Source organism: Microbacterium bovistercoris, from assembly GCF_003387575.1.
GTDB lineage: Bacteria > Actinomycetota > Actinomycetes > Actinomycetales > Microbacteriaceae > Microbacterium > Microbacterium bovistercoris.
Window position 1 is genome coordinate 1 of the sequence record NZ_QUAB01000040.1, and the last position, 57,176, is coordinate 57,176.

Consider the following 57,176-nt stretch of genomic DNA (forward strand, 5'->3'; position numbering starts at 1 on the left):
GCCGCAGGTGCGGCATCCGCCCCCTTATGCCGGAGCCGGGGATGCGCGAGACCCCGAGTTCTGCGCGAGACCCGCGCCTGGAGCATGGGTCTCGTGCGGGGATGCGGGTTTCGCGTGGAACTCGCGTGGGAGTGAGGGTCTCGTGCAGGATCGCGGGTTTCGCCGGCGGCTAGGCGGGCAGCGCGGCGGCGGCCAGTGAGACCTCGAGTTCTGGGCGAGACCCGCGGTCAGAACATGGGTCTCGTGCGGGGATGCGGGTTTCGCGTGGATCTCGCGTGGATCTCGCGTGGATCTCGCGCGAGGAGGAGGATCCCGCGGCGGCGCGGGCTACGCGCGCGGCGCCGCCGTGGACGAGCGGATGACGAGCTCCGGATGCAGGTCGAGGGCACTCGTGTCGTCGCGGCCCTCGATGTGCGCGATCAGGCGCTGCGCGGCGGCGCGGCCCATGCCCTCGAACGGCTGACGCACGGTCGTCAGCGCCGGCGAGGCGAACGCGGCCAGCGCGATGTCGTCGACGCTGACCACCGAGACGTCCTCGGGCACCCGGCGCCCGGCCTCGTGCAGGGCGCGGATCAGCCCGAACGCCATCTCGTCGCTCGAGACGAACACCGCCGTGGCATCCGGGATCGCGGCGATCGTGCGGCCGGCGCGGTACCCGGACTCGGGAGTCCAATCGCCGGGGATGACCGGCGGCGGCGTGATGCCGCGCTCGGTGAGCACCTGCTCCCAGGTCTCGCGGCGCTGGCGGGACTCGATCCAGTAGTCGTCGGCAGGGACGTGCCAGACGGTGCGGTGCCCGAGATCGAGCAGGTGCTCGACGGCCAGCCGGGCGATCGCGTGCTGGTCGACGATGAGCGGCGCGTCCATGTCGAGCGACGCACGCTCGGTGCGCGTCGACGGCGTGCGCTCGGTGCGCATCCGCATCGCCGGGGAGTCCAGCTCGACCGGCAGGCCGAGCACGATGCCCTCGGCCCCCTGCCGCTCCAGACGGTCGAACGCCTGCACGAACGCTTCGGTCGAGGCATGGTCGGGGACCGCAGCCATCGTGACGGTGTAGCCGTTCGCCGCCGCGGCCTGCTCGACGCCGGCGGCCAGCGCGGCGGAGGAGTAGCGGTCGGTCGAGACCAGGATCATCCCGAGGATGCGGGTGCGTCCCGATGCCAGAGACGCGGCGGCGGCATGGATGCGGTACCCCAGCGACTCGACGGCGGCGTGCACGCGCCGGGCGGTCTCGGGGCGCACGTTCTGATTGCCGGAGAGCACGCGCGAGACGGTCTGCGCACTGACGCCCGCGGCACGCGCGACATCGAGCTGGTTCGGGGCGCGGTCTGCGCTCGGGCGACGGGGCGACATGGAGCAATGGTAGCGTTCCGCCCGCGTCAGACCGCGGATCACCGGGACATCGTGTGCGAGAATGTGAACGCAAACATCATCGGGATTCAGGAGACGTCTTGACCAGTTCCGCACCCTCGCTCACCTGGCGCGACGGCCAGATCCTCCGCGACGCACAGCCGCACCGCATCCTGTCCGGGGCTGTGCACTACTTCCGCATCCACCCCGACCAGTGGGAGGACCGGCTGCGCCGCCTCGCGGCGATGGGCGCGAACACCGTCGACACCTACATCGCCTGGAACTTCCACGAGCGCGTCGAGGGCGAGTACGACTTCGAGGGCTGGCGCGACGTCGCCCGGTTCATCCGCATCGCCGGCGAGGTGGGGCTGGACGTCTTCGTGCGCCCCAGCCCGTACATCTGCGCCGAGTGGTCGAACGGCGGCATCCCGTTCTGGCTGTCCGGCCGGGTGCGCGCACTGCGGACCTCTGATCCCTCCTTCCTCGCTGCCGTGGACGCCTGGTACGACGCGCTGATCCCGCAGCTCGAGCCGCTGCAGGCCGTGCACGGCGGCCCGATCCGGCTGATCCAGGTCGAGAACGAGTACGGCTCCTTCGGATCGGATGCCGCATACCTGACGCACCTGCGCGACGGCCTGCGCTCGCGGGGCATGGTCGAGATGCTCACCACCGCAGACGGCACCCTGCCCGACATGGTGCGGAACGGCAGCGTCGACGGTGCGATGGGCACCTTCACCTTCGGCACCGGCGTGCAGGACGCGGTGGCGCTGCTTCGCTGTGACCATCACCTGATGTGCAGCGAACTCTGGGGCGGTTGGTTCGACCACTGGGGCGAGCAGCACCACGTGCGCTCGGCCGACAGCATGATCTCCACCGTGCAGGAACTGCTCGACGAGGCCGGGTCGGTCAGCATCTACATGGCGCACGGCGGCACGAACTTCGGGCTGTGGGCCGGCGCGAACCATGACGGGGTGATCCAGCCCACGATCACGTCCTACGACTCGGATGCGCCGATCGGCGAGGACGGCACGGTGAACGACAAGTTCCACGCGCTGCGTGCGGCGTTCGCCCCGTTCCACTCCTCGCCGCTGCCGCCGGTTCCGGATGCCCCGAAGCGGCAGTCCGCGGCATCCGCTGGGCTGACGCCGATGACCTCGCTGCTCGACGTGGTGCGCGCTCAGCCGGTGGTGGCGACGGCGGCGCAGCCGCTGAGCTTCGAGGAGCTCGGCGCCGAGGACGGGATCGTCGCCTACTCGTCCGAGGTGAGCTTCCCGGCTTCGTCGACCCTGCGCATCCTGGAGCTGCGCGACCGGGCGACCGTGTTCCTCGACGGCGAGCGGCTCGGCACGATCGAGCACGACGGCGCACAGGAGCTGGCGCTTCCGGCCGAGGGCGGCTCCGGGACTCTGACCATCGTGGTCGAGAGCCTCGGACGCATCAATTACGGCGCGTACACCGGGCAGCACAAGGGCATCCTCGGCGGCGTGCTCATCGGCCGTCGGTACGCGCATGGGTGGGAGCACCGGATCGTGCCGCAGACGGCGCCCTCTACCGCCCCGGCTCCTGAGCGAGGAGCGCAGCGAGGAGACGAAGGACGCACCGACGGTCTCGCCCTCGCGACCTTCGATGTCACAGAGCCGGCCGATGCCTGGCTCGCCTTCCCCGGCGGCGCCAAGGGCATGGTCTGGCTGAACGGCTTCCTGCTCGGCAAGTACTGGGAGCGCGGCCCGCAGGTCACGCTCTACGCGCCCGGACCGCTGTGGCGCGAGGGCCGCAACGAGATCGTCGTGCTCGACACCGACCGGCTCGGCGCGACGGTCGAGATCCGCGAGCAGCCCGACTTCGGCGCATCCGAGGAGTTCATCGGCGCGTAGCGCCGCGGCATCCGGTGTGTTTTCGACCGCGCGGGTGTTCGGTTGTCAGCGGATGCCAGATGCGTTTTCGACCGCGCGGTCGAAAACGCAGGCGCCCGGGTGCTGTCGGCTGCGCTTTCGACCACGCGGGTGTTCGGTTGCCCGCGGATGCCAGATGCGTTTTCGACCGCGCGGTCGATTTCGCAGGCGCCCGGGTGCTGCCGGCTGCATTTCCGACCACGCGAGTGTGCTGCGGATGCCGCCGGCCGGGCGCAGGATCGGCCGCATCCATACTGCCGAGAACTCCCGCGGATCAGGCCGTCGCGGCGCGCAGCGCGATCTCGACCATGTCGCCGAAGGTCTGCTCGCGCTCCTGCGCAGTGGTCTGCTCGTGTGTGACCAGGTGATCCGAGACCGTGCAGATGCTCAGTGCGCGACGCTCGCGGTAGGCGGCCAGCGTGTACAGCGCGCTGGTCTCCATCTCGGCGCCGTCGAGGAAGGTCTCGGCGATCCACTTCGCTCGCAGCGGGTCCCCGGGGAACAGGACGACGGAGGCGATCTCGCCCGGGGCGGCGGCGATGTGCGGAGTACTCATCCCGCCAGGCATCCGCGCTGTAGCCTGGACCAGCGACTGGCGAGGCCGGGTGACCGGCGGGGAGCGTGGAGTACGGCATCGACCGCCTGGGTGCCCATCGGAACGATGGGAGCACACATGCGCTACGGGATGAATCCGCACCAGGCCGCCGAGGTCACCGGGGGACCGAGGGTCCTGAACGGCGAGCCGTCGATGATCAACTACCTGGATGCGCTGAACGCGTCCGCGCTGGTGCGTGAGGCCGATGCCGCGACGGGGCTGCCCGCGGCGGCATCCTTCAAGCACGTCTCGCCGGCCGGCGCCGCGGTCGCCGGAACGATCGACGACGTGGCATCCGAGACCTGGCGGATCTCAGACGAGGGCGGCCTGATCTCGGCCTACGTGCGCGCCCGCGACGCCGACCCGAAATCGTCGTTCGGCGACGTGGTCGCACTGTCGCGCCCGGTCGATGTGGCGACAGCCGAGTTCCTGCGCAGCGTGATCTGCGACGCCGTGATCGCGCCCGGGTACGAGGACGGCGCCGTCGAGGTGCTCAGCGAGAAGCGCGCCGGCCGGTTCCTCGTCTTCGAGGCGGATGCCGCGGAGCCGCCGCGCCGAGAGCGCCGCGACCTGCTCGGCGCCGTGCTCGAGCAGGACCGGGATGCCGCCGACGTCGCGGCCGCGCTGCCGGACGGTCTGCTCGACGAGGCCGGCCGTCGCGACGCGCTGCTCGGCATGGTCGCCGCGCGATACACGCAGTCGAACTCGGTCGTGCTCGTGCGCGATGGAGCTGCGGTCGGCATCGGCGCGGGGCAGCAGAACCGTGTCGACTGCGTGCGGCTCGCGGGGGCGAAGGCGCGGGTGTGGTGGCTGCGTCGGCACGCGTTCGTGCGTGAACTGCCCGAGGTCGCCGGCATGCGCAGGCAGGACCGGCTGAACTGGCAGATCCGCTTCGCCGGCGAAGAGATGACCCGGGCGCAGCGCGCGGAGTTCGCGGAGCTGTTCGGCGCCGAGGCATCCGATCGGTACGCGGATGCCGGATGGCGCGACGCCTGGTGCGCGGACATCACGGGCGTGACCCTGGTGTCGGACGGGTTCCTGCCGTTCCGTGACAACGTCGATCACGCTGCGGAGTTCGGCGTCTCGACGATCGTCGAGCCCGGCGGATCGACGCGGACGGATGAGGTCGCCGCGGCCGCCGCCGAGCACGGCATCTCGCATGTGCAGACCGGCCTGCGGCTGTTCCGGCACTGACACGGCGAGTGCGCACGGGAGCGGAGCGGCGCGGCCGCGAACGTCGGCGGCGGATGGTTCGATGGGGGCATGAACGGGCGGGTGCGGGACTGGGCCGAGAAGGAGCGGGCGCTGCGCGAGCAGGACCGCGGGCTGTGGGTCACGGCCGCATCCTTCGTCCTCGGTGCCGCGCTCGGCACGTTGCTGCTCCTCGGCCCGCCGCGACCGCTCGCCGGCCCCGGCTCGATCATGATGCCGGCCGCGCTCGTCGCCGGCGCGATCGCCGCTGCAGCCTTCGCCGTCAGCACCCTGATGCACCGCCGTGGTGAGACCTCTGGGATGCCGCGCTGGCAGACCGTCGTGTCGGACGTGTCCTCCGTCGCCGTGACGATCGCGTTCGGCGGGGTGACCGCGCTCGGCACGCTGCTCGCCGCCGAGGTCTTCGCGAACGGACTGCAGGGGATCTCGCTCGCGCCGCTCGCCGGTGGCATCTTCACCGGCGTCGCCTCCGCGGTGGGCGGACGACTGGCGTTCGCCGCCGGAGTCGATCTGCGCACCGTCGATCTCGCGGCGCTGCTGTTCGGGTTCCTCATCATCGGCACGATGTTCGCGATGATCACGGCCGTCGACCCGCGCTGGTGGGAGCACAACTTCTCGCAGCTCGGCGGAGGGGAGGGCGCCTGGGCCTTCAACGGCACGCTCGTGGTCGCAGGGCTCCTGATCGCCACGGTCGGCTCGTACGTCGGCCGCGACCTGCACCGCCTGCTCGGCGACGGAGCGCTGCGGCGCATCGCCCTCGTCGTGATCGCCTGGGTGCTGTCGGGCGCGGCGCTCGCCGCGGTGGGCCTGCTCCCGATCACACAGGTGCCGGCCGCGCACTTCGTCGCCGCGACCGCCGCGCTGGTGCTGTTCGTGGTCGCTGCCGTGGTGACGGCCGTGGTGCTGCCGCCGGAATGCTCGCGCACGCTGCGCGCCACCACCGTCGCCGTCGTCGCCGTGGTGATCCTGGTCGTCGTGCTGTCGTTCGCGGTGCGGCTGTTCACCATCACCGCGCTCGAGGCGATCGTCGTCGGCCTCGCACTGCTGTGGATGTCGACGCTCGTGCGCCTGCTCGCGATCCTCGCACCCGATGTGTCGCGCCCGTCCGAGGTGCGCTCCCCGCTGCGCGTGCTCTGACGGAGAGGCTCAGCCCTCGCGGCGGCGGACGATCTCGGCGATCCAGCTCGGGGCGAACGGGCTCGTGCAGCCGGGCGCAGTGGGGTAGTCGGCGAGCACCTGCAGGCGGTCCCCGATCTCGACGGCGCGTTCGCGCCGCGAGCGGTCGTAGATGCCGATGTTGGCGAGGGTCTCGTTCATCGCCCACTGCAGGCGCTCGGGAGCATCCTTCATCTCCCGCTCGATCTGGTCGAGCAGGGCGTCGAGGTCCAGGCCGTCAGGATTCTTCATCACGCGCGCAGAGGTCAGCGACCAGGCGGATGCCGCCACATCCGGATCGGCGTCGTCGAACCAGCGCAGCCGCATCTCCTCGGCCAGAGGGGACTTCTTCACGATGTAGTTGACGAGCCAATCCGACACCTTCGGACCGTTCGCCTCGCGCATCATGCGGTCGAGGTCGTCGGCCGAGAACTCCTTCGGCTTCACGATCAGCAGCGCGACCAGGCGGGCCGCCGTGTCGCCAGTCGCCCAGAGCTCGCGCGACAGCTGCGGCGAGGTGCCCGCGGCCTTCGCGACCGCGCGCAGCTTCGTGAGGTTCACACCGTGATCGTCGCCGTGCCGCTCGTTGACCGCGCGCATCTTCGGGTCTTCGAGGGCGGCGAGCTCCGCTCGCACGCTGTCGACCGTCGCATCCGTCATGCCGCCAGCCTACGTCGGCGCCTCGCCAAAGGGCTCCGGTCTCACTCGTTGCGGGTGTTTCGCCGGGCGGACCCGCATCCGTTGGGACCGGAGCGAGGAGGAGGGAGCATCAGAGGCGCACCGTCAGGCGGGCAGGCGCACTGTCACGACGAGGCCGCCGTCGGCGAGCGGGGCCAGTGACAGCTCGCCGGCGTGCGCGCGGACGATGGATGCCACGATCGCCAGCCCGAGGCCCACGCCGTCGCCGTGCTCGGTCGTGCGGGCGCCGCGGTGGAACGGCTCGGTCAGATGCTCGACATCCTGATCCGAGAGCCGTGCGCCGTCGTTGCCGACCACCAGCTCGGCCACCCCCGCAGACGTGGATGTGCGCACCGCGACCCCGCCACCGGACGGCCGGTTGTGCACGATCGCGTTGTGCACCAGGTTCGTCGCGAGCTGCTGCAGCAGCGCCGGCGACCCTGCCGTCTCCGCCGACGACAGCTCGGTGTCGAAATGCACGCCACGGGTCGCCGCCAAGGGCGCGAGGGTCTCCACGGCATCCTCGGCCAGCAGGGCGAGGTCCACCGGCTCGCTCTCGCGCACGCCGCGCTCGGCACGGGAGAGCACCAGCAGCGACTCGGTCAGTCCGATCGCTCGGGTGTTCACCGCAGCCAGCCGATCGATCAGCTCCGCACGATCGATCGAGGGGTCGGCGTCCGCGACCTCCAGCATCGTCCGCGTGATCGCCAGCGGCGTTCGGAGCTCATGCGAGGCGTTCGCCGCGAAACGCTGCTGCTCGCCGACGTGCCGCTCCAGCTCCGCCAGCATCCGGTCGAAGGCGTCCGCGAGGTCGGTGAACTCGTCGCCGCGCCCTGGCAGCGAGACGCGATGCGACAGGGAACCCTCCGCCGCGAGCCCCGCCGCGTCGTGCAGTCGCTCCAGCGGGCGCAGCATCCGTCCTGCCAGGAGCCAGCCGCCGACCAGCCCGCACACGACCAGCAGAACGAACATCGCGACCGTCGGCGGCGTGAACGCGCGCACCAGATCGCCCTGGGTCGGCACGACGCGCGGGCGCCCGTCGGATCCCTGCATCCACCCGGATCCGTCGGGCACGTACCGCAGCAGGAAGAGCCAGACCACGGTCAGCAGCGCCGCACCGGTCAGCACGATGACGGCGGCGTAGCTCAGCGCGAGCCGCGCCCGCACCGACATCCCGCGGCTATGGGGCATCGTCGATCCGGTATCCGACGCCGGGCACGGTCACGATCACCCACGGCTCGCCGAGCCGCTTGCGCAGCCCCGACATCGTGATTCGCACCGCGTTGGTGAACGGGTCGGCGTTCTCGTCCCAGGCGCGCTCGAGCAGTTCCTCGGCGCTGACCACACCGCCGTCCGCGGCGACGAGCACCTCGAGCACCGCGAACTGCTTGCGGGTCAGCGGCACGTAGCGGCCGTCGCGGAAGACCTCCCGACGGAACGGATCGATGCGCAGCCCGGCCAGCTCGCGCACCGGCGGTGCGGCGTGCGCGGAACGGCGGGCGAGCGCGCGCAGTCGCAGCACCAGCTCACGCAGGGCGAACGGCTTGGTGAGGTAGTCGTCTGCGCCCAGCTCGAACCCGGTCTGCTTGTCGTCGAGCCGGTCGGCCGCGGTGAGCATGAGGATCGGCATGCCCGAACCGGATGCCACGATCGACTGCGCGACCTCGTCGCCGGTCGGCCCGGGAACATCCCGATCGAGCACGGCGACGTCGTAGGTGTTGTACGAGAGCAGCTCGAGCGCGGCGTTCCCGTCGGGCGCGATGTCGGCAGCCATCGCCTCCAGCCGCAGGCCGTCTCGGATGGCCTCGGCGAGAAGCGCTTCGTCCTCCAGGATCAGCACCCGCACGCTCGCAGTCTACGAGCGGGCAGCTTTCGAAAACGTATGCGTCCGCGCATACGCCCTGGCAACACCCGATTCGCGAGCGTGGAGGGCATGAGTACTCTCGCGCAGCGCCCCCGTGCCTCGTTCGCCCTCGCCGCAGCCCTCGGTCTCGCACTGCTGGGCATCGTCGTGGTCGCGACCGGCGTCATCGTGCAGGTCTCCGGGGCGGCACCGGATGCCGGGATGCCGGGTGGGGACCCGGCGCCTCCTGCGGTGGCGACCTCCGCCGAACCGGAGATCGTCGACGGCCCGGCTTCGCCGTTCGACGACGGCAACCCGACGGTGACGAAGCTCGACGCCGGCCTGCTCGGGGCGCTGCGCGAGGCGGCCACGGCCGCGCGGCGGGACGGCATCGAGATGGTCGTGAACAGCGGATGGCGCACTCCGGAGCGCCAGGAGCAGCTGCTGGTCGAGGCGATCTCGACCTACGGATCGCGGGAGGCGGCCGCCAAGTGGGTGGCACCCGCCGACAAGTCCTCGCACGTGCACGGTGAGGCCGTGGACATCGGAGATCTGGAGGCCGCGATCTGGCTGGGGCAGAACGGGGCGGAGTTCGGGCTGTGCCAGACCTACGCCAATGAGCAGTGGCACTTCGAGTATCGGGAGTCCGCCCCGCGGGAGGGATGCCCCGAGGCGTACCCCGACCCGACCTACGACCCGCGGCTGCAGTGAGCCACGCGGTTCAGGCGTCGAGGTCGGCCAGACCGGCGATCACCCTGTCCAGCCCGAACTCCCAGGCGCGCTGCGCGTCGTAAGGCGCACCCATCGCCTCTCCGGCGGCGGCGCCGACGCGGCGGGCGAGCGGGAAGTCGTCGCCGAGGTAGCGGGTGAGGCTCCCGGCGGACTGCTCCCACGCCTCGCCGAACGCCGCGTCATCCGGCATCCGCACGATGCGTGCAGCGGCGGCGCGCACGAAGTCGAGCATGAACGACAGTGCGGCATCCCGTGCGATGTCGTCGGCGTCGGCGCCGTCGAAGGCGTGCAGCTCGCGGTCGTATTTCGCGATCGTGCCGGGTCCGAGCGCGGTGCGAGAGTCATGGACGTCGAGCAGCCACGGATGCCGGCGGATCAGCGCCAGGTTGTCGTCGGCGACCGTGCGCACCCTGGCGCGCCAGCGCGCGGCGCTGAACGGGGTGACCGTCATATGCGCGTGCGCGCGGTCGGCCATCAGCACGAGCAGGTCGTCACGGCTGCCCACGTGCGTGTACACCGACATCGTCGTCATGCCGAGCGAGTCGGCCAGCGCGCGCACCGTGAGGCCCGCCAGGCCGAGGTCGTCGGCCAGCACGATCGCGCGGTCGACGACGTCGCCGACGGAGTGCTTCGGCCGCGGCCCGCGACTCCCGCCGGACGGCGCATCCGGCGCATCGCGCCAGAGCAGATCGATCAACGGCCTCGGCATCGCGGAACCTCCTCGGGAATAAGCCCAATAATAATGTACGTTGTACAGAGTTATGACGGGAGACACCATGAACATCACACAGACCGCCATCTCGCTCAACGTCGCCGACGTCGCCGCGTCGGCCGACTTCGCCAAGACCCACTTCGGATACCAGGAGGCCATGGCCGCCGAGGGATTCGTGTCGCTGCAGCATCCGGATGTGGCGACCAACCTCATCTTCCTCGCCACCGGACTCGGCACCTTCAAACCGGCCGAGATCGCCGGTGCCGCCGGCCAGGGCCTGCTGCTCGTGTTCGTCGTCGACGACCTCGACGAGCAGTTCGCCCGGATCGAGGCGGCAGGGGCACGGGTGATCACTCCGCCGGAGACCGAGCCATGGGGCGAGCGCTACTGCCAATTCGCCGACCCCAACGGACTGGTCTGGCAGCTGGTGCAGTGGATGCAGTGACAGACGAGAACGCCGGTCCCCGACTCGTGTCGGGGACCGGCGTCCTGCCTCAGAAGAGGATCAGCCCTGCGGCGGGGTCACCGAGATGAGCGCCGCCGTGTTGCCCTGCAGCGCCTTCTTGACGGTGATGACGGTGCCGTAGCCCACGCCGGAGTCGGCCGGGTTGCCGGTGCCGAGCACGGTGAACCCGAGGTCGAGACCGTACAGGCCCGTCGCCGGGGTGCCGTCCGGGTTGGTCACGCGCGTGGTGTATGGCGCGTTGTCGACCGAGGGCACGACCACCGAGGCGTCGCGCAGGCGGTTGTACAGGTTGCCGTCACGCAGCTCGATGCCGGCGACCCAGCCCTTGTCGTCGGTGAAGCTGTTCACCGCCGGCAGCGGGCCGAACTCGGTGCACGCCTCGTTGTACGACGCGTCGACGAGGCAGTCCTTGAACGGGTACGTCGGCTGCAGGCCGAACGCGGCGTTCGACGACTGCGCGCGGCTGGAGATGTTCTTCTGCAGCGACGGGTCGAGAGCCGCCTCAGCCCCGGTGCGGCGCAGCGGGTCGAAGTGGCTGTCCACCAGCAGCAGGCCGCCCTTGGCGCCGTAGCTCGGCAGGCTCGTCAGGTTCGAGGTGACATGGTTCGAGTTGCCGTAGGTGGTGTCGCGGTACCAGACCAGCGCGCCGGGCGCGTTGTAGGGAACCTTCTCGACCTTCCACGCCTCGGCGCTGTACACCGTGGTGTAGCCGTACTTCAGGCCCTCGTCGAAGCCGTCGAGGTTGCGCCACTCCACCAGGTAGTACTGCGCCTTGATCTGGGTGCCGCTGTCGCGTGCCCAGCCTGTGCCCGAGGTGTCGGTGAACGTGCCCACGGTCGGGGTCCAGCCGTTGTCGCCGCCCTCGACATCGTCGGCCCACGCGGTGGTGGCGCCCGAGGTCAGTGCGAAGTCGTCGGAGAACCAGCCGCGCTCCTCAGCTGCGGCATCCGTCGCGTAGCGCAGGCGCACCTGGATGTCCTGCCCGGCGAACGCCGAGAGGTCGATGTAGTCGTGCCGCCATCCGGCGGAGTCGCCGGTCAGGCCGTACTTCTTGCCGCCGTAGTCGGCCATGCGACCGTTCGGGTCTGCGTAGCCGTCGTTCGTCGAGACCAGCGCGCCGCCCTCGGTGAACACCTTCTGCTCGGCCCAGTTGCTGCCGTCGGTCGAGACCTCGACGAAGCCGTAGTCCCAGTCCGCCTCGATCGTGTAGTTGTTCCACATCCAGAACTTGGCGTCGGCGGGCACGTCGGCGATCGAGCGGGTCAGGCGGTTGTCCGCCCAGCTCTGGTCGGCGTTGGAGTACCACATCTCGCTGCCGCTGTGCGGCGTCGCGAGCGTGATCTCCTTGTCGGGCAGGTTCACCTTGATGCCGTCCTTCGTGCCCTTCGCGGGGCGCGAGGTCTGGCCGACCTTGACGGTCGTGGCGTCGTCACCGGGGTTGATGACCTGCGGGTCGGCCCAGCCGAGCACCCACTTGTCCCAGAGGCCCATGTGGGTCGGCATCGACTGGAAGATCGGGCCGGAGTGCGAGCCGGAGCTCATCAGGTCCCAGAAGTCGATGTCGGAGTTGCCGGCGTTCGAGGTGTCGTACAGGTCGGGGAGGCCGAGGTCGTGTCCGTATTCGTGTGCGAACACGCCGACACCCGAGTTCTCCGGCTGCACGATGTAGTTCGACAGCTTCAGGTCGGTGCCGGGGATCGGCGCCCCACCCGGAACAGCGGAGGAGTGCGCCCAGATCGCGTAGGTGCCCTCCTTGCCGCCACCACCGGACTTGTCCTCGCCGGCGTGCACGAGCACGACGTGGTCGATGACGCCGTCCGGCTCCAGCACGTTGCCGTCACCGTCGCGGTCGCCCTGGTCCTCGATGTCGTACTCGGACCACGGGAAGTCCGGCTGCTGCGCTGCGAGCGCCGCGACGGCGTCGATCGGCAGCTGACCGGGGCCGAGCGGGTTGTCGGGGTGGCCCTGCTGGTCCTGCATGGGACCGGCCACCCACTCGCCGGCCTCGTTCTGGTGGCAGACGGTGGCTCCGTAGTAGCCCTCGGAGTGCGGGACCTTGATCCAGGCGGTGGCCTCACCGGTGAGGGTGTACGCGCCGCGCGACATCTCCTCGTACATGTTCTTCATGGTGTAGCCGGAGATGTCGAAGCCGGGCTGGCCGTCGGGGCCGGTGAGGTCGGTGCGGACGCGCTCGGTGATGCCTTCTTCGGAGAAGAGCATCTTGTTGTAGAGCTCGCTCGAGAAGTCCGGCACCCACATGGTGTTGTTGTCCAGCTGCGCGGCATCCGCCGGGTTCGGGATGTTGTTGTGCAGGGTCGGGCCCTGCAGGCTGCCGGGCTTGCACGTCGTGGCGCCGAACTCGGTCGGCACGTACAGGTCGCTGAAGTCCTCGGTGCCGTCGAACTCGACGAGGATCGTCAGGAGCTTCGCCTCCTGGGTGCCCTTGGACTGCTTCAGGTTCTTCGGGCTCTTCCCGGTCTTCACCGCCTTCGCCTCGGTCTTGGCGAGCTGACGCGCCGCGTTCGGGTTGCCCTGTGCGAACTTCTGGTCGTATGCGTTGGCGCGCTCGAGCGCCTTGGCCCCGCTGAAGCCCTTGGTGCTGCCCTTCGCATTCGCGATGGGAGCGTCGGCGGATGCCCCGAAGGCGCTCTCCGCGTTCGGCGCGGCGTAGTTCATGTAGTACTCGTCGGCGCCGATGGTCGGTGCCGCCGGGGCGGCCGCATCGGCGGACGAGGCTCCGCTGGCGGGAATCACACCGAAGGCGCTGACTCCGGCGACCGCGAGCGCGAACGCTGAGGTCGTCGCCGCTACACGCCTTCGTGTGCGGGCGGACTGTTCTGACATTGCTTCTCCCTTCGCGCGCCGCGCGAAGGGTGTCGCAACGGCGCGAACGGTGTGCACCGATCAGGCGCACAAGATCACTTCTACCGCGAAATCCCTGTGCAGGGGAAGTGGATCCGCTGAATCCGGGACGATCGCGATCTAAGTCGTGCGGCCTGGACAGATAGGGATTCCTCCCGATGCAGCCCTCCCGCCTCAGAGCGGAGTGTAGGGATGCACAACAACGAGGAGTTTCCATGTTCGAGCACCCGTACTTCACCCAGACGATCTTCGCGATCGAGAACGAGCAGCTGAACCGTGCCGCCGAGCGTCGTCGCGCCATCCAGGAGCGTCTCGAGGCTCAGCCGGCCGAGAAGGGCACGACCCGGCGGACGCGTGCGGCGCGCAGCGCTCGCCGCACCGTCCGCGGCGCGGCATCCGCCGCACGCGACGTCACCCCGTGCGCGAACTGCCCCGCAGCCGCATGAGCCGCATGACGAACCGGATGCCGGTTCCGCTGTGAGCCTCGCCAGGACGGCGCCCGATGTCGGTGGGCGGTGGCACGATGGGGATATGCCCCTCGTCTCCCCGTCCGCCACGATGGTGGGCCGCGATATCGAGCTCGGGCTGCTCGAGCGGGCGTTCGACCGTGCGGGCGGCGGCGAGCCGGCATCCGTGCTCGTCGGCGGCGAGGCGGGCATCGGCAAGACCCGGCTGCTGGCGGAATTCGCCCAGCGGCTCGACGAGCGCGCCACAGTGCTGACCGGCTGGTGTCTCGACTACGGCTCCATGCCGGTGCCGTACGGTCCACTCCCCGCGATCGTCCGCGGTGCGCTGGAGGCTCTGGAAGACCCGTCCGCCGAGGCGGCCGGGCCCGGTCGGGCGGCGCTGCGGCTGCTGCTCCCCGAGCTCGGAGAGGGGCCCATCGACCGTTCGGCGATCGCGCCCGAAGGGCTGGGTGAGGCGATCGCCGACGTGTTCGAGGCCGCCGCTCGGCGGCATCCGCTGGTCGTGGTCGTCGAGGACCTGCACTGGGCCGACCCGGCGACGCTGTCGATCCTGTCGTTCCTGCTGCGCGCGCTCGCGCGCGAGCGGGTGATGTTCGTGCTCACCTGCCGAACCGACGAGGTCGGCAGGGGCGGTGCCGTGCGCACCTTCCTGGTCGGCGCCGAGCGTGCCCGCCTGCTCGACCGCATCGGCCTGGAGCGCCTCGATGCCGCAGCTGTGCGCATCCTGGCCGAGGCGCTGCGCGGCGGAGTCGACGACGCCGCCTTCGCCCGCATGCTGGAGCGATCGGAGGGCGTGCCGTTCTTCGTGGAAGAACTCTCCTGCAACGCCGACGGGCCGATCCCCGACACCCTGCGCGAGGTGCTGCTTGCGCGATTCGACGGGCTCGGCGACGACGCGAAGAAGGTGGTGCGACTGGCATCCGCCTCTGACGGATCGGTGTCGCACGACCTGCTCGCCACCCTCGCCGGCCTGCCAGACGAGCGCCTCGATGAGGCCCTGCGCGAGGCGATGGTCGCGTCGATCCTCGCCGTGCGCGACGACGACGCGTACGGCTTCCGGCACGCGCTCCTGCGCGAGGCCGTGCACGACGACCTGCTACCAGGGGAGCGGGGGCGTCTGCACCGCGCCTACGCCGAGGCCCTCGAGGCGCGGCCGGCCGGCGAGTGCAGCCGCGCGTCCGAGCTCGCGTTCCACTGGCACCAGGCACATGACCCGCGCCGCGCTCTCACCGCCGCCGTGCAGGCGATGACCCAGGCGCGCACCGCGTACGCGTTCTCGTCTGCGGCGCGGTTCGGCGAACTCGCGCTAGAGCTGTGGGATCAGGTGCCGGATGCTGCAGAGCTGGTCGGCGTGCCGCGGATCGCACTGCTCATGCGGCTGGGGTCGATCCTGCGGAACGCCGGCGACACCGAGCGGGCGCTGAGCGTCGTCGATCTCGCTCTCGCCGAGGCCGACGAGCACACCGAGCTGGGGCTGCGCGTGCGGCTGCTGCGCGACAAGGCGCAGTATCTGCAGAACGCCGGGCGGTCGGGCGCGATCGAATACGCCCAGAAGTCGCTCGCGCTGATGGATGACGACTTCGACGACCAGCGGCTGCGGGCCTCGGTGCTGGTGCTTCTCGCGGGCCGGTTGATGATCAGCGCGCGCTTCGATGAGTCCGAGGCGGCGGCCTCCGATGCGATCCGGATCGGCGAGAGCATCGGATCCGACTCGGTCATCTCGATCGCGGCGAACACCATCGCGGTCTGCCAGGTGGAGCGCGGTGACCTCGACAGTGCGTACGCATGGTTCCGGCGCTCCTGGGAGCACGCCACCGACAACAGCGCGAAGCTGAAGTACCGGGTCAATTACTCCGACGCGCTCTGCCTGCTGGGGCGCAACCACGAGGCGATCCGGGTCGCTGAGGAGGGCGTCGCGCATGCGCGTGCGCTGGGCCTGGAGCGCACCAGCGGTTCGATCCTCACGCAGAACCTCGTCGAGCCGCTGCAGCAGCTGGGCGCGATCGACCGTGCCGAGGAACTGCTCGCAGGCGACCTGGCGGTCCGCACGCACCGCATCTTCCGGGTGTACACGACGGCGTCGCGCATCAAGGCGCTCGCGTGGCGCGGTCGCCTCGACGAAGCCGTCTCGCTGCGGGACGAGTGGCGGGCCAGGGTCGATGCGGCCGCCGAGGTCGAGACCCAAGTCTGGTACGCGCGCCTGAAGACCGCGCTCGACATCGAGATGAACGCGGGGCGCGACGACGCGGCGGCAGAGCTTCTCGAGGGGCTGCTCGACGCACCCGGCGACCTGTTCGCGCACTTCGCGCGACTGCTCGGTGAGAGCGGATGGACCGTCGCGGCGCTGCGCGCCGCCGGGCAGCACGCCCGCGCCGCCGCGCTCGCGGACCGTCTCGTCGCCGCGTGGGACGCGCTGCCCGGCGGTCTGCGGCACCCGCACTGGGATCCCGTGCTGCGGGCCCTGCTCCACCCGACCGCAGACGCGTTGCGCGCGGCTCTCCCGCACGCCGACGACACGGATGCGCCCGTGCTGCATGCTGTGCTGGTGCGGCTGGAACTGGCGAAGGCCGTCCTGGCCGAGCGGGGCGACCGCGCCGAGGCTGTCGAGGCTCTGGCCGCGGCATCAGCCATCGCGGAGCGCGTCGGACATGCTCGCCTTGCGAGGGATGTGGCCGACTTCACCGCGGCATCCGGTCTCGCCCAGGGCCACTCGCGGGGCGACGGGGCCGAGCTGACCGAGCGCGAGCGTCAGGTGCTCGACCTGATCAGCGAGGGGCGCAGCAACCGCGAGATCGCCGATCAGCTGTTCATCAGCATCAAGACCGTGAGTGTGCACGTCTCGGCCATCCTGCGCAAGCTCGGTGTCGCCTCGCGCACCGAGGCGGCCGCGCGGCTGCGCGCCGGGGTGTAGGCGCGCCGCGCTGCGCGACCGGCGTCGGTCAGGCGGCGGTCGCCTGCGCGTTCGGGATCTCGTCGAGCGTGTAGTAGACCGGGATGCCGCGGTCCTGCGCGATGGCGACATCCTGGTCGGCGCCGCGCGACTCCCCCGGCAGGCGCAGAACGGCGTCGCAGTGCTGCAGCAGCCGCTCCGCCGTCGGATACATCACATCCGTCGCCAGCGGATCTGCGGGGCCGGTGGCGCCCGCGCTGGACAGCACCGGGAGTGCGACCCACTCGCCGATCATCGGCACGTGCCCGGCCTGGAAGATCGGCCAGGCGGCCTCCTCGAGACGCTTCAGGTTCCGGGCCATCAGCGCAGGGTCGCCGTTCGTCCCCGAGGCATAGGGGCCGGCGATCAGAATCAACATAGGCTTGCTCATAACAGGCACGATACAGCAAGAACGTGCAAAAACAGGAAGGATTGCGGATGCTCGCTGCGGCACGCAAGGATCTGCTGCTCGATCGGCTGCGCACCGACGGCCGCATCGTGGCGAAGGAGATCGCCGCCGAACTCGGTCTGTCCGAGGACAGCATCCGTCGAGATCTCCGCGAGCTCGACGCCGCAGGCCTGGCGGTGCGCGTCTACGGCGGCGCGCTGCCGGCCTCCCCCGCCGTGGTCGACTACGCCACGCGCACCCGGGTCGCCCCCGAGAGCAAGGCGCGCATCGCTGCGGCCGCCGTCGCGCTGATCGAGCCGGGGGCGACGGTCATCCTCGACGGCGGAACCACGACTCTCGCGATGGTCCATGCGCTTCCGAAGACATTCCCCTGCACGATCATCACGCACAGTCCGACCGTCGCCGCCGCACTGCTCGAGCATCAGGCCGACATCTATCTGATCGGCGGACAGGTCTTCAAGCACTCGGCGGTCGCCTGCGGTGCGGCCGCCGTCGAGGCGGCGAACCGGATCAGCGCCGACCTGTTCTTCCTCGGCGTGACGTGCATCCACCCGACCGCCGGGCTCACCACCGGAGACGCCGAGGAGGCCGCCATGAAGCGCCATCTCGCCTCCCGGGCCGCAGAGACGTACGTGCTCGGCAGCGACGAGAAGCTGGGGACCGCCTCCCGGTACACGGTCCTCTCGCTCTCCGCGGTCGCCGGGGTCATCACCGATCAGCCCGACGAGCACCCGATCCCTCGGCAGCTGTCCGAGGCGGGTGTCCGTCTCGTGCACGCCGGCTGAGTCGAGGCGGAGCGCGGGCGTCAGCGCACCGGTGCGATCCGGTCGTGCAGAGCGCTGCTATCATCCGTGAGCCCCGCCACGACCGTGAAGATCGTCCGCTCGATCGCCGCGACGGCCGTGCTCGGGCGCACGGCCGTGCGACGTGACAGATTGACGGTGCGCGTCAGCGACGGAGCGCGCAGCTGCGATCCGCGAAGCTCGGGCCTGCCCAGCAGCACGGTCGCGGGAACCACCGCCACGCCGATCCCGCGGGCCACGAAGCGCAGCACGGCGTCCATCTCGGCGCCCTCCACGGCGATCATCGGCGTCAGGCCGGCCGCCTCGAATGCGGCATCCGTGGCGACCCGCAGGTCGTAGCTGCGGTTGAAGGCCACCTGCGGCAGCGCCGCCAGCTCGCGGACCGTGAGGCGGGCGGGGACCCCCGTCGCATCGGCGGCGGAGGCGACGACCAGTTCCTCGGTGAACAGCGGCACGCGCTCGACGGCGGCATCGCTGCGCACGTTCGGTCGCGTGATGGTCAGGGCGAGATCGAGCGCGCCCTCTCCGAGCGCCTCCACGAGGGCCCGGGATCCCGCCTCCGTGATGTGCAGGTCGATGCCGGGATGCGCGCGCCGGAACTCGGCGATCACCTCGGCCACGACCGAGACGCAGAGTGTCGGCGGTGCGCCCAGGCGGATGCGGCCTCGTCTCAGCCCGGCGATCTCGTCCATCTCGTGGCGGGCGGCGTCGGCGTCGGCCAGCATCCGCCGCGCGATCGGCAGCAGCGCGTCGCCGGCCGTGGTGATCGCGACGCCCGTGCGGTCGCGCTGGAACAGCGTGGCGCCGAGGTCGGATTCGAGGGCCTGGATCTGCCGTGACAGCGAGGGCTGGGTCAGGAACAGCTCGTCGGCGGCGCGGGTGAAGTGCCCCAGGCGTGCGACGGCCTCGAACGAGCGCAGTTCCTCGAGTCTCATGCGCCAAATGTATCGAAGTCACTCGAACTATGCATTGGCGGGATCGTGAGCGGATTTCTAGCGTGGAACGCATGGTCTCCCCACAACCCGCAGAACGCCACCTCACCACCTCCGTCCTCGTGATCGGCACCGGCGGTGCCGGCCTCCGCGCATCCATCGAACTCGCCGAACGCGGCATCCAGGTGCTCGCCGTCGGCAAGCGCCGCAAGCACGACGCGCACACCACCCTCGCCGCCGGCGGCATCAACGCCGCGCTCGGCACGATGGACCCCGAGGACTCCTGGCAGCAGCACGCCGCCGACACTCTGCGCGAGTCGTACTTCCTCGCCGACCCTGAGATCGTCGAGGTCGTGGCCCGGAACGCGGCCCGCGGCATCGAAGATCTCGAGCGGTGGGGCATGCCCTTCGCCCGCGAGGCCGACGGTCGCATCAGCCAGCGCTTCTTCGGGGCCCACACCTACCGCCGCACCGCCTACGCCGGCGACTACACAGGCCTCGAGATCCAGCGCACGCTCGTGCGCCGCGCCGCCGAACTCGCAGTGCCCATCATCGACACCGTCTACATCACTCGCATCCTCACGGCCGACGGCACGGTGTTCGGCGCCTACGGCTTCGACATCGTGGACGGAACGCCCGTCGTCATCCACGCCGACGCGGTGGTCCTCGCTGCCGGCGGGCACACCCGCATCTGGCGGTACACCTCGTCGCGTCGCGATGAGAACACCGGCGACTCGTTCCGTCTCGCCGCCCTGGCCGGCGCCCGCATCCGGGACGCCGAGCTGGTGCAGTTCCACCCCTCCGGGCTGCTCGAACCCGACGACGCGGCCGGCACACTCGTGTCCGAGGCGGCGCGGGGCGAGGGCGGCATCCTCACCAACGCCGTGGGCGAGCGGTTCATGGAGCGCTACGACCCCGAGCGCAGAGAGCTGTCCACCCGCGACCGGGTCGCGCTGGCGAACTACACCGAGATCGCCGAGGGCCGCGGCACCGAGAAGGGCGGCGTCTGGCTGGACGTCTCGCACCTGCCGCGCGAGCAGGTCCTCGAGAAGCTGCCGCGCCTGTATCGGGCGATGATCGATCTGCAGATGCTCGACATCACCGAGCAGCCCATGGAGGTGGCGCCTACGGCGCACTACTCGATGGGCGGCGTGTGGGTGCGGGCCGAGGACCACGGCACCGGAGTCGAGGGGCTGTACGCCATCGGCGAGGCATCCAGCGGCCTGCATGGTGCGAACCGGCTGGGTGGCAACTCGCTCATCGAACTCATGGTCTACGGCCGGATCACCGGCGAGACCGCGGCCGACTACGTGCGCGGCCGTACCGAGGTGCGACGTGACCCGGAGGCCGTCGCCGCGGCGCGCGTCGAACTGCAGGGCTTCCTGCACAGCACCGGCGCCGAGACGCCGCGGCGGCTGCAGCGCGCCGTGCGCGACCTGATGACCGAGCACGCCGGCGTGATCCGCACCGAGGAGTCGCTCCGCGCGGGGCTCGTGAAGCTCGCCGAGCTCGAGGAGCGCGCGCAGAACGTCACCGCGCATCCCGACATCGCCGGCTTCGACGACCTCGCGCACGCCTTCGACCTGCTCGGTTCGCTGCTGGCCGCCCGCGCCACCCTCGAGTCGGCGATCGAGCGCCGTGAGACCCGCGGATGCCACAATCGCGCCGACTTCCCCGAGACCGATCCCGCGCTGCGCGGCAACATGATCTGGACGCCCGACGGCGGCGTCGAGTTCGAGCCCCTGCCCGAAGCGCCCGATTCGTTCCGCGAGCTCGCCGAGAAGGCGGCATCCGACGAGGTCGCGGGCAAGCTCGTCGAGTGATCCGCGATGAGGCGGCGCGGCCGGCGAAGCCGCCGCGCCGTCTCGGGTATCGCGCTCGCGCGCCTGCTTTGGCAGGGTGGAGCGCGAAGCGGTGCGCCGCATCGCGGAAGGGACGATGATGTCCGATTCGATCTTCACTTACGTGGCGCTCGGCGTGTACTTCGCCGGGATGCTCCTGATCGGGTGGTTCGCGTACAAGCGCACCGACGATCACGAGGACTACATGCTCGGCGGACGCAACCTGCCGCCGTGGGTGGCGGCGATCAGCGCCGGCGCCGCCGACATGTCCGGATGGCTCGTGATGGGTCTTCCGGGCGTCATCTACCTCAACGGCCTGATCGAGGCGTGGATCGCGATCGGCCTGACGATCGGCGCCTACCTGAACTGGCTGTTGGTCGCGCCGCGCCTGCGCGCATACACCGAGGTCTCGCGCAACTCGATCACCGTGCCGAGTTTCTTCGAGAACCGGCTGCGCGACCGCACCCGGATGCTGCGCATCCTCTCCGGCGTCGTCATCCTGGTGTTCTTCACGCTGTACATCTCGTCGGGCATGGTCGCCGCCGGCAAGTTCTTCGAGGGGTCGTTCAATGGCGACTACCTCTGGGGGATGCTGCTGGTCGGCGGCATCACCCTGCTCTACACCCTGTTCGGCGGATTCCTCGGGGCATCCCTCACTGACGTGGTCCAGGGGCTCATGATGGTGGTCGCGCTGATCGTGGTCCCCGTGGCGGCGGTGATCGCGATCGGCGGCCTCGACGAGACGGCGACGCTGATCGACTCGGAGCGCGACCCGGGCTTCCTGTCGCTGATGGGCACCGAGACCGTCACCGGCGGAACGGCGCTGGCGATCGTGTCGGCGCTTGCCTGGGGGCTCGGCTACTTCGGACAGCCGCACATCGTGGTGCGCTTCATGGCGCTGCGCTCGCCGCAGGAGGCGAAGAGCGCGCGCCGGATCGGCATCTCCTGGATGATCGTGTCGATGGCGGGTGCCGTGATCTCGGGTCTCGTGGGAGTCGCCTATATGGCGAGCAAGGGCATCACCCTCGACGATCCCGAGACCGTGGTGCTGGTGATGTCGCGGACTCTGCTGCATCCGTTCGTGGCCGGGCTGGTGCTGGCGGCGGTGCTGGCGGCGATCATGAGCACGGTGTCGAGCCAGCTCGTGGTGTGCTCGTCGGCCCTGGTCGAGGACCTCTACAAGGTGTTCAAGAAGACGCCGCCCGAGCAGAAGCGGCTCGTGCTGATGGGACGGATGGCCGTGCTGGTGGTCGCGATCATCGCGATCCTGCTGGCCATCACCCCGAATGACACGGTGCTCGGTCTGGTGTCGTTCGCGTGGGCGGGATTCGGTGCCGCGTTCGGCCCGATCATCCTGCTGAGCCTGTTCTGGCGCCGGCTCACCAACTGGGGCGCGCTGGCCGGCATGTTCGTCGGCGCGGCGACGGTGTTCATCTGGAAGCCGCTCAACACCGGGCTGTACGAACTGCTGCCGGCGTTCGTGTTCGCGTTCATCGCGGCCATCGTGGTGAGCCTGTTCACCTACAAGCACAACGAGGAGATCCAGGACGAGTTCACCCAGACCGGGACGATGCTCGCGGTGCCGCGACCGCACGCGGTGGGCGACACCCCCTGAACGGGGTTCTCGAAAGAAGATACCCCTCTGGGAATACCCCAGGGGGGTATCTTCTTGTATGCTGGTGAGACCGTACCCCAGGGGGGTACTCTGAGTCAGATCGAGAAAGGTGCGAACCATGACCACGACCGAGTTCCAGGTGACCGGGATGACCTGCGGGCACTGCGAGATGTCCGTCCGCAAGGAGGTCCAGCAGGTGGCCGGCGTCGAAGGCGTCGATGTCAGCGCGCAGACCGGCAAGCTCATCGTCACCTCCGCGGCATCCGTCGATGCGGCCGCCGTGATCGCCGCCGTCGACGAGGCCGGCTACCGCGCCGTCGCGGCCTGACCCATACCCGTCCATCCACCGAGACCGGAGCATCCGAATCATGAGCACCGCAGCAGCAGACAATCGCATCGAACTCGCCATCGGCGGGATGACGTGTGCGTCCTGTGCGATGCGCATCGAGAAGAAGCTCAACAAGCTCGACGGCGTCACTGCGACGGTCAACTACGCGACCGAGAAGGCGCAGGTCAGCGTCGACGGCGATCTCGACCCGGCGGTGCTCATCGCCGAGGTCGAGAACGCCGGGTACACCGCGCAGCTGCCGGCCGCGCCGAAGGATCGTGCGGATGACGGATCGGAGTCCGAGGACCCGGAGCTGCGCTCGCTGCGGCAGCGCCTGATCGGCTCGGCGGTGCTGAGCGTGCCGGTGATCCTGCTGGCGATGATCCCCGCGCTGCAGTTCACCTACTGGCAGTGGGCGTCACTCGCCCTCGCCGCGCCGGTGATCGTGTGGGGCGCCTGGCCGTTCCACCGCGCCGCCTGGGTGAATCTGCGCCACGGCGCGGCCACGATGGACACGCTGATCAGCCTCGGCACCTCGGCCGCGTTCCTGTGGTCGCTGTACGCGCTGTTCTTCGGCACCGCCGGGATGCCGGGCATGAGCCACGGGTTCTCCTGGACCGTCACGCCCACCGACGGCGCCGGGAACATCTACCTCGAGGTCGCCGCGGGCGTGACGACGTTCGTGCTTGCGGGCCGCTACTTCGAGAAGCGCGCGAAGCGGCAGGCGGGGGCTGCGCTGCGCGCGCTCCTCGAGCTCGGCGCGAAGGATGTCGCGGTGCTGCGCGGCGGCGTCGAGGTGCGCGTCCCCATCGAGGAGCTGCGCGTCGGAGACGAGTTCGTCGTGCGCCCCGGCGAGAAGATCGCCGCCGACGGCGTGGTCAGCTCGGGGACGAGCGCGGTCGACGCGTCGATGATCACCGGCGAGTCCGTGCCGGTCGAGGTCGGCCCGGGTGACGCCGTGACCGGCGCGACCGTGAACGCCGGCGGTCGACTGGTGGTGCGTGCCACGCGGGTCGGCTCCGACACCCAGCTCGCGCAGATGGCGCGGCTGGTCGAGGAGGCGCAGTCCGGCAAGGCCGAGGTGCAGCGCCTCGCCGACCTCATCTCGGGCGTCTTCGTGCCGATCGTGATCGGCATCGCCCTGGTGACGCTGGTCGCCTGGGCCGTGATCTCGGGCGACTGGAGCATGGCCTTCACGGCCGCGGTGGCGGTGCTGATCATCGCCTGCCCGTGCGCCCTGGGTCTGGCGACCCCGACCGCGCTGCTGGTCGGCACCGGCCGCGGAGCCCAGCTGGGCATACTCATCAAGGGGCCCGAGGTGCTCGAGTCCACCCGCCGCGTCGACACGATCGTGCTCGACAAGACCGGCACGGTGACCGAGGGGCGCATGTCGGTGGCGTCCGTGATTCCCACCGAGGGGACGGATGCTGCGCAGCTGCTGCGCCTGGCCGGCGCGATCGAGGACGCCAGCGAGCACCCGATCGCCCAGGCGATCGCGAAGGCTGCAGTAGCCTCACCGGCTCCTGAGCGAGCGAAGCGAGACGAAGGGCGCTCAGGAACCGCGGAGCCGCGAGACGAAGGGCGTCCCGTCGTCCTCCCCGAGGTCGAGTCGTTCCAGAACGTGGAGGGGCGCGGCGTCACCGGTGTCGTCGACGGGCACGCGGTGCTCGTCGGACGGCTCTCGCTGCTCGAGGACTGGGCAGTCCACCCTTCGCAGGACCTGCTCGACGCCAAGGCGCAGGCCGAGGCATCCGGCCAGACGGCGGTGCTCGTGGCCTGGGACGGTGAGGCGCGTGGTGTGATCGTCGTGTCGGACCGTGTGAAGGAGACCTCGGCCGAGGCCGTCGCATCGTTCGTGAAGCTCGGGCTCACGCCCATCCTTCTCACCGGCGACAACGAGGCGGCCGCGCGGCACATCGCCGCACAGGTCGGCATCTCCGAGGTCATCGCCGAGGTTCTGCCGGCGGAGAAGCTCTCGGTCGTGGCCCGACTGCAGGGCGAGGGCAGGATCGTCGCGATGGTCGGCGACGGCGTGAATGACGCTCCCGCACTCGCGCAGGCCGACCTCGGCATGGCGATGGGTACCGGCACGGATGTCGCGATCGAGGCATCCGACATCACCCTCGTGCGCGGCGACCTGCGCGCGGCGGCGGACGCGATCCGGCTCTCGCGACGCACTCTGGGCACGATCAAGGGCAACCTGTTCTGGGCCTTCGCGTACAACACCGCGGCGATCCCGCTCGCGGCGCTCGGGCTGCTGAACCCGATGATCGCGGGCGCGGCGATGGCCTTCTCGAGTGTCTTCGTGGTGGGGAACAGCCTGCGGCTGCGCCGGTTCCGCTGATCATCTCGTCCATACCCCTCTGGGACCCCTTGTGCGGGAATACCCCAGGGGGGTATTTTCGTTGTGATGAACATGGACAAGCACGAGGGCCACGACATGCACGCCGGGCACGCCACGGGATCGTTGAGCGAGCGAGGAACGAGCGAGACGAAACTCTCACAGCCCGCGCACGAGGGGCACGCCCGACACGACATGCACGCGGGCCACGGCGCTCACGCGGGTCACGACGCTCACACCGGGCACGCGGGTCACGCCGGTCACGCGGGTCACGGCGACCACGTCGGGCAGTTCCGGCGGCTGTTCTGGATCAACCTGATCATCGCCGTCCCCGTCGTCGCACTGTCGCCGATGTTCGCGATGATCCTCGGCTACGAAGTCCCGGCATGGGCGCGCTGGGTCGCTCCGGTGCTCGGCACCGTGATGTACGTCTGGGGCGGCCGCCCGTTCCTCACCGGCGCGGTGTCCGAGCTCAAGGCGCGCAAGCCCGGGATGATGCTGCTGATCGGTTTGGCGATCACCGTCGCGTTCCTGGCGTCCTGGGGTGCGAGCCTGGGGATCCTGCATCACGAACTCGAGTTCTGGTGGGAGCTCGCGCTGCTGATCGTCATCATGCTGCTCGGGCACTGGCTCGAGATGCGGTCGCTCGCGCAGACCAGCTCCGCGCTCGACTCGCTGGCGGCGCTGCTGCCCGACGAGGCCGAGCGGGTCGACGGCGACGAGGTCACGAAGGTCTCTCCGACCGATCTGCGCGTCGGCGACGTCGTCATCGTCCGCCCCGGCGGCAGCGTCCCCGCCGACGGACGGATCGTCGACGGCCGTGCCGACATGGACGAGTCCATGCTCACCGGCGAGTCCCGCACAGTATCGCGCGGCGCCGGTGACCAGGTCACCGCCGGAACGGTCGCCACCGACTCCGGACTGCGTGTCGAGGTCACCGCCACCGGCGACGACACCGCGCTGGCCGGCATCCGCAAGCTCGTCGCCGACGCGCAGGCGTCCAGTTCGCGCGCGCAGCGCCTGGCCGACCGGGCGGCGGCCTGGCTGTTCTGGTTCGCACTCGGGGCGGCGGCGATCACGGCGATCGTGTGGTCGATCATCGGGCTGCCCGACGAGGCCGTCATCCGCACGATCACCGTTCTCGTGATCGCCTGCCCCCACGCTCTCGGGCTCGCCATCCCGCTGGTCGTGTCGATCGCCACAGAGCGGGCGGCGCGCGCCGGTGTGCTCGTCAAGGACCGGTTGGCGCTGGAGAGTATGCGCGACATCGACGCGGTCCTGTTCGACAAGACCGGCACTCTCACCAAGGGCGAGCCCACCGTGACCGGTGTCGCGCCGGTCGGCGATCACACGTCGGACGAGGTGCTCGCGCTCGCCGCGGCCGCCGAGGCCGACAGCGAGCATCCGCTCGCGAAGGCGATCGTCCGCGCGGCATCCCACCTCACGCTCGCGAAGGCCACCGGCTTCGCGTCGTCGCCCGCCGTCGGCGTGACGGCGACGGTCGACGGGCGCGAGGTTCGTGTCGGCGGCCCGAGGCTGCTCGAGGAACTCGGTGCGTCCGAGGTTCCGGATGCTGCGGAATGGCGCACCGACGGCGCGATCATCCTGCACGTCGTGCGCGACGGCGAGGTGGTCGGCGGGCTGAAGCTGGCCGATGAGATCCGTTCCGAGTCGCGCGAGGCCGTCGAGGCGCTGCGGGCGAAGGGCGTCGAGGTCGTCATGATCACCGGCGATGCCGAGGCTGTCGCACACTCGGTGGCATCCGAGCTCGGTATCGAGCGCGTCTTCGCCGGCGTGCGTCCCGAGGACAAGTCCGCGAAGGTCGCCGAACTGCAGCGGGAGGGCAAGAAGGTCGCGATGGTCGGCGACGGCGTGAACGACGCTCCGGCTCTCGCGCAGGCGGATGTCGGCATCGCGATCGGCGCCGGAACGGATGTGGCGATCGCGTCGGCCGGCGTCATCCTGGCCTCCGACGACCCGCGTTCGGTGCTGTCGGTGATCGAACTGTCGCGGGCGAGCTACCGCAAGATGAAGCAGAATCTGTGGTGGGCCGCCGGGTACAACCTCATCTCGGTGCCGCTCGCGGCCGGCGTGCTGGCGCCGATCGGGTTCGTGATGCCGATGTCGGTCGGTGCGGTGCTGATGAGCCTGTCCACCATCGTCGTGGCGCTCAACGCCCAGTCCCTACGGCGGCTGGACCTGCGGCCGGAGAAGATGACCGCCCGCTGAGCGTCCATGCTCAACGCCCGGACGGAGTGCTCGGTCGCTCCTCTGCGAGCAGGCCGTAGTTCAGCCCTCCATCCACTCGCACTGCGCGGATCAGATGTCGCGCTCCTCGCGCTTTGCGGCGAGCTCCTCGCGCAGGCCTGCGTTCTCGTCCTCGAGATCGAGAATTCGACCGATGCCCGCGATGTTCATGCCCTCGTCGCGCAGCCTGCCTGCACGGCGCAGTCGTTCGATGTCGTCGTCGCTGTATCGGCGGGTGCCGCCGTCGCTGCGGAAGGGTTCGAGCAGACCCTTCTGCTCGAAAAGGCGAAGCGTGGCCTCCGGCATGTCGACCAGCTGCGCGGCGACCGCGATGCCGTACAGCGGTGTGCGTGAGGTTCGTTCTGCCATGTCTGCGAGTTCCCTGAGAGCTGCTTGCGATCGATAGGTCTTTGATCTATAAAAAATCTACATCCTGCGGTGCAGATTACTTGCACCATACACCACAAGCCCGACATGGGCCGCAAGAGAGGAGAAATCATGGGAATGACCTTCGACCCGATCAGCCAACTCGATCGTTTCGCCGCGAGCGTGCTCGATTCCGCGCGCACGCCGCGCTTCATGCCGGTGGATCTCTTCCGCGACGGCGACCGCTACGTCCTGCATGCGGACCTGCCCGGCGTCGATCCCGGCTCCATCGACATCGACGTCGACGGGTCGCAGCTGTCGATCCGTGCGCAGCGCACGCCCGACAGCGGCGAGGGCATGCGCTGGATCTCACGTGAGCGCAGTGGTGGCTCGTTCCTGCGTCAGTTCACGCTCGGTGACGGGGTCGACGTCGACGGGATCAGCGCCTCGTACGAGAGCGGGGTCCTGTCGGTGATCATCCCGGTGAGCGAGCGCGCCAAGCCGAGGAAGATCGCCGTGGAGCAGGCAGAGCGCCGCCAGGAGATCGCTGCCTGACGTCCGGAAGGGGTGGGAGAGGAGTCCCCACCCCCGCCGGAGAAACACCGATCACGGAAGGAGAACACGATGAACACGCTCACGCCCGCACTCGATCGCTTCCTGACGGCGATGGAGTTCCCCGCGATGAAGGACGACCTCATTCGTGAGGGGGCGCGCGACGGTCTCGGCTCCGAGGACAGGGCGCGTCTGGACAGCCTGCCGGAGGGGCGCTACGACGGCCGCTTCCATGTGCACGAGGCGCTGGCCACCTCGACCGAGGACGCGGGACTCGTCGCCGCGTGACCGGACTGCGGGGGCGGACTCGTCATCCGCCCCCGCTGCCGGCGACCGCCCGCTTCCGGTGCAGAAGCGGGATCAGTCCCTCAGTGCATGACCTCCGGATCGGAGTCGCCCATGTGACCGGGCAGCGCGCTGGAGAGCACCCGGGCGACGAACGCCGAGTACTCCGACATGTAGTGCGCGAGGAACTGCGCGGTGCTCTCGTTCGAGACGGTGCCGTCGGCGGCGAAGACCTCGGGATCGAAGTGGATGTAGGCCTCCGGAGCGTTCAGCTGCGGGGCGTCGAGGAAGCTCAGCACGCTGCGCATCGACGACTGCATCACCGCCGTGCCGATCGCACCGGCCGAGGCGCCGATGATGCCGGTGGGCTTGCGGGCGAACGAGTTCTGTCCCCACGGCCGGGAACCGATGTCGATCGCGTTCTTGAGCGCGCCGGGGATCGAGCGGTTGTACTCCGGCGAGATGAACAGCAATCCGTCCGCGCTCTCGACCGCCTGCTTGAACGCGGTCACCGCCGGACCCGGGCTGTATTCGTCGTCCCGGTTGTAGATGGGCAGGTCGCGGATCGGGATCTCGAACATCTCGAGATCGTCCGGCGCGAGCTTCACCAGCGCCTTCGAGAGCACCCGGTTGATCGAGTCGCTCGCCAGGCTTCCGATGAGGTATCCGATGCGGTAGGTCATGACCTGCTCCGTTCTCATTGGGCCTTCCAGGTCTACTCCCGACGCCCCGTCGCGGCAATACGATCGAGGCATGATCGGCACGCTCGGAATCCTCGGTGCCGGGCGGGTGGGCCTCGTCCTCGCACGGCTCGCGGCGGATGCCGGCATGGCGGTGCTCCTGGCCGGTTCCGGTGACCCCGCACTGATCCGCGCGTCGGCGCGCGGCGTCGGCGCCACGGCGCTCACTGCGCGCGAAGTCGCGGAGCAGGCGGATGCGGTGATCCTCGCGCTTCCGCTCGGCAAGTACCGCAGCATCCCGGCGGATGCCCTGCACGGAAAGCTCGTGATCGACGCGATGAACTACTGGTGGGGGTCGGACGGCATCCGTCCCGAGCTCGACGACCTGCGCACCACGACCAGCGAGACCGTGCAGGCGTACCTGTCGGATGCCCGGGTGGTGAAGGCTCTCAGCCACGTGGGATATCACGATTTGGAGGACGACGCCCGGCCCGCCGGAGCGGCGGATCGCAAGGCCATCGCGATCGCCGGCGACGATCCTGCCGACCTCGACGTCGTCGCGCGACTCGTGGACGCGCTCGGCTTCGATCCGGTGATCGCGGGACCGCTGAGCGCCGGCATCATGTTCGAGCCCGGCGCCGAGGCGTTCGGCGCCGACGTCGACGCAGCCGAGCTGCGCGCGATGCTCGCCCGCTTCCCGGCGTCTCAGCGAGGCATCCGCGTCGCCCGTGCGCGCAGCGGTGGCGGCCCCACGAGCGGCGGCTTCTGACCGACATCCGAGTTTCCCCTGGTTCCGGTCTCAACGGATGTGGGTGATCCCCAGTTCCGGTCTCAACAGATGTGGGTGCTGAGCCGAAACACCCACAACGAGTGAGACCGGAGCTTCAGGGGCTTCAGGCCACCACGCGGTTGCACCTGCCCTGCTCGGTGAGCAGTCCCGGCGGCTCGGCCCGGGGAGGCGCGGAGGGGTGTGGTCTCCTCAACCTCGCGCGTCGCCGTCCGGCGGCCCGGCATCCCGGTGTGCGCGCCGCCCGGCGGCCTGCGTGACGGGACGGCCGGCGCGCTCCTGGCCCGGGACCGGGCGGGAGCGGCGGCCGTAGATGAGCTCCGACGAGTCGAGCAGCCACGGCACCAGCGTGATCGACACGCCGTGCACGAGCATGAGCTGGTTGGCCATGCGGCGGGCGCGGCGATTGTGCAGCACGCTCTCCCACCAGTGCCCGACGATGTACTGCGGCAGATACACGGTGACCACCGACGGGCCGTGCTTCTCGCGGTACTTCTTGATGTACGCCTCGACCGGCTGCGCGTAGGTGCGGTACGGCGACTCGACGATGACAAGCGGCACGGGGATGCGGTGCTGCGCCCACTCCCGCTGCAGCTGTTCGCCGTCATGCGCGTCTGTGGCCACGTGAAGAGCCACGGTCTTCTGATGGCTCGCGGCGATCGCGTAGTCGATCGCTTTGATCACCGGCTTCTGAAGCCGATTCACGAGCACGATCGCCACATCGCCCTCGGAGCCGAAGTGCGTGGTGTCGTCGATCGTGATCTCGTGCTCGACGTCTCGGTAGTAGCGCTTCACGCCGACCATGAGCAGGGCGAGCAGCGGGATGGCGAGGAACACCATCCACGCGCCGTGGGTGAACTTCGTCACCGTGACGACCACCAGCACCGACACGGTCATCACCGCGCCGACGAGGTTCACGCTCATGCTCAGGAAGATGTCGCGTGGCACGGCGGTGCCGGCGTCCCGGTGCTCCCGGATCAGGCGCTTCCAGTGCCGCACCATGCCGATCTGGCCCAGCGAGAACGACACGAACACGCCGATGATGTACAGCTGGATGAGGCTGGTGAGGTTCGCCTGGAACACCACCAGCACGCCCATCGCCGCAATGCCCAGCAGGATCATGCCGTTCGAGAACACGAGACGGTCGCCACGGGTGTTCAGGGCCTTCGGAGCGTAGCCCTCACGGGCCAGCACCGACCCGAGCAGCGGGAAGCCGTTGAACGCCGTGTTGGCTGCGAGCAGCAGCACGCACGCGGTCGCCGCCTGGATGATGAAGAACATGATGCTGCCCGGCCCGAAGGTCGCGGCGGCGACCTGCGCCATCAGGCTGGGCTGCGGGTTCGAGCAGTCGAAGCCGATCAGGTCGCAGGCGTTCTCGGCGTAGTGCACGCCCGAGATGAGGGCGAGCGCGGTGAGTCCCGCGAACAGGGTGATGGCGATGAGGCCCATCATCGACAGCGTCATCTGCGCGTTGCGCACCTTGGGGATGCGGAACGCGGGGACGCCGTTCGACACAGCTTCGACGCCGGTCAGGGCGGAGCATCCGCTCGAGAACGCGCGCAGGATCAGCAGGATCATCGCCGCCTGCCCGAGGCTCTCGGCATGCACGGCGTACTCGGCGCTCGCCGCGACCGGGGCGTTGCCGAAGACCGTGCGCACCAGACCGGAGACGATCATCACGAGCACGGAGCCGATGAAGATGTACGTCGGCACCGCGAACACGGCGGATGCCTCGCGCACGCCGCGCAGGTTCACGATCACGATGAGGATGACGAAGCCGACCGCGAGCTCCACGCGGGCGGGGTTCAGCGCCGGCACCGCCGAGATGATGTTGTCCACGCCCGATGCGATCGACACCGAGACGGTGAGCACGTAGTCGACGAGCAGCGCCGCTGCCACGATCACCGAGGGGATCTCGCCGAGGTTCTTCTGCGTCACCTCGAAGTCTCCGCCGCCCGACGGGTAGGCCTTGATGATCTGCCGGTAGCTCAGCACGACGACGATCAGCAGCAGCACGACGGCGGCCGCGACCCAGGGGCTCAGGGTGAGGAAGGCCGTGCCGCCGATGAGCAGGATCATCAGCAGTTCCTGCGGCGCGTACGCCACGGAGCTCAGTGCGTCGGAGGCGAAGATCGGCAGCGCCATGCGCTTCGGCAGCAGCTGCTCGTTGGCCTTCTCTGTAGAGAGCGGGTCGCCGAGCAGCAGACGCTTGGCGATCAGAGGCGCCTCCGAGCCGTCAGGAGCGTGCTCGCGCTGGACGACATCGCCGATGGGCGCCGGCTCGGGCGCACGCCCCTCCGCGGGGCGTTCTTCGTCTATCACGAACGGCGACACTACGCCTGCGGGAACCGAGGTGCAATCCGGCATCCTGAACGCCTCGGAATAGACTCGTGGCATGCAGGATCAGATCATGCTCGGCGTGCTCGCGATCGCGATCGGCGTCGGCATCGGCCTCCTCCTGTTCGTGCCCTTCGTCGCGGTCAGCTACCGCCGCCGCGGTCGTCTCTCCGCAGGCCGTCTACTGCTCTGGCTGGCTGCGCTCATCTACTTCTGGGCGATCTGGACCTACACACTGCTGCCATTGCCCGACCCCGACAGCATCCGGTGCGTGGGCGCGATCACCGACCCGATGTCGGTCGTGCGCGACATCCGGAAGGCGATCTCGGAGCCGGGACGCACGATCACCAACCCGGCGATCCTGCAGCTGGTGTTCAACGTGCTGCTGTTCGTGCCGCTCGGGTTCTTCGTACGGGTGATCGGCGGACGTGGCATCCTGGTCGCCCTGTTCATCGGATTCGGGCTGTCGCTGTTCATCGAGACCACGCAGCTGACCGGCGTGTGGGGTCTGTACCCGTGCGCGTACCGGTTCTTCGACGTCGGCGACCTGATGACGAACACCACCGGAGCCGTGCTCGGCTCAGTGGCCGGACTCGTGGTGCCCCGTGCGTACCGCGGCACGACCCCGTCTCCGGATGCCGGGATGCCGCGGCCCGTCACCCGCGGACGCCGCGCGCTCGCGATGCTGTGCGACGGACTCGGCTTCTGGTTCGTCACGGTGGGCGTCTCGATCGGTGCGCAGTTGTTCATCGGCTACGTGCTGCGCGACCGACAGACGATGACGGAGGGCGTGGTGGCCGGCTTCATCGGCACCGCGGCCGCGGTGGTGCTGTGGCTGGTCGTGATCCTCGCCACCGGACAGTCGATCGGCGACTTCGCGGTGCAGCTGCGCTACACCGGCAGCCGGATGCAGCAGCCGCTGCCCCGCCTGCTGCGCTGGGCCGGCGGCGTCGCCGGTCTCTCGGCGATCGGCCTGCTCGGCGGCCTGTTCGGGGCGTTGTCCTGGCTGCTCACCGTGGTGGCGTGCGCGATGCTGTTCTTCACGCGGAACGGTCGCGGCCTGCCCGGCATCCTCTCCGGCCAGCAGCTGAGTGACGCTCGCGAGCCGCGTCAGGATGCTTCGGCGCGGCCCGTCCGCCAGTAGCCCATGAAGGCGACCGAGCGGCGGTCGATGCTCAGGTCGCGCACCAGGTGCCGGCGCAGCGAGGTGATGGTGCCCGCCTCGCCGGCCAGCCACGCGTACTCGGTGCCGGATGCCGCTTCGGGAACCTCCCAGAGGATGTCGTCGTTCTCTTCGGAGGCCGGCCCTTCGTCTCGCTTCGCTCGCTCAGGAACCGAGGCGGGCGATGCTGAGGCTGCCGAAGCGCGGCGGGTTCCCCAGGCATGCACGGCGGAGGTGAGGCGCTCGCCGTGCGGGGCGCCGTCGCGGCCGAGCCAGGTCACCTGCACGGAGTCCGGGCAGTCGAGCGCGAGGGCGTCATCCGTGCTGGGCACCTCGATGAACACCTCCCCGCTGACATGGGTCGGCAGCGACTCCACGATCGCGCAGATCGCAGGCGCTGCTGTCTCGTCGCCGGCGATGAGCACCGTGCCCGCATCGCCGGGCTTCCACTCGAGTCCGCCGCGCTCCTCGGCGCGGGCATCGGGGCCGACCACGAAGAGAGGGTCACCGACCTGTGCGCCGGTGGCCCAGGCCGATGCCGGGCCCTCGGTGCCGTGCAGCACGAAGTCGACGTCGATCTCACGGGCTGCGGGGCGCACGGCGCGCACGGTGTAGGTGCGGATCGGGTTGCGCTGTTCATCGGGGAGCTCCCGCCAGCGCCGGTACCAGCCGTACATCTCCTCGGACGGATCGAACTGCCCTACGTCGGTGATCGTGCCGTCGGCGAACGGGATGATCAGCTTGATGCGCTGGTCGAGGCCATCGGTGGCGAAGTGCTCCAGGTCGTCACCGCGCAGGGTGATGCGCGTGAAGTTCGGGGAGAGCGCCGAGATCCGGGCGACGGTCGTGGAATAGGTCCGGTAGGCGGGGTGGCTCACAACTCCACTATAGGTTAGGCTTCCCTAACGTGAAGCACCACGACGCCATCCGGCAGCCTCGCGCCGACGAACTCCACGGCGACGACCTCGTCCTCAGCTATGGACGCACAGAGGTCGTGCACGGCGTGTCCCTGCACCTCGAGCCGGGACTCGTCACCGCCCTGATCGGCCCGAACGGCAGCGGCAAGTCCACCGCCTTGCGCGCCCTCGCCCGGCTGCACGGCATCGACTCCGGCACGGTCCGCATCGGCGGCCACGCGGATGCCAAGGACGCGGCATCCCTCTCGGCGAAGGAGTTCGCCCGCACCGTCGCGATGCTGTCCCAGTCGCGGCCGCACCCCTCGGGGCTCGAGGTGCGCGATGTGGTCGCCTACGGACGGCACCCGCATCGCAGCCGCTTCTCCGGTTTCTCCGATGACGACCGGTCCGCGATCGCCCGCGCCCTCGAACTGACCGGCCTCGCCGAGATGGCGGACCGCCCCGTCGACGAGCTCTCCGGAGGAGAGCTGCAGCGCGTCTGGCTCGCCACCTCACTGGCGCAGAGCACCGGCATCCTGCTGCTCGACGAGCCCACCAACCACCTCGACCTGCGCTATCAGATCGAGACCCTCGACCTGGTGCGCGACCTCGCCGACCACGGCACCGCGCTCGGCGTCGTGCTGCACGACCTCGATCACGCGGCATCCGTCGCCGACCGTGTCGTGCTGCTGCACCGCGGTCGCGTCCACGCCGCGGGCCTGCCGCAGGACGTGCTCACCGGCGAGAACCTCACCGAGGTGTACGGCCTGCGCATCGACACCGTGCTCGACGCGGACAGCGGCCGGGTGCGCGTCATCCCTCGCGGCCGCCATCACGAGCGCCCTCGCCCCGCCCCTGCCCTCGACATCCGCGCCCCCGCCTGACCACAACGCCTCGGAGGGGCCCGACGACTGCGACGGGCCCTGACGCACCATGCCCGACGACGACTCACCGTCCACCCAAAGGAAACCCGAATGAACAAGCCCCTCGCCGCCCTCGCCGTCCTCGGCGCCCTCACCCTGGCTCTCGCCGGCTGCGGCACCACCTCGGTCGAAGAGCCCACCTCGTCCAACGCACCCGCCGCCGCGAGCGACGAGTGCAAGGACGTCAAGACCTCGAGCGATCCCGTCACGCTCACCGACGCCTTCGGTCGCACCGTGGAGCTCGACAAGCCCGCCGAGCGGGTCGCCGTGCTCGAGTGGCAGCAGATCGAGGACGCGCTGACCCTGTGCGTCACCCCGGTCGCCGTCGCCGACGCCAAGGGCTACTCCACCTGGGACACCGCCGAGGAGCTGCCCGAGGGCGTGAAGGATGTCGGCACCCGCCAGGAGCCCAACCTGGACGCGATCTTCGCCACCAAGCCCGACCTCGTCATCGTCGAGGCGTACACCCGCGACGACGCGATCATCGCCCAGCTCGAGAAGTACGGCGTGCCCGTGCTCGCCACCCTCGGGGCCGACGCCAAGGACCCGATCGCGCAGATGCTGTCGACCTTCGACCTCATCGCGCAGGCCACCGGCCGTGGCGAGCGTGCCGACGAGGTGACCGCCGAGTTCGAGAAGCACCTCGCCGACGCCAAGGCCGAGGTGAAGGACGCGGAGCCCGCCGTGACCGACTTCGTGTTCTTCGACGGCTGGGTCGACGGCGGCAACGTGTCGCTGCGGCCGTTCGGCCAGGGCTCGCTCATCGGCGAGCTCGGCGAGGAGCTCGGCCTCACCAACGCCTGGACCGGCGAGGTCGACCCGGCGTACGGACTCGGCCAGACGGATGTCGAGGGCATGACCACGATCGGAGACGCGAGCCTGTTCTACACCGGCACCACGGACCCCGACTCGGAGAGCTTCGTCGACGCGGCGAAGCAGAACCCGGCGTGGGCGTCCATCCCCGCGGTGAAGGAGGATCGCACCTTCGCGTTCCCCGGCGGCATCTGGACCTTCGGCGGCCCGCGTTCGGCCGAGCAGATCATCGACGCCTACGTCGACGCGATCAAGGGCTGAGTCCGTCCCCGGTCATTGAGCGAGCGGAGCGAGACGAAAGGCGTTTCAGCTCCCCGGATGTGTCCATCGCTTCGCTCGGAAGGTTGTTCAGTAGGTGAACGCGGTTAGTAGTAGAGGCACTGACGTCGCCGGCATCCCATCGAGGGATGCCGGTGACGCTGCCGCCGGTGTCTCGCAGCGCTTCGCCGCTGTCGGCGTGCTCCTCGCACTGGTGGTCGTGCTGGTGGGGGTGTCGGCCTGGCACCTGACCCAGGGGACCAGCGGTGCGCTGTTCCCGGAGGGGGACGTGCTGTGGGGGTCGCGCATCCCGCGGCTCGCCGCCGGCGTCGCCGTCGGGTTCGCGCTCGGCGTCGCCGGCCTGATCATGCAGTCGCTGTCGCGCAACGCGCTCGCGTCGCCCGACACGCTCGGCGTCACCGGAGGGTCGTACTTCGCCGTGACTGCAGTGGCCGCGTTCGGCGTCTCGGTGCCGATCTGGGCCTCGGGGGCGGTGGCGTTCGCCGGGGGGCTCGTCGCCGCCGCCCTCGTCCTGGGTCTCGCAGGGGGAGCGGGCACGTCGACCACGCGCCTCGTGCTCGCGGGTTCCGCGCTGGCCATGGCCTTCCAGGCGGGCACGGCCACGATGCTCATCCTGTTCGCCGAGGAGACGAAGGGACTGCTCGCCTGGGGCAGCGGCACGCTGTCGCAGCTCGGGCTGGAGTCGTTCCTGCGGGCCGCACCCATCGTGGTCGTCGCCACCGTCCTCGCGCTCGTGATGTCGCGTCGCTTCGACGTGCTAACACTCGGCGACGACACCGCATCCTCGCTGGGCGTGCCCATCCGCTCGACCCGGGCATCCGGCATCCTGCTCGCCGTCGTGCTCACCGCGACCGCCGTGACTCTGGCCGGGCCCATCGGGTTCATCGGCCTGTGCGCTCCGGTGCTCGCCCGCCTGCTCTCCCGGCTGGTGCCGGCGCTCGGCAGGCACGTCCTGCTGCTGCCGACCGCGGGACTGATCGGCGCGATCGTCGTGATCGCCGCCGACGCCGTGCTGCGCTTGCTGATCGGGGCGGAAGGGGCGATCGCCGTGCCGACCGGCGTCGCCACCACCGTGCTCGGCGCGATCGTGCTGATCATCATGGCCCGCAGGCTGCGCGACTCGGGTCCGACCCGGCAGCCGCCGACCATCCGGTTCCGCACGCGCGGCGCGGTGCGGTACCGGATCACCCTGCTCGTGGGCATCGCCGTGCTGTGCGCGGTGGTCGTGGGAGGTCTGCTGCTCGGCAGCACGTCGCTGCTCACGGGCGACATCCTGCTCTGGCTGCAGGGGATCGCGCCACCGCAGATCGGCTTCGCGCTCGATGAGCGCGCGCCGCGGGTGATCGCCGCGGTGCTCGCCGGCGCAGCGCTCGCGGTGGCCGGCGGCATCACGCAGGCGGTCAGCCGCAACCCGCTCGCCGAGCCGGGGCTGCTCGGCATCACCGGCGGTGCGGGGCTCGGTGCGGTGCTCGTGATCACGAGCGCCACGGCGTCCACGTTCGGCATGCTCGTCGCCGCCGTGACCGGCGCCCTGCTGGCCTTCGCGCTCGTGTACCTGCTGGCGTGGAAGGGAGGGCTGGGAGCCGACCGGTTCATCCTGATCGGCATCGGCGTCTGGTACGGCACGACCGCGCTGACCACGTTCGTGCTGCTGCGCAGCAACCCCTGGGACACCCCGAAGGTCTACACGTGGCTGTCCGGCACGACCTATGGCCGCATCTGGGAGCAGGTCATCCCGCTCGCGATCGTGCTCGTGATCGCGCTGCCGTTCGCGATGATGCGGCACCGCGAACTCGACGTGCTCGCCCTCGACGAGGACACCCCCCGCCTGGTCGGCGTGCGGCTCGAGCCGGTGCGCCTGGCGCTGCTGGTCACCGCCGCGGTCCTCGCCGCGCTGAGTGTGGTCGCCGTCGGCGTGATCGGATTCGTCGGCCTGGTCGCCCCGCATGCGGCCCGGGCGCTGGTCGGCGCGCGCAATGCCCGGGTGATCCCGGTCGCCGCCGTGCTCGGCGCCGTGCTCGTCGGCGTCGCCGACACGATCGGCCGCACCGTGCTCGCCCCTGCGCAGATCCCCGCGGGTCTCGTGGTGGCGCTGATCGGCGCCCCGTACTTCGTCTGGCTGCTCTGGCGCTCGCGCGACGCGTAGGAGCCGGGCACGCGCATGGGCAGTTCTCCCCATGCCACCGGTTTCAGGAAGCTCCCAGCTGTCCCATAGGGTTCTACGGGCGGTGAACGGCCGCCGATCATCGTGCCGCGACAAGCGGATGAGGGGGAAGAAGCCTTATGGCTGGAACAATGACGCGCGCCCGCGTCGGGATCGTCACGATCCTCGCGGGCCTGTTGATCGCCGTCGGAGCCGCCGTGCCGGCGTCGGCGGACACGACCGACGACCTGATCGCCGTGGACGACACGCTGACCACTGCCGCGAGCACGTTCTACGACGCGTACAGCGACCAGAGCGCACCCGTCGAGGATGTCGTGGCCGCCGCCGACGCCTTCGCGGCCGCTGCGGAGAAGGCGGAAAGCGACTACAAGCAGGTGGCCGACAGCGCGAGCGGCCAGTTCGCCGACTACGCGAACGCCTTCTCCGGTGAGGCCGGCGACATGGCGGAGGCGGCGTCGGGCATCTCCGCAGCGATCAGCGCGGAGGACCAGGCGGCGCTGGGCCAGGCCGAGACCGACTTCAACGCGGCACTCGACGCCTACAACACCACGGTCGACGAGTACAACGAATTCCTCGAGACCGCGCCCGAAGCGCGCATGGCGGACCCGACGGTCGGCCTGTGGCTGGTCATCCTGATCATCTCCGTCGTGTTCCTGATCCTGACGCTCGTCTTCGCGCTGCTGACCCGCAAGCAGGAGGGGCTACTGCCGGCCAAGGCCGACAAGAAGGGCAACGTCCAGCAGCCGTCGCTGAAGAAGCTGCGCTGGATGGTCGTGCTGTGGGCCGGCGTGTTCGTCGTCGGCGCCGCGATCCCGTTCTTCCAGGTGATGTTCGCGCCGCCCGAGCAGACCACCTACACGATCTTCTGGTACCCGCTCGCGGCCGGCGTGATCCTGTCGATCGTCGGTGTCGTGCAGTACTTCATGGCTGCCGCGAAGGTGCGTCGCGAAGGATCGGCCCAGGCCTACGACCCGAACGACCCGTCGACCCTCGGGACGGCGCAGGGCGAGGGCTTCGTGCCGGTGCCCCCGGCTCCGGGCGACCAGCCCGCACCCCCGGCGTACCAGGCGCAGGGCGCCCCGGTCCCGCCGGCTCCGGCGGCTTCTCCGGCTCCCGCTCCGGTCGCGGACGCTCCGGCTCCGGCTGCGGATGCCCCCGCTCCGGCCGCTCCGTCCGTGGATGCTCCGGCCGCTCCGTCCGCGGATTCTCCGGCCGCTCCCGCAGCGGACGCCGCGCCCGCGAACTGATCGCAAAGAACGCCGCCCGCCGTCATCCGACGGTGGGCGGCGTTCCGTGTATCCGGCATCCGGTGCCTGCCCGCGAGACTTCCATGCCGGCACCAGACCGCGTCAGGGCGCGACCGTCGCGTGCAGAAAAGGAAGTCTCGCGGTCCTTATCCGTCGCATAGCCCGCGCACAGGACAGTTCCGGCGCATGCTGGTTGCCTGAAGGGCACAGGCAGGATGCCGGAAGGAGCGACACATGAGCACCGACGAACGCTGGATCGACGAGAACGGCGATCCGATCGACGAGGACCACCGCGGGCTGGTCTACGACATCCGCACCCTCGTGGACCGCCGCCGCGCCCTCGGCATCTTCGGCGGCATCGCCGCCACGGCTCTGCTCGCGGCCTGCGCGCCGCAGACCACCGGCTCCGAGGCATCCGAAGCCCCGCAGGGGGCGCCGGGCGGCGCCCCTCCCGCCGAGGACGACAGCGACCTGCTCGAGGGTGAAGTGCCGAATGAGACCGCCGGTCCTTATCCGGCGGACGGATCGAACGGCGTGAACGTGCTCGACGACTCGGGCATCGTCCGCAGCGACATCCGCTCCAGCTTCGGCTCCTCGCAGACGACCGCCGCCGGCGTGTCCCTCGAGATCGTGCTGACGGTGCGGGATGCCGCGACGGGCTCGGCCCTCGCCGGCGCCGGCGTGTACCTCTGGCACTGCGACCGCGACGGCAACTACTCGCTCTACTCCGACGCCGCGAAGGACGAGAACTACCTGCGCGGCGTGCAGCAGACCGACGAGGACGGCACGGTGCGCTTCACCTCGATCTACCCCGCCTGCTACTCGGGTCGCTGGCCGCACATCCACTTCGAGGTCTACGAGGACGTCGACACCGCAGTGGCCACCGGTCCCATCGTGAAGACGTCGCAGATCGCGCTGCCGGAGGAGGCCAACGCCAAGGTCTACGCCACCAGCGGCTACGAGCAGAGCGTGCGCAACGCCTCGCAGGTCACGCTCACCGGCGACAACGTCTTCGGCGACGACGGCGGCATCCACCAGATCGCGACGATGACGGGCAGCGTCTCGGGCGGCTACACGGCCGCACTCACCATCGCGGTGTGACGGCGCAACACCCAGCCGATTCCGATCACGGATGCGTAACGTCGAAGCCATGAGCACGGTACCCGCCTCGGACGAAGCGATCGAAGAGGCCAGGCAGCTTCGGGACGAGTTCCAGCGGTTCCTGCGGGAGTACGAGTTCGGCATGCGAGAGGTCGAGACAAAGATCTCGATCCTGCGCGACGAGTTCCTCTACAACCACGCCTACAACCCGATCGAGCACCTCAAGAGCAGGCTGAAGTCGCCGGACAGCATCGTCGAGAAGGTTGCGCGCAAGGGCATCGAGCCCGACTTCGACACCATCCGCCGCGAGATCACCGACATCGCGGGCGTGCGTGTGACCTGCAGCTTCGTCACCGATGTGTACCGGCTGTTCGACCTGTTCACCCGGCAGGACGACGTGACCGTGCGCGTGGTCAAGGACTACATCGCGAACCCGAAGCCGAACGGCTACCGCAGCCTGCACGTGATCGCCGAGGTCCCCGTGTTCCTCTCCACAGGTCCTGTGCCCGTTCCGGTCGAGGTGCAGTTCCGCACCATCGCCATGGACTTCTGGGCCAGCCTCGAGCACAAGATCCACTACAAGTTCGACGGACGCGTGCCCGGTCACCTGGTGCAGAGCCTGACGGATGCCGCGGACGCCGCCGGCGAACTCGACCAGCGCATGGAGCGGCTGCACCGCGAAGCGCACGAGTCGGGCCACCGCGTGCTCGAGGCCTGAACGGCCGGGAGCTATCCCAGGAACTCGCGGGCCGCTGCGACCATCGCGCCCACGCCGACCTCGATGGTCGGGTGCATTTCGGGCGCGTAGAACGGGGAGTGGTTGGTGGGGATGTCCTTCTCCAGCGTTCCCGCGGCGGCGGCCGCGCGGAACTTCTCCGCATCCGCACCGCCCCAGAACCAGAACACGAGCGGCACTCCGGCGTCCCTGGCGAACCAGGACACGTCCTCGCTGCCGGTGAACAGGCCGGGGTCGATCACGGATGCCTCGCCGAAGGCGCTCCGGAACGCGGCGGCGACGCGGGCCGTGGCATCCGCGTCGTTGATCGTGGCGGGCAGCACGTGCAGCGTCTCGATGTCGGGCTCGCGCTCCGCGCCGGACGCCTGCGCCTCGGCGCGCACCACGCGCTCGACCTTCTCGAGCACCTTCTCGCGCAGCGCCTCATCGGGGTAGCGCAGGCTGAGCTGAAGCTTCGCCTCGGCGGGGATGATGTTGTTCTTGGTGCCGGCGTGGAACGACCCCACCGTCACCACGGCGAGGTCGTGCGGGTCGACCTCGCGCGAGACCACGGTCTGCAGCCGCATCACGGCGGCCGAAGCCATCACGATCGGGTCGATCGTCGCCTGCGGGCGGGAGCCGTGCCCGCCACGACCGTGGAACGTCACTGTCAATCCGTCGGATGCCGACATCTGAGGCCCGGGGCGCAGGCCGATGGTGCCTGCCGGCAGCGGGGTGACGTGCTGACCGAGCACGATGTCGGGGCGGGGGAAGCGGTCGAGCGCGCCGTCGTCGAGCATCGCTCTGGCACCCTGTCCGTACTCCTCGGCGGGCTGGATGACCACGACGAGCGTGCCGTGCCACTGGTCACGGGAGGCGACGAGGCGCTCCACTGCGCCGATCATCGCGGTGACGTGCATGTCGTGGCCGCAGGCGTGCATGACGGGCACCGTGTCGCCGTCGGGATCGACCCCGGTCGCCGTCGACGCGTAGGGCAGGCCGGTGTCCTCTTTCACCGGCAGCGCGTCCATGTCCGCGCGGATCCACACGACGGGGCCTTGGATCCCTGAGCCTGTCGAAGGGTTCGCGAGCACGCCGATCACGCCGGTGATGCCGATGTTCTCGTGCACCTCGAGCCCGAGGTCGCGCAGGTGGCCGGCGGCGATGCCGGCGGTGCGGGTCTCCTGGAACGACAGCTCGGGATGCCGGTGCAGGTCGGTGTACAGCGCGTCGAGGTCGATGGTCATGACCCCGAGCCTAGGGGCGTCAGCGCTTGTACGCGCCGAGTTCAGGCGCAGGGCTGAGCACGCCGTTCACGATCGAGCGGATGGCGAACTCGCTGGCCGCAGGCAGGTCGATCACCTTCGGGTCGAGCAGCCACTGCAGCTGCAGTCCGTCCATCACGGCGAGGATCGACGCCGCCGCCATGTCGATCGCGGCCAGGTCGGTCACTCCCTCCTGCGCGCACAGTTCGCGGAAGGCGCCGTGCACGTCACGACGCAGCATCGCGTAGCGCTCCACGAAGTAGCGGCGCGCAGGGTGGTCCTCGGTGACCGACTCCGCGGACAGCACGGTGAACACCTGCACGATTCCCGGCCGTTGGGCGTTGAGGAACGCGGTGCGCACCAGGTGCAGGAACAGGTCGGGACCGCCGGGGATGTGCTTCTCGGCGAGCCCCTCGACGTCGGTGCGGTCGCGGTACTCGAGCACCTCGAGCAGCAGGTTCTCCTTGGAGCCGAAGTGGTGCAGCACGCCGGCGTGCGTCATGCCGACCTGCTGGGCGATGTCCGCGAGGGTGCCGTTCGCCGAGCCCTTCGTGCCGAAGGTCTCGACCGCTGCCTTCAGGATCTCGGTGCGCTTGCGCGCGCGCTCCTCCTCGCGGCGGATGCGGGTGCTCTCCTTGGTCACGTTCCGGTCACACCTCCTCGGTCGATGCGGTCCTGCACTTGCGCGTTCAGCTTACTGATGAGTAACCTCACGCTAGCTTACTTTCTCGTAAGTAAGTGAAACGTCGGATGCCCCCCGCTCCGGCGACCCACAGCACAATGGACCGTGCCAAGGAGATGCAATGAAGCTCAGGAAGACCCTGATCGCGGTGTCCGCGATCGCCGCCCTCAGCGCCACGGTGCTGACCGGATGCTCGTCGGGCGGTGACTCCGGCGAGAAGAACTCCGCCGGCACCGCAGCACTCACGATCGCCAAGCCCGACGGCGCGATCACCACTGAATCGCACAACCCGTACCTCGGCGACTCGTCGGCGTCGAAGTACGGCTACGCCAAGGTGATCTTCGAGCCGCTCGCGCTGGTCAACCCGACCGGCGACCTCGGGACCACCCCGTGGCTGGCCGAGTCGGTCGAGTGGAACGACGACTACACGCAGCTCACCGTCGTGCCGCGTTCGGACGTGAAGTGGAGTGACGGCGAGGACTTCACCGCCGACGACATCGTGTTCACGTTCGGGATGATCCAGAGCGGCAAGCTCACCGATACGTCCTCTCTGAACATCCAGGACATCGCCGTCGACGGAGACGCGGTGACCATCACGTTCGGCGACTCGAAGTACACCGCTCAGGGGCGCGTACTGCACACGCCGATCGTGCCGCAGCACGTCTGGGAGGGCATCGCAGACCCGAACACCGACCCGCTCACCGGTGAGGGCCTCGCCGTCGGCACCGGGCCGTACGTGCTCGACAACTGGTCGACCGAGTCGGTCACCCTCGCCGCGAACAAGGACTACTGGGGCGGCGAACTCGCCGTTCCCGAGCTGCACTACGTCTCGTACGGCGACAACGCCGCACTCACGACCGCCCTCGTCTCGGGCGATGCCGACTGGGCGCAGGCGTTCATCCCGCAGATCGAGGACAGCTTCCTCGCCGCCGACGAGGCCAACCACTTCCTCGTCTCGCCCACGGCCGGCGCGGGAACCCTGTTCATGAATCTGCAGACCGAGCCGTTCGACGACCCGGCGCTCCGCCAGGCTCTGGCCTGGACCATCGACCGTCAGGCGTACGTCGACGTCGCCCGCGAGGGCGCCAGCACCCCGGTGTGGAGCGTCACCGGTCTCGGCGACCTGCTCGCCGACGAGATCGTGGCCGACTACGAGGGCGAGGTCTACGAGGTGGACATCGACAAGGCCCGCCAGATCCTGACCGACGCGGGATACACCTGGAAGGACGAGAAGCTCGTCGACCCCGACGGCACCCCCGTCACGTTCTCGATCTCGGTGCCCGCCGGCTGGAGCGACTGGAACACCGAGCAGGCCCTCATCGCCGAGGAGCTCGACGCGGGCCTGGGCATCGAGGTCAAGGTCGACCAGCCCGACTGGGGCGGCTGGGACGCCGCCCGCCAGGAGGGCACCTTCCAGGCGATCATCCACTGGCTGGAGGACACCGGCAACGCGTACGGCCTGTACACCTCGACCATGGACCCGAAGTGGATCGTCGACGGCAAGGCGCAGTTCAACTTCGGCCGGTACGACAACCCCGCCGTCACCGAGGCGCTGAACACCTACGCCAACGCGTCGTCCGACGACGACCGCAAGGCCGCTCTCGCCGTGCTGGAGAAGGCGTTCGCCGAAGACGTGCCCGCGATTCCGCTGGGCTCGCACCCGCTGCTGGGCGAGTACAACACCCGCAACTACGACGGATGGCCGACAGAGGAGGACCAGTACGCCTCGGCCGACCCGACCCAGCCCGCGGTCGTGCAGATCCTGTCGAAGCTGAAGCCGGTCGAGTAAGCCCGTCCCACAACCCGGTCGTTGAGCGAGCGACGAAGTCGCTCGCTCAACGATCCGCGGGAGCAAGGAATCCCCATGACTGACCCCCTCCTCAGCGTGCGCGACTTCTCGGTCGTGTACGACGTCGACCCGCCCGTCGTCGCGGTCAAGGACGTCACCCTCGAACTGCGCCGCGGCGAGATCCTCGGTCTCGCCGGGGAGAGCGGCAGCGGCAAGACCACGCTCGCCTACGGCGTGCAACGGCTGCTGAAGGCGCCCGCGATCATCACCGGCGGCAGCGTGATCTTCCACGACGCCTCAGGCGAGGACATCGACGTGGGGGCGATGGATGCCGAACAGATGCGGCGCTTCCGCTGGGACCGCGTCTCGATGGTGTTCCAGGGCGCCATGAACGCGCTCAACCCGGTGGCGACGATCGGCTCGCAGCTGGAGGACGTCTTCGAGGTGCACCGCCCCGGCATGAGCGCGCAGGAGCGCCGGGCCGAGGTCGGCGAGCTGCTCGAGATCGTGAAGGTGGGGCGCGACCGCGTCCGCTCCTTCCCGCACGAGCTGTCCGGTGGCATGCGCCAGCGCGTGATGATCGCGATGGCCCTGGCGCTGCGCCCGCAGCTGATGGTGATGGACGAGCCGACCACCGCTCTCGACGTGCTGGTGCAGCGCGAGATCCTGCGGCAGATCTCGGCGCTGCGTCACGAGTTCGGCTTCTCGGTGATCTTCATCACCCACGATCTGCCGCTGCTGCTGGAGATCAGCGACCGCATCGCGATCATGCGCGAGGGCGAGATCGTCGAGCTGCAGACGGCCGAGCGCATCTGGAACGATCCCCAGCACGACTACACCCGCACTCTGCTGGAGTCCTTCCCGCGGCTGACCGGCGAGAGAGGAGTGGTCGCCCGATGAGCATCCTCGAGTTCGATCACGTCACCAAGATCTACAACGTCCGCGGCGCCGGGCGCATCAAGGCGCTCGACGACGTGACCTTCACCCTGGAGTCCGGCCGCACGATCGGGCTCGTCGGTCAGTCCGGCAGCGGCAAGTCCACGATCGCGAAGATCCTCACCCAGCTGGAGACGCCCACCAGCGGCGAGGTGCGGCTGGACGGCGCCCCCGTTCCGCGCCGCGGCAAGGGCCTGCGCACCTACCGGCAGCAGCTGCGGATGGTCTTCCAGGACCCGTTCGCATCGCTCAACCCCTATCACTCGATCCGGTACCACATCGAGAGGCCGCTGCGTCTCGACGACGTCGTGCCGAAGGCCGAGACGGAGCGCGAGGTGCGCCGGCTGCTCGAACGGGTGCGGCTGAGCCCCGACGCGGTGATCGACCGGCGCCCGCACGAGCTCTCCGGCGGGCAGAGGCAGCGCGTCGCGATCGCACGCGCCCTGGCATCCCGCCCCCGCCTGCTCGTCGCCGACGAGCCGGTGTCGATGCTCGACGTGTCGATCCGCCTCGGCGTGCTGAACCTGCTCGCCGACCTGCAGCGCGAGGAGGGACTCGGCGTGCTGTACATCACCCACGATCTCGCCACAGCCCGGCACTTCAGCGACGAGATCATCGTGCTCAATCAGGGGCGCATCGTCGAGCAGGGCCCGGCCGACGACGTCATCCTCGATCCGCAGGATCCCTACACGCGACAGCTGAGGGCGGCATCGCCCGATCCCGAGAAGCACTTCGCCGCAGCATCCGGAGGTGCGCGATGACCGCCGTCGAACCGCAGGCACCGCCACTCGAGACCGCCGGCGCCGTCGCGGCGGGCACCACCGCCACCACCGTGGCGAAGGGGCGCGCCCGCGTGCCGTGGCGGTTCCTCGCCAGCCGCGCCGCGTTCTACCTGTTCACGCTGTGGGCGGCGATCACGATCAACTTCTTCCTGCCGCGCATGATGCGCGGGGATGCCGTCGACCAGTACCTCGCCCGCAACCGCAACGTCTCACCCGAGGCCGCCGACGCGCTGCGCGCCCTGCTCGGACTCGACACCGACAAGACCCTGCTGCAGCAGTACTTCGACTACTGGGGCCTGCTGCTGCGCGGCGACCTCGGGGTCTCGCTGCTGCACGGCATGCGACCGGTGAGCGAGGTGATCAGTCAGGCGCTGCCGTGGACGATCGGCCTGGTCGGCTTCGCGACCATCGTGTCGTTCGCGATCGGCACGATCGGCGGCGCGATCGTCGGATGGCGGCGCGGCAGCCGGCTCGACGGACTGATCCCGCTCACCACCTTCCTCAGTACCATCCCGTACTTCTGGCTCGGGCTGCTCGCGATCGCGCTCTTCTCGGTCAACCTGAAGTGGTTCCCGATCGGCAAGGCCTACGGCGTCGGGATGAGCCCGGAGTGGACGCCGGAGTTCATCGGGCAGGTGATCCACCACGGCACGCTGCCGGCGCTGACGATCGTGATCGCCTCGCTCGGCGGATGGATGCTGGGGATGCGCAACATGATGCTCACCGTGCTCGACGAGGACTACATCATGGTCGCTCAGGCCAAGGGCATGCCGAACCAGCGGGTGCTGTGGCGGTACGCGGCCCGCAACGCGGTGCTGCCGCAGATCCAGAGCTTCGCGCTGTCGATCGGCTTCATCGTGGGCGGCACGATCGTCATGGAGATGGTGTTCAGCTACCCGGGCGTCGGAAAGCTGCTGCTGGATGCCACCAACGCCAAGGACTACGCGCTCATGCAGGGCGTGTTCCTGGTGATCACGCTGTCGGTGCTGGTCGCGAACATCCTCGCCGATCTCGCCTACGCGTTCCTCGACCCGCGCACGCGTCAGACGGAGGCCTGACATGACCGCTGACAACTCCACGCTGACCCTGCGCACCGCGAAACCCGCCGGGGAGCCCCGTGGCAAGGGCTTCGGGGCCCGGCTCGCATCGGCGTTCGCGATGTTCCGGAACGGCAAGTCGCTCACCGGGCTGGCCATCCTCGCGTTCTTCGTGCTGATCGCGATCTTCGCCGACGTGCTCGCCCCCTACTCGCCGACCGGCGTCGACAACACCGCACGGTTCCAGCCGCCGTCGGCCGAGCACTGGCTCGGCACCACGCACATCGGCGAGGACGTGCTCAGCCAGGTGATCCACGGCACGCGCGGAGTGATCGTGGTGGGCTTCCTTGCCGCGATCATCGCCACCGTGATCGCCATCACCGTGGGCGTGATCGCCGGGTACATGTCTGGTTGGCGCAGCGAGTCGCTCTCCGCCCTGACCAACGTGTTCCTGGTGATCCCGGGCCTGCCCCTGATCATCATCGTCACCTCGATGTTCGAGGACCCGCCGCTGTGGATCGTCGCCGCCGTGCTCGGCATCACCGGCTGGGCATGGGGAGCCCGCGTGCTGCGCGCGCAGACGATGTCGCTGCGCAACCGCGACTTCATCCAGGCCGCGCGCGCCAACGGCGAGCCGCTGCGCCGCATCATCACGATCGAGATGCTGCCGAACCTCATGGCGCTCATCGCCGCGAGCTTCGTCGGCACGGTGACGGCGGCCATCCTCGCCCTGACCACGCTCTCGTACATCGGCGTGATCCCGGTGACCACCTACAACTGGGGCACGATCCTGAACTGGGCCTCGGCGCAGGGCGCGTTCCGCCAGAACCAGTGGTGGTGGTACCTGCCGCCCGGCCTGTGCATCGCAGCGATCGGCGTCGCCCTCGCCCTGATCAACTTCGGCATCGACGAGTACGTGAACCCGCGGCTGCGGTCGGCGGGCGAGCGCGCCAGGGCGATGAAGAAGAAGGGCCTCGACGTGAACGACCCCGTCACCGCCGTGCGGCCGGCGCCCCCGACCTCAGGCAAGACCGAAGAGAACGTGAAGTGATGACCATCCAGACCGACATCCTGCCCTACCGCGATGCATCGCTGACCACCGCGGAGCGGGTCGCCGACCTGCTCGCGCGGATGACCCTCGAAGAGAAGGTCGGGCAGATGCTGCAGCTCGACGCACGCGAGGACCTCGCGGACGCCGTGCACGCCCGGCACGCAGGATCGATCCTGCACACGTCGCCGGAGCGTATCCTGCGGGCCCGTGAGCTGACCGAGCAGACACGGCTGCGCATCCCGCTGCTGGTGGCGGAGGACTGCATCCACGGGCACTCGTTCTGGCCGGGCGCGACGATCTATCCGACCCAGCTCGGCATGGCGGCATCCTGGGATGCCTCGCTGCTGGAGCGGGTCGCGCGCGCGACAGCAGAGGAGGTCGCCGCGACCGGCATCCACTGGACCTTCTCGCCGGTGCTGTGCATCGCCCGCGATCTGCGCTGGGGGCGGGTGGACGAGACGTTCGGCGAGGATCCGTTCCTCATCGGCGAGCTCGCCAGCGCCATGGTGCGCGGCTACCAGGGGGCCGGTCTCGACGACAGGACCGCGATCCTCGCGACGGCGAAGCATTTCGCCGGCTACTCCGAGACGCAGGGCGGACGGGATGCCAGCGAGGCCGACATCTCGCAGCGCAAGCTGCGCTCCTGGTTCCTGCCGCCTTTCGAGCGCGTCGCGCGCGAGGGCTGCCGCACGTTCATGCTCGGCTACCAGACCACCGACGGCGTGCCGATCACGGTCAACGACTGGCTGCTGAACGACGTGCTGCGCGGCGAGTGGGGCTACACCGGCACCCTGGTCACCGACTGGGACAACGTCGGCCGCATGGTGTGGGAGCAGCGTGTGCAGCCCGACTACGCGCACGCCGCCGCGGCGGCCGTGAAGGCCGGCAATGACATGGCCATGACCACGCCGCACTTCTTCGAGGGCGCGCTCGAGGCGGTGCAGAAGGGGATGCTGGAGGAGGACGCCTTCGACGCGGCCGTCGCGCGCATCCTCACCCTGAAGTTCGATCTCGGACTGTTCGAGGATCCGCGGCTGCCCTCCGATGATCTGGATGCCGTCGTCGGCAGCGGCGCGCACAGTGATCTGAACCTCGAGGTGGCGCGGCGCTCGCTGGTGCTGCTCGAGAACGACGGGCTGCTTCCGCTCGGTGCATTCGGTGGTCTCGCGGCGGCAGACCCGATCCGCATCGCCGTGGTCGGCCCGCTCGCCGACGACGCGCAGAACCAGCTCGGCGACTGGGCCGGCGGATCCGGCCAGGCCGGATGGCTCGACGGGCAGCCGCGCGAGATGATCACGACCGTGCTCGACGGTCTCCGCGAGGTCGACGGCTTTGCCGTGCGGTACGCGCAGGGCGCCGACATCCTCACCCTCGAGGACGATCCGCTCGGCGCGACCTTCCCCGACGGGCAGCCGCGCCCGCCGGTGGTGGTGCCGGTCGCCCCGGACCAGCACCTGATCGCCGAGGCCGTCCGGGCGGCGGATGCGGCCGACGTGATCGTCGCCGTGGTCGGCGACCGTATCGAGTTGGTCGGCGAGGGTCGCTCGACGGCCACGCTGGAACTCGTCGGAGGACAGAACGCGCTGCTCGACGCGATGATCGCCACGGGCAAGCCGGTCGTAATCGTGCTGCTCGCCTCGAAGCCGCTCGTGCTGCCGCCATCCGCTGCGCAGGCGGCCGCGGTGGTCTGGGCGGCAAATCCCGGGATGCACGGCGGCCGCGCGGTCGCGGAGCTGATCTCGGGGGCGATCGAGCCGTCGGGGCGCCTGCCGATCTCGTTCGCGAGGCATGTCGGCCAGCAGCCGACCTACTACAACCAGATCCGCGGGCAGCACGGCCACCGCTACGCGGACCTGACACAGGCGCCGGCCTGGGCGTTCGGCGAGGGACTGTCGTACACGACCGTGGAGTACTCGGCGCTCGGCCTGGTCTCGTCGTCGGTCGGTGCCGACGACACGATCGTCGCCGACGTGACGGTCGCCAACACCGGCACGCGGCCGGTGCTCGAGACGGTGCAGGTGTACGTGCGCGACGAGGTCACCAGCGTCAGCTGGACCGACAAGGAGCTGAAGACCTACCGTCAGGTGGAGTTGGCGGCGGGTGAGTCGCAGCGCGTGCGCATCGAGCTGCCCGTGGCCGCCTGCTCGATCGTCGACGCCCGCGGGCACAGGGTCGTGGAGCCCGGTGACTTCGAGCTGCTGGTGGGTCCGTCGTCCCGCGAGGACGTGCTGCTGCGGGCGGGCTTCACGGTGCGCTGAGGGCCCTCGGCCCGATCGGGCGTCGCGGAGGGAATCGAATGCCGCCGGTTGCTGGTTGGATTGTCAGGTGCACTCACTTAATCGCAGCGCCGGGCGCGCCGCGGGCATCGGCGCCCTGCTCTGGCTGTTCCTGGCGAACTTCGCGATGGGGATCGACGGCTATGTCCTGACCGGGCTGCTGCCGCAGATCGCCGGCGATCTGCACGTGCCGGAGGCCGCGGCGGGCCAGCTGATGAGCGTGTTCGCACTGACCAGCGCGATCGTCGGTCCCGTGCTCGGCGCCCTCACCGGACGGTTCGAGCGCAAGGCCACCATCGCGATCTCGCTCGCCGTGTTCGTGGTCGGCAACCTGATCGTCGGGCTCGCGCCCACCTACGCGTGGGCGATGTCCGGTCGGGTGATCTCGGCGGTCGGCGGGGCGCTGCTGAGCGCGGTCGTCGCCGCCTACGTCATCGCGATCACCCCGCCGGAACGCCGGGGGTGGGCGCTGTCGGTCGTGATGGGCGGCTTCCTCGCCGCGACGGCGCTCGGTGTGCCCGTCGGCCTGCTCCTCGGAGAGCAGGACTGGCGCATCCCGCTGTTCATCGTCGCCGGCATCGGCACGGTCGCGCTGCTCGGCATCCTGGCGTTCGTCCCCACGCTGCGCCTCCCGGCGCTGCCGCTGCGCGAGACGTTGCGGCCGCTCACCCGCGGACCGATCCTGACGGCGCTGCTGGTGCCCGTCGGCCTGATGGGGGCCAGCTACCTGTGCTTCACCTACGCGGCGCTGATCATCGGCCCGCGCACCGGGCTGGGGCTGGCGATGGTCGGTGTGCTGTTCGGCTACGGCGTCTTCAGTTTCTTCGGCAACATGTTCGCGGGGCGGGAGATCGACCGCAACGGACCCGACCGCGTGATCACGACCATCATCATCGCGCTGATCGGGTTCATGCTGCTCGGCACCGCAGGTCTGGCGCTGCCCGGAGTCTGGGGCATCGTCTCGATCCTGGTGTGGTTCTTCGGCACGGCGACGTTCAACGGCGGTTCGGGCGTCTCGCTGCAGTCCCGGCTCGCGATGATGGCGCCGGACTCGGTCGCCCTGGTCGTCGCGCTGAACACCAGCGGCATGATGCTCGGCTCGGCGATCGGCAGCGCGGCAGGCGGCGCGGCGCTCGCCGCCGGCCTGCCCGCGGACATGCTCATCCCGCTGGCGTCGGTGTTCCTGGTGATGTCGCTGGTCGTGCACCTGCTCCTGATCCGCCGCGGCGACAAGAAGCCCGTGCTCTGAGCCGGGTGCTTCCTTCCGTTCCGGTCTCACTGGTTGCGGGTGTCGCTGGCGCGGACCCGCATCCGTTGAGACCGGAAGTGAGTGAAGGTCGGGTCAGCGACGGGACGACGAGGTGCGCGGATGCAGCAGCGCCGTCGTGCCGCGCACGATGAGCTCGTAGGGCAGCGCCGTCTGCGGCGTCTGCGAGCCTTCGTCCTCGAGGCGGGCGAGCACGGTGCCCGCCGCCCGCTCACCCTGGCCGAGCGGGAACTGGTCGACCGTCGTGAGCTGGAAGAACTCGCCCAGCTCGTGGCCGTCGATGCCGATCACAGAGAGGTCTTCAGGAACGCGGAAGCCCAGGTCGCGTGCGGCGAGGATCGCGCCGATCGCCATCTCGTCGGATGCCGCGAAGATCGCGGTCGGACGGGGACCGGGCCGTCCGAGCAGCTGCTTCGCCGCGCGGAAGCCGCCGTCCACTGTGAAGTCCGCGGGCTCGAGAAACGCGTGGTTGACCGGAACCCCGGCATCCTCCAGCGCCTGCTCGAAGCCGAGACGGCGCTGACTGGGCACGTGGAAGTCGAGGTCGAATTCGGGGTTCGCGCCGATGTGCGCGATGTCGCGGTGGCCGAGGCCCAGCAGGTGCTCGGTCGCGAGCCGCGCCATGGCGGTGTCGTCGACGGTGAGCGTGTTCAGCTGCGGATTCGGCCCGCCGATGGCGATCACGGGCAGGCCGAGCGCGAGCAGCTGCGCCGACTCGTCGTCGTCGAGCTCGATCGACACGGCGATCACGGCGTCCACGCGCTGGCGCCGCAGTGCGGTGTGGAACACCTCGCGCCGCACCGCGGCATCCGCCGTGATGTTGTACAGCGTGATGTCGTAACCCTGCTTCATCAGGGCGGACGAGACCCCCGAGAGTACGGTCGCGAAGAACCAGCGGTCGAGGTACGGCACGATCACGCCGATGTTTCGCGTGCGGCCGGATGCCAGGCTGGAGGCGCGCGACGAGACGACATAGCCGAGCTGGTCGGCGGCCTCCTGCACCCGCTCGCGGGCGGCGGCGGACACGTGCCCGCGCCCGCTGAGCGCGCGCGAGACCGTCGCTGTGGAGACGCCCGCCAGCTTGGCGACCTCGTCGATACTCGTCATCGCAGATCCTTCATCGGATTTCCCTCGGCTCCGGTCGCGCACTTGGCCAGTGCGAACCCGTCTGCACTAGCAAAGCACGCGACCGGAGCGGAGGATGGGGGAGGTTCTGGCTGGTCAGGCCTTGGTGAACCAGGCGGCGGTGTTCGGGGGCAGAGCGGTGCCGGTGAACGGCTCGCTCTGCACCAGGAAGGTCACGTCGCCGCCGAGCTCCACCGGCTCGGTGCCGAGGTTCGCGACCACGTGGATGTCGCCGCGGCGGAACGCCACCGTGTCATCCGCTGCATCCTCCCAGACCAGCGAGCCCGAGCCGAGAGCGTGCTCGCGACGCAGCACGATCAGCCGCTTGTACAGGTTGAGGGTCGAGTCGGCGTCGCCCTCCTCGACGTCGCGCGCGTAGCGCGCCCACTCGTCGGGCTGCGGCAGCCAGGAGTCCCCGGTGTCGTTGAAGCCGTAGGCCGGCGCATCCGCCGACCAGGGCAGCGGCACGCGGCATCCGTCGCGGCCGTAGCGCTCGCCGTTCGTGCGGAACCAGGTGGGGTCCTGGCGGAACTCGTCCGGGATCTCCATGGCCTCGGGCAGGCCGAGCTCCTCGCCCTGGTACAGGTACGCCGAGCCGGGCAGCGACAGCATGAGGGTGGTCGCCGCGCGTGCGCGCGACAGGCCGATCACCGCGTCGGGCTTGCCGGCCGACTTCGGTCCGATGCCCTCACCCTGCGGGTTGTCGGCGGTCAGAGCCAGGCGGGAGGCGTGCCGCACCACATCGTGGTTCGAGAGCACCCAGGTGCTCGGCGCGCCGACTCCGCCGAACTCGTCGAGCGACTCGCGGATCACGCCGCGCAGCCGCTCGGCGTCCCACGGCGTCATCAGGTACGGGAAGTTGAACGTCTGGTGCATCTCGTCGGGACGCACCCAGAGCGAGGTCTGCTGGAGGGTGGGCAGCCAGGCCTCGCCGCACAGCGCGCGGTCGCCGTCGTACTCGGCCATCACCTGGTGCCAGTCCCGGTAGATGTCGTGCACACCGGGCTGGCCCCAGTACGGCACGTCGTCCTCGCCGCCGCCCATCGAGTCGGCATCCGCCGGCGGGGTGTAGTCGGGCAGGCCGTCCTTCTTGATCATGCCGTGCGCCACGTCGACGCGGAACCCGTCGACGCCGCGATCGAGCCAGAAGCGCAGGATGCTGCGGAACTCCTCGCGCACCTCCTCGTTGGTCCAGTCGAAGTCGGGCTGGGTTGCGTCGAAGATGTGCAGGTACCACTGACCGGGGGTGCCGTCGGCCTCGGTCACGCGGGTCCATTGGCCGCCGCCGAAGACGGACTCCCAGTTGTTCGGCGGAAGCTCGCCGTTCTCGCCTTTGCCGTCGCGGAAGATGTAGCGGGCGCGCTCGGGGCTGCCCGGCGCGGCCTTCAGCGCCTCCTGGAACCAGACGTGCTGGTCGGAGGAGTGGTTCGGCACGAGGTCGACGATGACGCGGATGCCGCGGGCGTGCGCCTGTGCGAGCATCTCGTCGAAGTCGGCGAGCGTGCCGAACAGCGGGTCGACGTCGCGGTAGTCGGCCACGTCGTAGCCGGCGTCACGCTGCGGGCTGGTCATGAACGGGCTCAGCCAGATGGCGTCGACGCCGAGTTCCTTGAGCGAGTCGAGCCGGCTGGTGATGCCGGGCAGGTCGCCGATGCCGTCGCCGGATGCATCCGCGAAGGAGCGGGGGTAGATCTGGTAGATGACGGCGGTGCGCCACCATTCGGAGCCGGGGGCGGCGATCTGCTCGAGGGTCATGAGCACCAGGGTACTGCAAACGCTTACAGTCCCGCCAGGGGCGGGGTCGAATCGATTCGGGCGCGTCAGATCAGGCGACGCAGGGCCTCTTCGAGTGAAACGCCCTGCGCGTCGGCGCGGTCGCGCAGGCGGGCGTGCTCGTCGGCGGAGAGATGCAGGCGCAGATCGATCGCCTGGGCGACGGGTGCGAGATCGAGTGCCTCGAGCAGATCGGATGCCTCGGCCCAGAGCTGCGGAGCGACGGCGGGCGCCGCGGCGGCGGATGCGCGGGGCGCGGCCGCTTCGCGGAGTGCGGGGTCCTCGTGCGACGGTGCGGATGCCGCGACAGGTGCGGATGCCGCGACGGCGGCGCCTGCTCCGGTCGCCATCGTGAAGCCCGGCCCGCGCCGCGGCTCCTGCATCTGCTGGTACGCCTTGGCGGCGGCGTTCGCGCGCTCGTCCGCGGCCTCGTTCAGGTCGTGACCGGCGTGGCCCTTGACCCACTCGAAGCGCACATCGCGGCCGGACATCGCCTCGTCGAGAGCCTTCATCAGCTCCTGGTTGAGCACCGCGCCGCCGTCGGCCTTGCGCCAGCCGCGACGCTTCCAGCCCGGCATCCACTTGGTGATGGAGTCGATCACGTACTTGCTGTCGCAGAGGATCAGCAGGCTCTCGTCGGTGCCCGCGGTCGCGCGCAGCAGTTCGAGCACCGCCTGCAGCTCACCCTGGTTGTTCGTGCCGTGCGGCGATCCGCCGGCGGCCCAGTTCGCGTCGTCGATGTACCAGGCCCAGCCGTTCGGGCCGGGATTGCCCAGGGCGGAGCCGTCTGCGGCGGCGGTGATCGTCATCCTTCAACCGTAACGGCGGGCGTCGACGCCGGCCTGCGCTCAAGCCCCCGGGATCACCACGTTCAGCGGCGGCTCGCCGGCCAGCATCCGCTCGATCTGCGCGCGCACCAGGCGCGCGATCCGGGGGTTCATCGCGGTGGATGCACCGCCGACGTGCGGGCTGACGACCAGTCCGGGTGCCGACCAGAGCGGATGCCCCGCGGGCAGCGGCTCGGGGTCGAAGACGTCGAGTGCGGCGCGCAGCCGCCCCGACTGCAGCTCCGCGAGAAGCGCGGAGGGGTCGATCAGCGGCCCGCGGCCGACGTTCACGAGCAGGGCGCCGTCCGCCATGTGCGCCAGCATCCCGGCGTCGAACAGGTGATGCGTGGCGTCGCCGCCCGGCAGCGAGAGCACGACGATCTCGGCATCCGGCAGCAGCGCGGGCAGCTCGTCGATGCCGTGCACGGCGACCTCGCCGACCCCGTCCACCTGCTCCACGCGCGGGCTGCGCGCGACCGCCGTCATCTCCACCTCGAACGGCGCCAGGCGCCGCGCGATGCCGGTGCCCACGCCGCCGAACCCGACCAGGAGGACGCGCCGGTCAGCCAGGCTCTCCGCGAAGACCGGCGACCATTCGCCCCGATCCTGCGCGCGCACGAACCGGGGGAACTGCCGCTGTGCGACGAGCA

At 69.9% G+C, this 57,176-nt stretch carries 49 protein-coding genes (1 of these 49 running past the window's edge); 30 read left to right on the forward strand and 19 right to left on the reverse strand.

Going from position 1 to position 57,176, the window contains the following annotated elements; translation table 11 throughout:
- Window positions 1–327: 327 nt before the first annotated feature.
- A complete protein-coding gene (locus DY023_RS08680) occupies window positions 328–1,353 on the reverse strand; it encodes a LacI family DNA-binding transcriptional regulator (protein ID WP_116241947.1) in 1,026 nt (341 codons plus the stop codon).
- A 98-nt stretch (window positions 1,354–1,451) separates the two neighbouring features.
- Here DY023_RS08680 and DY023_RS08685 point away from each other — a divergent pair, with 98 nt between their 5' ends.
- On the forward strand, window positions 1,452–3,224 hold the full coding sequence (locus DY023_RS08685) for a glycoside hydrolase family 35 protein (RefSeq protein ID WP_116241948.1): 1,773 nt from the start codon (window positions 1,452–1,454) through the stop codon (window positions 3,222–3,224).
- A 292-nt stretch (window positions 3,225–3,516) separates the two neighbouring features.
- On the opposite strand, the gene DY023_RS08690 is transcribed toward DY023_RS08685, so the two are convergent.
- Complete coding sequence (locus DY023_RS08690; protein ID WP_116241949.1) at window positions 3,517–3,798, reverse strand: phosphorylase family protein; 282 nt, start codon at window positions 3,796–3,798, stop codon at window positions 3,517–3,519.
- 117 nt (window positions 3,799–3,915) lie between these two features.
- On the opposite strand from DY023_RS08690, the gene DY023_RS08695 reads away from it, so the two are divergent.
- Window positions 3,916–5,031, forward strand: a complete 1,116-nt coding sequence (locus tag DY023_RS08695; RefSeq protein WP_220347265.1) for a hypothetical protein — start codon at window positions 3,916–3,918, stop codon at window positions 5,029–5,031.
- Window positions 5,032–5,100: 69 nt separating this feature from the next.
- Window positions 5,101–6,186 carry a DUF998 domain-containing protein gene (locus DY023_RS08700; protein ID WP_116241951.1) on the forward strand — a complete coding sequence of 362 codons (1,086 nt, stop codon included), beginning with the start codon at window positions 5,101–5,103 and terminating at the stop codon, window positions 6,184–6,186.
- Between the two features lie 9 nt (window positions 6,187–6,195).
- Here DY023_RS08700 and DY023_RS08705 read toward each other — a convergent pair whose 3' ends face one another.
- The 3 genes from DY023_RS08705 to DY023_RS08715 all read right to left on the reverse strand — a co-directional run bounded on the left by DY023_RS08705 (window position 6,196) and on the right by DY023_RS08715 (window position 8,728).
- On the reverse strand, window positions 6,196–6,864 hold the full coding sequence (locus DY023_RS08705; RefSeq protein WP_116241952.1) for a DNA alkylation repair protein: 669 nt from the start codon (window positions 6,862–6,864) through the stop codon (window positions 6,196–6,198).
- Between the two features lie 123 nt (window positions 6,865–6,987).
- Window positions 6,988–8,073, reverse strand: coding sequence for a sensor histidine kinase (locus tag DY023_RS08710; protein ID WP_245958637.1), 1,086 nt, complete (start codon window positions 8,071–8,073; stop codon window positions 6,988–6,990).
- A complete protein-coding gene (locus DY023_RS08715) occupies window positions 8,063–8,728 on the reverse strand; it encodes a response regulator transcription factor (RefSeq protein WP_116241954.1) in 666 nt (221 codons plus the stop codon). The genes DY023_RS08710 and DY023_RS08715 overlap by 11 nt, the downstream gene beginning before the upstream one ends.
- Window positions 8,729–8,815: 87 nt before the next feature.
- Between DY023_RS08715 and DY023_RS08720 the strand changes: the two genes are divergently transcribed.
- Window positions 8,816–9,436 (forward strand): M15 family metallopeptidase, encoded by a 621-nt coding sequence (locus DY023_RS08720; protein WP_220347266.1) that lies wholly within the window; start codon window positions 8,816–8,818, stop codon window positions 9,434–9,436.
- 10 nt (window positions 9,437–9,446) lie between these two features.
- On the opposite strand, the gene DY023_RS08725 is transcribed toward DY023_RS08720, so the two are convergent.
- Window positions 9,447–10,166, reverse strand: a complete 720-nt coding sequence (locus DY023_RS08725; protein WP_116241955.1) for a TetR/AcrR family transcriptional regulator — start codon at window positions 10,164–10,166, stop codon at window positions 9,447–9,449.
- 67 nt (window positions 10,167–10,233) lie between these two features.
- Here DY023_RS08725 and DY023_RS08730 point away from each other — a divergent pair, with 67 nt between their 5' ends.
- Entirely contained in the window at window positions 10,234–10,614 is a 381-nt protein-coding gene (locus DY023_RS08730; RefSeq protein WP_116242012.1) for a VOC family protein, read from the forward strand.
- A 60-nt stretch (window positions 10,615–10,674) separates the two neighbouring features.
- Here the strand turns inward: DY023_RS08730 and DY023_RS08735 are convergent, their stop codons facing one another.
- Window positions 10,675–13,479 (reverse strand): immune inhibitor A domain-containing protein, encoded by a 2,805-nt coding sequence (locus tag DY023_RS08735; protein ID WP_116241956.1) that lies wholly within the window; start codon window positions 13,477–13,479, stop codon window positions 10,675–10,677.
- Window positions 13,480–13,712: 233 nt separating this feature from the next.
- Here DY023_RS08735 and DY023_RS08740 point away from each other — a divergent pair, with 233 nt between their 5' ends.
- Together DY023_RS08740 and DY023_RS18375 are read left to right on the forward strand one after the other, a co-directional pair.
- Entirely contained in the window at window positions 13,713–13,943 is a 231-nt protein-coding gene (locus DY023_RS08740) for a hypothetical protein (RefSeq protein ID WP_116241957.1), read from the forward strand.
- Between the two features lie 85 nt (window positions 13,944–14,028).
- Window positions 14,029–16,875: a helix-turn-helix transcriptional regulator gene (locus tag DY023_RS18375; RefSeq protein ID WP_116241958.1), complete on the forward strand. Its 2,847-nt coding sequence runs from the start codon at window positions 14,029–14,031 to the stop codon at window positions 16,873–16,875.
- A 28-nt stretch (window positions 16,876–16,903) separates the two neighbouring features.
- Here the strand turns inward: DY023_RS18375 and DY023_RS08750 are convergent, their stop codons facing one another.
- Entirely contained in the window at window positions 16,904–17,284 is a 381-nt protein-coding gene (locus tag DY023_RS08750) for a DUF4406 domain-containing protein (protein WP_245958638.1), read from the reverse strand.
- A 47-nt stretch (window positions 17,285–17,331) separates the two neighbouring features.
- On the opposite strand from DY023_RS08750, the gene DY023_RS08755 reads away from it, so the two are divergent.
- Window positions 17,332–18,087: a DeoR/GlpR family DNA-binding transcription regulator gene (locus tag DY023_RS08755; RefSeq protein ID WP_116241959.1), complete on the forward strand. Its 756-nt coding sequence runs from the start codon at window positions 17,332–17,334 to the stop codon at window positions 18,085–18,087.
- A 20-nt stretch (window positions 18,088–18,107) separates the two neighbouring features.
- On the opposite strand, the gene DY023_RS08760 is transcribed toward DY023_RS08755, so the two are convergent.
- Window positions 18,108–19,040, reverse strand: a complete 933-nt coding sequence (locus DY023_RS08760) for a LysR family transcriptional regulator (protein WP_116241960.1) — start codon at window positions 19,038–19,040, stop codon at window positions 18,108–18,110.
- A gap of 71 nt (window positions 19,041–19,111) precedes the next feature.
- Here DY023_RS08760 and DY023_RS08765 point away from each other — a divergent pair, with 71 nt between their 5' ends.
- The 5 genes from DY023_RS08765 (at window position 19,112) to DY023_RS08785 (ending at window position 27,391) form a co-directional block, all read left to right on the forward strand.
- Complete coding sequence (locus tag DY023_RS08765; RefSeq protein ID WP_116241961.1) at window positions 19,112–20,860, forward strand: L-aspartate oxidase; 1,749 nt, start codon at window positions 19,112–19,114, stop codon at window positions 20,858–20,860.
- 118 nt (window positions 20,861–20,978) lie between these two features.
- Complete coding sequence (putP, locus tag DY023_RS08770; protein WP_116242014.1) at window positions 20,979–22,493, forward strand: sodium/proline symporter PutP; 1,515 nt, start codon at window positions 20,979–20,981, stop codon at window positions 22,491–22,493.
- A 118-nt stretch (window positions 22,494–22,611) separates the two neighbouring features.
- Window positions 22,612–22,821: a heavy-metal-associated domain-containing protein gene (locus tag DY023_RS08775; protein WP_116241962.1), complete on the forward strand. Its 210-nt coding sequence runs from the start codon at window positions 22,612–22,614 to the stop codon at window positions 22,819–22,821.
- A gap of 40 nt (window positions 22,822–22,861) precedes the next feature.
- Entirely contained in the window at window positions 22,862–25,165 is a 2,304-nt protein-coding gene (locus DY023_RS08780) for a heavy metal translocating P-type ATPase (protein ID WP_116241963.1), read from the forward strand.
- A 192-nt stretch (window positions 25,166–25,357) separates the two neighbouring features.
- On the forward strand, window positions 25,358–27,391 hold the full coding sequence (locus DY023_RS08785) for a heavy metal translocating P-type ATPase (RefSeq protein WP_245958642.1): 2,034 nt from the start codon (window positions 25,358–25,360) through the stop codon (window positions 27,389–27,391).
- 90 nt (window positions 27,392–27,481) lie between these two features.
- Here DY023_RS08785 and DY023_RS08790 read toward each other — a convergent pair whose 3' ends face one another.
- A complete protein-coding gene (locus DY023_RS08790) occupies window positions 27,482–27,778 on the reverse strand; it encodes a MerR family transcriptional regulator (RefSeq protein WP_116241964.1) in 297 nt (98 codons plus the stop codon).
- A 129-nt stretch (window positions 27,779–27,907) separates the two neighbouring features.
- Between DY023_RS08790 and DY023_RS08795 the strand changes: the two genes are divergently transcribed.
- Both DY023_RS08795 and DY023_RS08800 read left to right on the forward strand, forming a co-directional pair.
- Window positions 27,908–28,330: an Hsp20/alpha crystallin family protein gene (locus tag DY023_RS08795; RefSeq protein WP_116241965.1), complete on the forward strand. Its 423-nt coding sequence runs from the start codon at window positions 27,908–27,910 to the stop codon at window positions 28,328–28,330.
- A 69-nt stretch (window positions 28,331–28,399) separates the two neighbouring features.
- Window positions 28,400–28,615 (forward strand): DUF2795 domain-containing protein, encoded by a 216-nt coding sequence (locus DY023_RS08800; protein ID WP_116241966.1) that lies wholly within the window; start codon window positions 28,400–28,402, stop codon window positions 28,613–28,615.
- An 80-nt stretch (window positions 28,616–28,695) separates the two neighbouring features.
- Here the strand turns inward: DY023_RS08800 and DY023_RS08805 are convergent, their stop codons facing one another.
- Window positions 28,696–29,295: an NADPH-dependent FMN reductase gene (locus tag DY023_RS08805; protein WP_116242016.1), complete on the reverse strand. Its 600-nt coding sequence runs from the start codon at window positions 29,293–29,295 to the stop codon at window positions 28,696–28,698.
- 70 nt (window positions 29,296–29,365) lie between these two features.
- Here DY023_RS08805 and DY023_RS08810 point away from each other — a divergent pair, with 70 nt between their 5' ends.
- On the forward strand, window positions 29,366–30,061 hold the full coding sequence (locus tag DY023_RS08810; protein WP_116241967.1) for an NADPH-dependent F420 reductase: 696 nt from the start codon (window positions 29,366–29,368) through the stop codon (window positions 30,059–30,061).
- Window positions 30,062–30,271: 210 nt separating this feature from the next.
- Here the strand turns inward: DY023_RS08810 and DY023_RS08815 are convergent, their stop codons facing one another.
- A complete protein-coding gene (locus tag DY023_RS08815; RefSeq protein ID WP_245958643.1) occupies window positions 30,272–32,224 on the reverse strand; it encodes an APC family permease in 1,953 nt (650 codons plus the stop codon).
- Between the two features lie 250 nt (window positions 32,225–32,474).
- On the opposite strand from DY023_RS08815, the gene DY023_RS08820 reads away from it, so the two are divergent.
- Window positions 32,475–33,560, forward strand: coding sequence for a VanZ family protein (locus tag DY023_RS08820; RefSeq protein WP_116241969.1), 1,086 nt, complete (start codon window positions 32,475–32,477; stop codon window positions 33,558–33,560).
- On the opposite strand, the gene DY023_RS08825 is transcribed toward DY023_RS08820, so the two are convergent.
- Window positions 33,527–34,456: a siderophore-interacting protein gene (locus tag DY023_RS08825; protein ID WP_116241970.1), complete on the reverse strand. Its 930-nt coding sequence runs from the start codon at window positions 34,454–34,456 to the stop codon at window positions 33,527–33,529. The genes DY023_RS08820 and DY023_RS08825 overlap by 34 nt on opposite strands.
- A 29-nt stretch (window positions 34,457–34,485) precedes the next feature.
- Between DY023_RS08825 and DY023_RS08830 the strand changes: the two genes are divergently transcribed.
- The 6 genes from DY023_RS08830 (at window position 34,486) to DY023_RS08855 (ending at window position 41,719) form a co-directional block, all read left to right on the forward strand.
- Window positions 34,486–35,358 carry an ABC transporter ATP-binding protein gene (locus DY023_RS08830; RefSeq protein ID WP_245958639.1) on the forward strand — a complete coding sequence of 291 codons (873 nt, stop codon included), beginning with the start codon at window positions 34,486–34,488 and terminating at the stop codon, window positions 35,356–35,358.
- A gap of 90 nt (window positions 35,359–35,448) precedes the next feature.
- Window positions 35,449–36,471 carry an ABC transporter substrate-binding protein gene (locus tag DY023_RS08835; protein WP_116241971.1) on the forward strand — a complete coding sequence of 341 codons (1,023 nt, stop codon included), beginning with the start codon at window positions 35,449–35,451 and terminating at the stop codon, window positions 36,469–36,471.
- A gap of 94 nt (window positions 36,472–36,565) precedes the next feature.
- Complete coding sequence (locus DY023_RS08840) at window positions 36,566–38,635, forward strand: iron ABC transporter permease (protein ID WP_281271916.1); 2,070 nt, start codon at window positions 36,566–36,568, stop codon at window positions 38,633–38,635.
- A 149-nt stretch (window positions 38,636–38,784) separates the two neighbouring features.
- Window positions 38,785–39,900, forward strand: coding sequence for a hypothetical protein (locus DY023_RS17990; protein WP_181905781.1), 1,116 nt, complete (start codon window positions 38,785–38,787; stop codon window positions 39,898–39,900).
- A gap of 234 nt (window positions 39,901–40,134) precedes the next feature.
- Window positions 40,135–41,001 carry an intradiol ring-cleavage dioxygenase gene (locus DY023_RS08850; protein WP_116241972.1) on the forward strand — a complete coding sequence of 289 codons (867 nt, stop codon included), beginning with the start codon at window positions 40,135–40,137 and terminating at the stop codon, window positions 40,999–41,001.
- A gap of 49 nt (window positions 41,002–41,050) precedes the next feature.
- Window positions 41,051–41,719 carry a GTP pyrophosphokinase gene (locus DY023_RS08855; protein ID WP_116241973.1) on the forward strand — a complete coding sequence of 223 codons (669 nt, stop codon included), beginning with the start codon at window positions 41,051–41,053 and terminating at the stop codon, window positions 41,717–41,719.
- Between the two features lie 11 nt (window positions 41,720–41,730).
- Here DY023_RS08855 and DY023_RS08860 read toward each other — a convergent pair whose 3' ends face one another.
- Both DY023_RS08860 and DY023_RS08865 read right to left on the reverse strand, forming a co-directional pair.
- Window positions 41,731–42,963 (reverse strand): amidohydrolase, encoded by a 1,233-nt coding sequence (locus DY023_RS08860; RefSeq protein WP_116241974.1) that lies wholly within the window; start codon window positions 42,961–42,963, stop codon window positions 41,731–41,733.
- 19 nt (window positions 42,964–42,982) lie between these two features.
- Window positions 42,983–43,624: a TetR/AcrR family transcriptional regulator gene (locus DY023_RS08865; RefSeq protein WP_116241975.1), complete on the reverse strand. Its 642-nt coding sequence runs from the start codon at window positions 43,622–43,624 to the stop codon at window positions 42,983–42,985.
- A 160-nt stretch (window positions 43,625–43,784) separates the two neighbouring features.
- On the opposite strand from DY023_RS08865, the gene DY023_RS08870 reads away from it, so the two are divergent.
- The 7 genes from DY023_RS08870 to DY023_RS08900 all read left to right on the forward strand — a co-directional run bounded on the left by DY023_RS08870 (window position 43,785) and on the right by DY023_RS08900 (window position 52,783).
- Complete coding sequence (locus tag DY023_RS08870) at window positions 43,785–45,452, forward strand: ABC transporter substrate-binding protein (protein WP_116241976.1); 1,668 nt, start codon at window positions 43,785–43,787, stop codon at window positions 45,450–45,452.
- A gap of 75 nt (window positions 45,453–45,527) precedes the next feature.
- Window positions 45,528–46,352: an ABC transporter ATP-binding protein gene (locus DY023_RS08875; RefSeq protein ID WP_116241977.1), complete on the forward strand. Its 825-nt coding sequence runs from the start codon at window positions 45,528–45,530 to the stop codon at window positions 46,350–46,352.
- Window positions 46,349–47,149 carry an ABC transporter ATP-binding protein gene (locus DY023_RS08880; RefSeq protein WP_116241978.1) on the forward strand — a complete coding sequence of 267 codons (801 nt, stop codon included), beginning with the start codon at window positions 46,349–46,351 and terminating at the stop codon, window positions 47,147–47,149. Before DY023_RS08875 ends, DY023_RS08880 begins: the two co-directional genes overlap by 4 nt.
- The gene (locus tag DY023_RS08885) at window positions 47,146–48,228 is read left to right on the forward strand and encodes an ABC transporter permease (RefSeq protein WP_116241979.1); all 1,083 of its coding nucleotides are present in this window, start codon (window positions 47,146–47,148) and stop codon (window positions 48,226–48,228) included. The genes DY023_RS08880 and DY023_RS08885 overlap by 4 nt, the downstream gene beginning before the upstream one ends.
- Window position 48,229: 1 nt before the next feature.
- The gene (locus DY023_RS08890; protein WP_116241980.1) at window positions 48,230–49,258 is read left to right on the forward strand and encodes an ABC transporter permease; all 1,029 of its coding nucleotides are present in this window, start codon (window positions 48,230–48,232) and stop codon (window positions 49,256–49,258) included.
- The gene (locus DY023_RS08895) at window positions 49,258–51,516 is read left to right on the forward strand and encodes an exo-beta-d-1,3/1,6-glucosidase (RefSeq protein WP_116241981.1); all 2,259 of its coding nucleotides are present in this window, start codon (window positions 49,258–49,260) and stop codon (window positions 51,514–51,516) included. The genes DY023_RS08890 and DY023_RS08895 overlap by 1 nt, the downstream gene beginning before the upstream one ends.
- A gap of 67 nt (window positions 51,517–51,583) precedes the next feature.
- Window positions 51,584–52,783, forward strand: coding sequence for an MFS transporter (locus DY023_RS08900; protein WP_245958640.1), 1,200 nt, complete (start codon window positions 51,584–51,586; stop codon window positions 52,781–52,783).
- Between the two features lie 93 nt (window positions 52,784–52,876).
- Here the strand turns inward: DY023_RS08900 and DY023_RS08905 are convergent, their stop codons facing one another.
- The 4 genes from DY023_RS08905 to DY023_RS08920 form a co-directional block, all read right to left on the reverse strand.
- Complete coding sequence (locus DY023_RS08905) at window positions 52,877–53,908, reverse strand: LacI family DNA-binding transcriptional regulator (protein WP_116241982.1); 1,032 nt, start codon at window positions 53,906–53,908, stop codon at window positions 52,877–52,879.
- A gap of 114 nt (window positions 53,909–54,022) precedes the next feature.
- Entirely contained in the window at window positions 54,023–55,681 is a 1,659-nt protein-coding gene (locus DY023_RS08910) for a glycoside hydrolase family 13 protein (protein ID WP_116241983.1), read from the reverse strand.
- A gap of 65 nt (window positions 55,682–55,746) precedes the next feature.
- Window positions 55,747–56,508, reverse strand: a complete 762-nt coding sequence (locus DY023_RS18425; RefSeq protein ID WP_116241984.1) for a ribonuclease H family protein — start codon at window positions 56,506–56,508, stop codon at window positions 55,747–55,749.
- A gap of 39 nt (window positions 56,509–56,547) precedes the next feature.
- Window positions 56,548–57,176 carry the 3' portion of a 2-hydroxyacid dehydrogenase gene (locus DY023_RS08920; protein ID WP_116241985.1) on the reverse strand. The gene runs 307 nt beyond the window's last position, so the window shows 629 of its 936 coding nt (coding positions 308–936); its start codon lies beyond the right edge, outside the window — the gene reads right to left on this strand; the stop codon is at window positions 56,548–56,550.

Bases quoted from the DNA above. Each gene is read 5' to 3' on its own strand.
- DY023_RS08720 (WP_220347266.1), top strand. From the start codon at position 8,816: ATGAGTACTCTCGCGCAGCGCCCCCGTGCCTCGTTCGCCCTCGCCGCA.
- DY023_RS08700 (WP_116241951.1), top strand. From the start codon at position 5,101: ATGAACGGGCGGGTGCGGGACTGGGCCGAGAAGGAGCGGGCGCTGCGC.
- DY023_RS08855 (WP_116241973.1), top strand. From the start codon at position 41,051: ATGAGCACGGTACCCGCCTCGGACGAAGCGATCGAAGAGGCCAGGCAG.
- DY023_RS08765 (WP_116241961.1), top strand. From the start codon at position 19,112: ATGGTCTCCCCACAACCCGCAGAACGCCACCTCACCACCTCCGTCCTC.
- DY023_RS08890 (WP_116241980.1), top strand. From the start codon at position 48,230: ATGACCGCTGACAACTCCACGCTGACCCTGCGCACCGCGAAACCCGCC.
- DY023_RS08690 (WP_116241949.1), bottom strand. From the start codon at position 3,798: ATGAGTACTCCGCACATCGCCGCCGCCCCGGGCGAGATCGCCTCCGTC.
- putP (WP_116242014.1), top strand. From the start codon at position 20,979: ATGTCCGATTCGATCTTCACTTACGTGGCGCTCGGCGTGTACTTCGCC.
- DY023_RS08775 (WP_116241962.1), top strand. From the start codon at position 22,612: ATGACCACGACCGAGTTCCAGGTGACCGGGATGACCTGCGGGCACTGC.
- DY023_RS08735 (WP_116241956.1), bottom strand. From the start codon at position 13,479: ATGTCAGAACAGTCCGCCCGCACACGAAGGCGTGTAGCGGCGACGACC.
- DY023_RS08755 (WP_116241959.1), top strand. From the start codon at position 17,332: ATGCTCGCTGCGGCACGCAAGGATCTGCTGCTCGATCGGCTGCGCACC.
- DY023_RS08880 (WP_116241978.1), top strand. From the start codon at position 46,349: ATGAGCATCCTCGAGTTCGATCACGTCACCAAGATCTACAACGTCCGC.
- DY023_RS08785 (WP_245958642.1), top strand. From the start codon at position 25,358: ATGCACGCGGGCCACGGCGCTCACGCGGGTCACGACGCTCACACCGGG.
- DY023_RS08800 (WP_116241966.1), top strand. From the start codon at position 28,400: ATGAACACGCTCACGCCCGCACTCGATCGCTTCCTGACGGCGATGGAG.
- DY023_RS08695 (WP_220347265.1), top strand. From the start codon at position 3,916: ATGCGCTACGGGATGAATCCGCACCAGGCCGCCGAGGTCACCGGGGGA.
- DY023_RS08730 (WP_116242012.1), top strand. From the start codon at position 10,234: ATGAACATCACACAGACCGCCATCTCGCTCAACGTCGCCGACGTCGCC.
- DY023_RS08740 (WP_116241957.1), top strand. From the start codon at position 13,713: ATGTTCGAGCACCCGTACTTCACCCAGACGATCTTCGCGATCGAGAAC.
- DY023_RS08795 (WP_116241965.1), top strand. From the start codon at position 27,908: ATGGGAATGACCTTCGACCCGATCAGCCAACTCGATCGTTTCGCCGCG.
- DY023_RS08835 (WP_116241971.1), top strand. From the start codon at position 35,449: ATGAACAAGCCCCTCGCCGCCCTCGCCGTCCTCGGCGCCCTCACCCTG.
- DY023_RS08905 (WP_116241982.1), bottom strand. From the start codon at position 53,908: ATGACGAGTATCGACGAGGTCGCCAAGCTGGCGGGCGTCTCCACAGCG.
- DY023_RS08885 (WP_116241979.1), top strand. From the start codon at position 47,146: ATGACCGCCGTCGAACCGCAGGCACCGCCACTCGAGACCGCCGGCGCC.
- DY023_RS18375 (WP_116241958.1), top strand. From the start codon at position 14,029: ATGCCCCTCGTCTCCCCGTCCGCCACGATGGTGGGCCGCGATATCGAG.
- DY023_RS17990 (WP_181905781.1), top strand. From the start codon at position 38,785: ATGACGCGCGCCCGCGTCGGGATCGTCACGATCCTCGCGGGCCTGTTG.
- DY023_RS08860 (WP_116241974.1), bottom strand. From the start codon at position 42,963: ATGACCATCGACCTCGACGCGCTGTACACCGACCTGCACCGGCATCCC.
- DY023_RS08750 (WP_245958638.1), bottom strand. From the start codon at position 17,284: ATGAGCAAGCCTATGTTGATTCTGATCGCCGGCCCCTATGCCTCGGGG.
- DY023_RS08870 (WP_116241976.1), top strand. From the start codon at position 43,785: ATGAAGCTCAGGAAGACCCTGATCGCGGTGTCCGCGATCGCCGCCCTC.
- DY023_RS08760 (WP_116241960.1), bottom strand. From the start codon at position 19,040: ATGAGACTCGAGGAACTGCGCTCGTTCGAGGCCGTCGCACGCCTGGGG.
- DY023_RS08815 (WP_245958643.1), bottom strand. From the start codon at position 32,224: ATGGCGCTGCCGATCTTCGCCTCCGACGCACTGAGCTCCGTGGCGTAC.
- DY023_RS18425 (WP_116241984.1), bottom strand. From the start codon at position 56,508: ATGACGATCACCGCCGCCGCAGACGGCTCCGCCCTGGGCAATCCCGGC.
- DY023_RS08780 (WP_116241963.1), top strand. From the start codon at position 22,862: ATGAGCACCGCAGCAGCAGACAATCGCATCGAACTCGCCATCGGCGGG.
- DY023_RS08875 (WP_116241977.1), top strand. From the start codon at position 45,528: ATGACTGACCCCCTCCTCAGCGTGCGCGACTTCTCGGTCGTGTACGAC.
- DY023_RS08790 (WP_116241964.1), bottom strand. From the start codon at position 27,778: ATGGCAGAACGAACCTCACGCACACCGCTGTACGGCATCGCGGTCGCC.
- DY023_RS08705 (WP_116241952.1), bottom strand. From the start codon at position 6,864: ATGACGGATGCGACGGTCGACAGCGTGCGAGCGGAGCTCGCCGCCCTC.
- DY023_RS08710 (WP_245958637.1), bottom strand. From the start codon at position 8,073: ATGCCCCATAGCCGCGGGATGTCGGTGCGGGCGCGGCTCGCGCTGAGC.
- DY023_RS08725 (WP_116241955.1), bottom strand. From the start codon at position 10,166: ATGCCGAGGCCGTTGATCGATCTGCTCTGGCGCGATGCGCCGGATGCG.
- DY023_RS08810 (WP_116241967.1), top strand. From the start codon at position 29,366: ATGATCGGCACGCTCGGAATCCTCGGTGCCGGGCGGGTGGGCCTCGTC.
- DY023_RS08820 (WP_116241969.1), top strand. From the start codon at position 32,475: ATGCAGGATCAGATCATGCTCGGCGTGCTCGCGATCGCGATCGGCGTC.
- DY023_RS08895 (WP_116241981.1), top strand. From the start codon at position 49,258: ATGACCATCCAGACCGACATCCTGCCCTACCGCGATGCATCGCTGACC.
- DY023_RS08805 (WP_116242016.1), bottom strand. From the start codon at position 29,295: ATGACCTACCGCATCGGATACCTCATCGGAAGCCTGGCGAGCGACTCG.
- DY023_RS08910 (WP_116241983.1), bottom strand. From the start codon at position 55,681: ATGACCCTCGAGCAGATCGCCGCCCCCGGCTCCGAATGGTGGCGCACC.
- DY023_RS08680 (WP_116241947.1), bottom strand. From the start codon at position 1,353: ATGTCGCCCCGTCGCCCGAGCGCAGACCGCGCCCCGAACCAGCTCGAT.
- DY023_RS08850 (WP_116241972.1), top strand. From the start codon at position 40,135: ATGAGCACCGACGAACGCTGGATCGACGAGAACGGCGATCCGATCGAC.